At 41.3% G+C, this 57671-nt stretch carries 46 protein-coding genes and 6 pseudogenes (2 of these 52 only partly in view); 19 read left to right on the forward strand and 33 right to left on the reverse strand.

Features of this window, described 5'->3' with window-relative positions; all coding sequences use genetic code 11:
• Nucleotides 1-578: the 5' portion of a MotA/TolQ/ExbB proton channel family protein gene (locus KJA58_RS04500; protein WP_213358233.1), read on the reverse strand. 115 nt of this gene lie to the left of the window's left edge; 578 of the gene's 693 nt are visible here — the first part of the coding sequence; it begins with the start codon at nt 576-578; its stop codon lies beyond the left edge, outside the window.
• A gap of 205 nt (nt 579-783) precedes the next feature.
• Here KJA58_RS04500 and KJA58_RS04505 point away from each other — a divergent pair, with 205 nt between their 5' ends.
• The 5 genes from KJA58_RS04505 (at nt 784) to sdhB (ending at nt 7463) form a co-directional block, all read left to right on the forward strand.
• Nucleotides 784-2919, forward strand: coding sequence for a protein-disulfide reductase DsbD family protein (locus KJA58_RS04505; RefSeq protein WP_213358234.1), 2136 nt, complete (start codon nt 784-786; stop codon nt 2917-2919).
• 104 nt (nt 2920-3023) lie between these two features.
• Entirely contained in the window at nt 3024-3803 is a 780-nt protein-coding gene (locus KJA58_RS04510) for a TatD family hydrolase (RefSeq protein ID WP_213358235.1), read from the forward strand.
• A gap of 90 nt (nt 3804-3893) precedes the next feature.
• The gene (locus KJA58_RS04515; protein ID WP_246485728.1) at nt 3894-4766 is read left to right on the forward strand and encodes a succinate dehydrogenase/fumarate reductase transmembrane subunit; all 873 of its coding nucleotides are present in this window, start codon (nt 3894-3896) and stop codon (nt 4764-4766) included.
• A 15-nt stretch (nt 4767-4781) separates the two neighbouring features.
• Complete coding sequence (gene sdhA, locus KJA58_RS04520; protein WP_213358236.1) at nt 4782-6668, forward strand: succinate dehydrogenase flavoprotein subunit; 1887 nt, start codon at nt 4782-4784, stop codon at nt 6666-6668.
• Nucleotides 6669-6701: 33 nt separating this feature from the next.
• Entirely contained in the window at nt 6702-7463 is a 762-nt protein-coding gene (gene sdhB / locus KJA58_RS04525; protein WP_213358237.1) for a succinate dehydrogenase iron-sulfur subunit, read from the forward strand.
• Here the strand turns inward: sdhB and KJA58_RS04530 are convergent.
• From KJA58_RS04530 to thrS, 18 genes and pseudogenes are all read right to left on the reverse strand, one after another.
• Nucleotides 7371-8354, reverse strand: a pseudogene (locus KJA58_RS04530) (hypothetical protein); the annotation flags it as partial. The gene sdhB and the pseudogene KJA58_RS04530 overlap by 93 nt on opposite strands.
• Before the next feature lie 82 nt (nt 8355-8436).
• Nucleotides 8437-9321: pseudogene (locus KJA58_RS04535) on the reverse strand (porin); the annotation flags it as partial.
• Nucleotides 9322-9339: 18 nt separating this feature from the next.
• Nucleotides 9340-10272, reverse strand: a pseudogene (locus KJA58_RS04540) (porin); the annotation flags it as partial.
• Nucleotides 10155-10589: a hypothetical protein gene (locus tag KJA58_RS05230; RefSeq protein ID WP_425513815.1), complete on the reverse strand. Its 435-nt coding sequence runs from the start codon at nt 10587-10589 to the stop codon at nt 10155-10157. The pseudogene KJA58_RS04540 and the gene KJA58_RS05230, both read right to left, overlap by 118 nt.
• An 8-nt stretch (nt 10590-10597) precedes the next feature.
• Nucleotides 10598-11245 (reverse strand): annotated as a pseudogene (locus tag KJA58_RS04550) (hypothetical protein); the annotation flags it as partial.
• A gap of 87 nt (nt 11246-11332) precedes the next feature.
• A pseudogene (locus KJA58_RS04555) lies at nt 11333-12229 on the reverse strand (porin); the annotation flags it as partial.
• Between the two features lie 85 nt (nt 12230-12314).
• A pseudogene (locus KJA58_RS04560) lies at nt 12315-13205 on the reverse strand (porin); the annotation flags it as partial.
• Between the two features lie 18 nt (nt 13206-13223).
• The gene (locus tag KJA58_RS04565; RefSeq protein WP_213358394.1) at nt 13224-14279 is read right to left on the reverse strand and encodes a porin; all 1056 of its coding nucleotides are present in this window, start codon (nt 14277-14279) and stop codon (nt 13224-13226) included.
• 12 nt (nt 14280-14291) lie between these two features.
• Nucleotides 14292-17147, reverse strand: a complete 2856-nt coding sequence (locus tag KJA58_RS04570; protein WP_213358238.1) for a hypothetical protein — start codon at nt 17145-17147, stop codon at nt 14292-14294.
• A 76-nt stretch (nt 17148-17223) separates the two neighbouring features.
• Complete coding sequence (locus tag KJA58_RS04575) at nt 17224-19098, reverse strand: HAMP domain-containing protein (protein WP_213358239.1); 1875 nt, start codon at nt 19096-19098, stop codon at nt 17224-17226.
• Nucleotides 19099-19103: 5 nt separating this feature from the next.
• Nucleotides 19104-20969 carry a PP2C family protein-serine/threonine phosphatase gene (locus tag KJA58_RS04580; RefSeq protein WP_213358240.1) on the reverse strand — a complete coding sequence of 622 codons (1866 nt, stop codon included), beginning with the start codon at nt 20967-20969 and terminating at the stop codon, nt 19104-19106.
• A gap of 98 nt (nt 20970-21067) precedes the next feature.
• Complete coding sequence (gene eno / locus KJA58_RS04585; protein WP_213358241.1) at nt 21068-22342, reverse strand: phosphopyruvate hydratase; 1275 nt, start codon at nt 22340-22342, stop codon at nt 21068-21070.
• A 12-nt stretch (nt 22343-22354) separates the two neighbouring features.
• Nucleotides 22355-24340 carry an excinuclease ABC subunit UvrB gene (gene uvrB / locus KJA58_RS04590; protein ID WP_213358242.1) on the reverse strand — a complete coding sequence of 662 codons (1986 nt, stop codon included), beginning with the start codon at nt 24338-24340 and terminating at the stop codon, nt 22355-22357.
• 8 nt (nt 24341-24348) lie between these two features.
• Complete coding sequence (gene trpS / locus KJA58_RS04595) at nt 24349-25386, reverse strand: tryptophan--tRNA ligase (RefSeq protein WP_213358243.1); 1038 nt, start codon at nt 25384-25386, stop codon at nt 24349-24351.
• Nucleotides 25387-25393: 7 nt separating this feature from the next.
• Nucleotides 25394-25951, reverse strand: a complete 558-nt coding sequence (locus KJA58_RS04600) for a CT584 family type III secretion system tip protein (RefSeq protein ID WP_213358244.1) — start codon at nt 25949-25951, stop codon at nt 25394-25396.
• A gap of 9 nt (nt 25952-25960) precedes the next feature.
• On the reverse strand, nt 25961-26728 hold the full coding sequence (locus tag KJA58_RS04605) for a CT583 family protein (RefSeq protein ID WP_213358245.1): 768 nt from the start codon (nt 26726-26728) through the stop codon (nt 25961-25963).
• 8 nt (nt 26729-26736) lie between these two features.
• Nucleotides 26737-27501, reverse strand: a complete 765-nt coding sequence (locus tag KJA58_RS04610) for a ParA family protein (RefSeq protein WP_213358246.1) — start codon at nt 27499-27501, stop codon at nt 26737-26739.
• A gap of 12 nt (nt 27502-27513) precedes the next feature.
• Entirely contained in the window at nt 27514-29427 is a 1914-nt protein-coding gene (gene thrS, locus KJA58_RS04615; RefSeq protein WP_213358247.1) for a threonine--tRNA ligase, read from the reverse strand.
• Nucleotides 29428-29660: 233 nt separating this feature from the next.
• Between thrS and KJA58_RS04620 the strand changes: the two genes are divergently transcribed.
• Nucleotides 29661-30578: a DMT family transporter gene (locus tag KJA58_RS04620; protein ID WP_213358395.1), complete on the forward strand. Its 918-nt coding sequence runs from the start codon at nt 29661-29663 to the stop codon at nt 30576-30578.
• A 75-nt stretch (nt 30579-30653) separates the two neighbouring features.
• Here KJA58_RS04620 and sctE read toward each other — a convergent pair whose 3' ends face one another.
• From sctE to KJA58_RS04640, 4 genes are read right to left on the reverse strand one after another with little or no spacing between them, the layout of a single operon-like run.
• Complete coding sequence (gene sctE, locus KJA58_RS04625; protein ID WP_213358248.1) at nt 30654-32021, reverse strand: type III secretion system translocon subunit SseC family protein; 1368 nt, start codon at nt 32019-32021, stop codon at nt 30654-30656.
• A gap of 42 nt (nt 32022-32063) precedes the next feature.
• Nucleotides 32064-33497 carry a secretion system protein gene (locus tag KJA58_RS04630; RefSeq protein WP_213358249.1) on the reverse strand — a complete coding sequence of 478 codons (1434 nt, stop codon included), beginning with the start codon at nt 33495-33497 and terminating at the stop codon, nt 32064-32066.
• 36 nt (nt 33498-33533) lie between these two features.
• Nucleotides 33534-33884, reverse strand: a complete 351-nt coding sequence (locus KJA58_RS04635; protein ID WP_213358250.1) for a hypothetical protein — start codon at nt 33882-33884, stop codon at nt 33534-33536.
• A gap of 38 nt (nt 33885-33922) precedes the next feature.
• Nucleotides 33923-34618 carry a SycD/LcrH family type III secretion system chaperone gene (locus KJA58_RS04640; protein ID WP_213358251.1) on the reverse strand — a complete coding sequence of 232 codons (696 nt, stop codon included), beginning with the start codon at nt 34616-34618 and terminating at the stop codon, nt 33923-33925.
• Nucleotides 34619-34843: 225 nt separating this feature from the next.
• Here KJA58_RS04640 and mutL point away from each other — a divergent pair, with 225 nt between their 5' ends.
• The 12 genes from mutL (at nt 34844) to KJA58_RS04700 (ending at nt 47727) form a co-directional block, all read left to right on the forward strand.
• Nucleotides 34844-36670, forward strand: coding sequence for a DNA mismatch repair endonuclease MutL (gene mutL, locus KJA58_RS04645; protein WP_213358252.1), 1827 nt, complete (start codon nt 34844-34846; stop codon nt 36668-36670).
• Nucleotides 36663-37742, forward strand: coding sequence for a M24 family metallopeptidase (locus KJA58_RS04650; protein ID WP_213358253.1), 1080 nt, complete (start codon nt 36663-36665; stop codon nt 37740-37742). The genes mutL and KJA58_RS04650 overlap by 8 nt, the downstream gene beginning before the upstream one ends.
• Nucleotides 37743-37848: 106 nt before the next feature.
• Complete coding sequence (locus tag KJA58_RS04655; RefSeq protein WP_213358254.1) at nt 37849-39186, forward strand: hypothetical protein; 1338 nt, start codon at nt 37849-37851, stop codon at nt 39184-39186.
• Nucleotides 39183-41507 (forward strand): secretin N-terminal domain-containing protein, encoded by a 2325-nt coding sequence (locus KJA58_RS04660; protein WP_213358255.1) that lies wholly within the window; start codon nt 39183-39185, stop codon nt 41505-41507. The genes KJA58_RS04655 and KJA58_RS04660 overlap by 4 nt, the downstream gene beginning before the upstream one ends.
• Nucleotides 41491-43038 carry a GspE/PulE family protein gene (locus KJA58_RS04665; RefSeq protein ID WP_246485730.1) on the forward strand — a complete coding sequence of 516 codons (1548 nt, stop codon included), beginning with the start codon at nt 41491-41493 and terminating at the stop codon, nt 43036-43038. Before KJA58_RS04660 ends, KJA58_RS04665 begins: the two co-directional genes overlap by 17 nt.
• Before the next feature lie 13 nt (nt 43039-43051).
• Entirely contained in the window at nt 43052-44227 is a 1176-nt protein-coding gene (locus KJA58_RS04670) for a type II secretion system F family protein (RefSeq protein WP_213358256.1), read from the forward strand.
• Nucleotides 44228-44238: 11 nt separating this feature from the next.
• A complete protein-coding gene (locus KJA58_RS04675) occupies nt 44239-44619 on the forward strand; it encodes a type II secretion system protein (protein ID WP_213358257.1) in 381 nt (126 codons plus the stop codon).
• Nucleotides 44555-45082 carry a type II secretion system protein gene (locus KJA58_RS04680; RefSeq protein WP_213358258.1) on the forward strand — a complete coding sequence of 176 codons (528 nt, stop codon included), beginning with the start codon at nt 44555-44557 and terminating at the stop codon, nt 45080-45082. Before KJA58_RS04675 ends, KJA58_RS04680 begins: the two co-directional genes overlap by 65 nt.
• Before the next feature lie 49 nt (nt 45083-45131).
• Nucleotides 45132-45524, forward strand: coding sequence for a hypothetical protein (locus KJA58_RS04685; RefSeq protein ID WP_213358259.1), 393 nt, complete (start codon nt 45132-45134; stop codon nt 45522-45524).
• A 33-nt stretch (nt 45525-45557) separates the two neighbouring features.
• Nucleotides 45558-46142, forward strand: coding sequence for a DUF1494 domain-containing protein (locus KJA58_RS04690; protein WP_213358260.1), 585 nt, complete (start codon nt 45558-45560; stop codon nt 46140-46142).
• A gap of 1 nt (nt 46143) precedes the next feature.
• Nucleotides 46144-47145, forward strand: coding sequence for a hypothetical protein (locus KJA58_RS04695; RefSeq protein WP_213358261.1), 1002 nt, complete (start codon nt 46144-46146; stop codon nt 47143-47145).
• Nucleotides 47146-47232: 87 nt separating this feature from the next.
• Entirely contained in the window at nt 47233-47727 is a 495-nt protein-coding gene (locus tag KJA58_RS04700) for a hypothetical protein (RefSeq protein ID WP_213358262.1), read from the forward strand.
• Nucleotides 47728-47847: 120 nt separating this feature from the next.
• Here the strand turns inward: KJA58_RS04700 and KJA58_RS04705 are convergent, their stop codons facing one another.
• The 9 genes from KJA58_RS04705 to lpdA form a co-directional block, all read right to left on the reverse strand.
• On the reverse strand, nt 47848-48717 hold the full coding sequence (locus KJA58_RS04705) for an EscT/YscT/HrcT family type III secretion system export apparatus protein (RefSeq protein ID WP_213358263.1): 870 nt from the start codon (nt 48715-48717) through the stop codon (nt 47848-47850).
• 13 nt (nt 48718-48730) lie between these two features.
• Complete coding sequence (gene sctS, locus KJA58_RS04710) at nt 48731-49015, reverse strand: type III secretion system export apparatus subunit SctS (RefSeq protein WP_213358264.1); 285 nt, start codon at nt 49013-49015, stop codon at nt 48731-48733.
• A 10-nt stretch (nt 49016-49025) separates the two neighbouring features.
• Complete coding sequence (gene sctR / locus KJA58_RS04715; RefSeq protein WP_213358265.1) at nt 49026-49943, reverse strand: type III secretion system export apparatus subunit SctR; 918 nt, start codon at nt 49941-49943, stop codon at nt 49026-49028.
• 8 nt (nt 49944-49951) lie between these two features.
• Nucleotides 49952-50680 (reverse strand): HrpE/YscL family type III secretion apparatus protein, encoded by a 729-nt coding sequence (locus tag KJA58_RS04720; RefSeq protein ID WP_213358266.1) that lies wholly within the window; start codon nt 50678-50680, stop codon nt 49952-49954.
• Nucleotides 50677-51513 (reverse strand): hypothetical protein, encoded by an 837-nt coding sequence (locus tag KJA58_RS04725; RefSeq protein WP_213358267.1) that lies wholly within the window; start codon nt 51511-51513, stop codon nt 50677-50679. The genes KJA58_RS04720 and KJA58_RS04725 overlap by 4 nt, the downstream gene beginning before the upstream one ends.
• Nucleotides 51513-52529 (reverse strand): type III secretion system inner membrane ring lipoprotein SctJ, encoded by a 1017-nt coding sequence (sctJ, locus tag KJA58_RS04730; protein WP_213358268.1) that lies wholly within the window; start codon nt 52527-52529, stop codon nt 51513-51515. Before sctJ ends, KJA58_RS04725 begins: the two co-directional genes overlap by 1 nt.
• Nucleotides 52530-52664: 135 nt before the next feature.
• On the reverse strand, nt 52665-53552 hold the full coding sequence (locus KJA58_RS04735; RefSeq protein ID WP_213358269.1) for a hypothetical protein: 888 nt from the start codon (nt 53550-53552) through the stop codon (nt 52665-52667).
• A gap of 9 nt (nt 53553-53561) precedes the next feature.
• Nucleotides 53562-54494, reverse strand: coding sequence for a lipoyl synthase (gene lipA / locus KJA58_RS04740; RefSeq protein ID WP_213358270.1), 933 nt, complete (start codon nt 54492-54494; stop codon nt 53562-53564).
• A gap of 8 nt (nt 54495-54502) precedes the next feature.
• On the reverse strand, nt 54503-55888 hold the full coding sequence (lpdA, locus tag KJA58_RS04745; protein WP_213358271.1) for a dihydrolipoyl dehydrogenase: 1386 nt from the start codon (nt 55886-55888) through the stop codon (nt 54503-54505).
• A 253-nt stretch (nt 55889-56141) separates the two neighbouring features.
• On the opposite strand from lpdA, the gene KJA58_RS04750 reads away from it, so the two are divergent.
• Nucleotides 56142-56645: a phage holin family protein gene (locus KJA58_RS04750; protein WP_213358272.1), complete on the forward strand. Its 504-nt coding sequence runs from the start codon at nt 56142-56144 to the stop codon at nt 56643-56645.
• Nucleotides 56646-56649: 4 nt separating this feature from the next.
• On the opposite strand, the gene KJA58_RS04755 is transcribed toward KJA58_RS04750, so the two are convergent.
• Nucleotides 56650-57671: the final stretch of a DEAD/DEAH box helicase gene (locus KJA58_RS04755; RefSeq protein ID WP_213358273.1), read on the reverse strand. Its footprint extends 2785 nt past the window's final position; 1022 of the gene's 3807 nt are visible here — the last part of the coding sequence; the start codon falls outside the window, past its right edge; the stop codon is at nt 56650-56652.

Below are 57671 nucleotides of genomic sequence, written 5' to 3' on the forward strand. Positions count from 1 at the left end.
AGAGATGGTGCGGCGACAAGCAGACCAGCCACTGTCGTTCCCAAAGCAGTAGCTATTCCAGCCATTAGCGTTTCTCCTCCAGAGCTTCCTATGCTGGAAAAGGCCTCTAGAATGCCCCAAACCGTTCCCAAAAGGCCCAGGAAAGGAGCAACGCTAATAGCTGTTGCCGGGATGAAGTTGTTTTTCCCCAGTAAGGAGCGATATTTAGGCATGACTACGCCAAAGAGATTTTCTAAGGAGAGGATATCTTCGCTAGAAAGAACAGGCCCTTTGTCAGGAGATACTGCCCGATTTTTATCTAGTAATTCCAGGGTCCCCCTTTTCAAAGTATAGTAAAGATCAGCAAAAGGGCTAACTTCTGGATGAATATCTAGAGAAAGGGGCGTATTCCTGTTTTTTATTAAAAATTCTTTAAGGCTTTTTCCTGAGCGACGAAAATTTTGCTGCACGGTGATCTTTTGTTGTAGAATTATCCAGGTGAAGATGGAGATTAACAGCAGTAGTAAAAATATAGCTTTCCCGAAGAAGCCAGCCTCTTTATAAGCGTAAAAAACGGGGTTTTGGGCCAAAAGTATCATGGTGGGATCAAAAATCAGTGTTCTTTTTAAGTTCGGGTTGTAGTAGATAGGAGAATTTTAAACTCTAGACGATGATCCTAGCAGATTTTTATTATAGATCCAAGGTTGTTTTGTTAAAAATTTTTAACAAACTAAATCTAGAAGTGGCTTTTATTATAAAATCAAACAATAATAGATGGTTCTGTCCTTATTTAAATAGTAAATTATGTCTAAAATAAAACCTTTTTTAGCAGTGTTCTGGGGCCTCCTCTTCGCTCTTCCTCAGGGATCTCAAGGGAAAGAGGGGCTTATTACGCAAACAAAAGCCTCTAGGGCAGCCCTGATTTCAGAATCAGCTCATATTTCTGAAACGCAGCCCTTCCATTTGGCCGTGAAGTTGAAAGTGCCCGAAGGGGGACATATTTACTGGAAAAATCCTGGGGAAATAGGGCAACCTCTGGAAATTTCTTGGAACGTTCCCCCAGAGTTCCGTATTGCCGAAGAGTTTTGGCCTTGCCCAGAAATTTTTAAAGAGGCAGATATAACTAGTTATGGGTATACAGGCTCTATTCTAGTTATAGCAAAAGTCGTCCCTACACAAAAACTAATAGAAGGTAAACACTACTCTTTTAAAGCAAAAGCTAACTGGCTGGCTTGCATCGATAGTTGTGAGCCCGAAGAAGCCGAAATGCAGCTATTCTTACAGGCATCCTCCTTAGCTCCTAAGCTCAACAATGAGAGTGCGGCTGATTTTGCTCAGACACTTTTATCCTTACCTCGAGCAATCGACGAAGAAAAAGAGTCTCTAGTAGCTTTTAGAGAAGAAGAAAAAATCACTATTCTTTTGCAGAGTTCGATAGCTTCTAAAATCTGTGGAGCAGAATTTATTCCAGAAACAAAAGATCTAGCTGTAGATTATTCTAGTGAGCAACAGTTTTCTTCTAAAGGAGAAGAAAAGTTTTCTTTGATCGTGAAAACAACCCCTGGAGTTGAGCAGATTCCTTTCATTAAAGGGGTTTTGTTATTAAAAGATGAAAGCGGCAATGTTGCTCAAGCGCTAGCTGTGAATACAAGTTTTGATGAAAAAATTCCTGGACTGTCTGATACGACTGATCTGGTTTCTTCTTCTTTTCTACTTGTTCTAATTTCCGCTTTCCTAGGCGGCCTTTTGTTAAACATAATGCCCTGCGTTTTACCTTTGATAACACTCAAAGTATATGGGTTAGTGAAGTCATCAGGAGAGCATCATCGTTCTGTAGTAAAAAATAGCTTAGCGTTTGTTTTTGGAGTTGTCGGGTGCTTCTGGGTTTTAGGCCTAGTGGCGGCCTCGCTGAAATTTCTCGGGCATAATGTTGGATGGGGATTCCAGTTGCAAGAGCCTACCTTTCTGATGATTCTCATTTTGTCTGTGTTTTTATTTGCTTTGAGCTCTCTAGGATTATTTGAATTGGGAACTATTTTTGTTAACCTAGGAAGTCATTATGAGTCTTCTCACAGGCGCTCCGGTTATGCCGGCGCCTTTTTCAATGGGGTGCTTGCTACACTAATAACGACTCCTTGTACGGGCCCCTTCCTTGGATCTGTTCTTGGGTTAGTAATGTCTCTATCAGTCTTCAAACAAATGAGTATTTTTACCTGTATGGGACTAGGGATGTCTTCTCCGTACCTCCTATTGGCTTTATTCCCCAAATTATTATCGTTCCTGCCTAAACCCGGGGCTTGGATGGGAACATTTAAACAAATTACCGGGTTTTTACTGATGGCCACCGCCGTCTGGTTGATATGGGTTTTTGGTTTGGAGACAAGCATAGAAGCTGTCAATTTGCTGCTAGCAGCTCTTCTCATTGCTGCTTTTGCTGTGTGGGTTTTAGGTAGATGGGGCACTCCAGTAACTCCAAAGAAGAAAAGACTCTTAGCAATCAGTACTGCTCTTGTGATATTGGGGCTTTCTTTGTTCTTAGGGGTAAGGGCTTCTTGGTCTACGGGAAACGACGCCGTCGCGCCAATTTTTTCTATCAATGGTTGGGAAAAGTTCTCGAGAGAAAAGGTGGATAAATATCAAAATCAGGGTCGTGGAGTTTTTGTTCATTTTACTGCTAAGTGGTGTATCACCTGTCAGGTAAACAAACCTATATTGCACGCTCCTGGAGTGCAGCAATTCTTCAAAAGTCGTAATATTGCAACCCTGGAAGCCGACTGGACAAAGAAAGATCCCGCCGTTACGGAGGAATTAGCTCGATTGGGTCGGGCCAGTGTTCCTACGTATGTCTACTATCCCCCAGGAAAAAATTCGAAGCCGATTCTTTTGCCTCAAAATATTTCTCAAAAAATTATCGAGACCTCTATAGATTCTGTGTCTTAAGGGAAGGTTTTAGTAGTTTTATTTATTGGAAATAAGGTAGCTTGAAGGGCCTTTTCTGGCGCTTCGTAGGAAAAACAAGGCCGGAGTAACAACGGAAGGATTATATGTCTCTCATAGATGCCCACCTTCATTTGGCTGATGAATCTTTTCAAAATGATATTCGAGAGGTGTTGTCTCGAGCAGAAGAAGGCGGGATAGCAACGCTTCTCAACGTCTCCACCACGCAGCAGGAATTGTGCAACGCTTTTCACTATGCGGAAACAACTCCAAATATAACCTTTCTTCACGCAGCGGGGACTCCTCCTCAAGATGCTTTAGGTGATATAGAGGCAGACTTTGATTTTTTTGCTAAAGCCGCAAAGGAAGGTAAGCTGGTAGCTGTTGGAGAGGTCGGGTTAGACTATGGCTTCGTCCAAAATGATCAAGAAAAAGCACGTCAGCAAGAAGTTTTTAAAAGATATTTGTCTTTAGCTATAGAATGTGCTTTGCCACCGGTAATTCATTGCAGAAATGCTTTTGAAGATTTTTTCTCCATACTAGATTCTGATTATAGAAACGGCCGACCGGGAATGTTGCACTGTTTCACAGGGTCTTCTGAAGAGGCTGCGGAGCTAGTTAAGAGAGGATGGTACATATCTATCAGCGGTATAGTCACTTTTAAAAATGCAGAGTCTTTACGGGAGGTTTTGCGTACACTGCCTTTGGAGCAGCTCTTGATAGAAACAGATGCTCCCTACCTCGCTCCTGTCCCTTTTCGTGGGAAAAAAAATGAACCTTCGTTTATTCGTCATACCTTTGAAAAAATTTCCTCTTTGAAGGGCGTTCCAGTTTCTGAATTGGCCAACATAGTAAAAGCCAACATGCATCAGATGCTTTCTTCTTGAAAAGCTAAAATTTTTTTGAGCAAAAGAACCTTTTATTAAATTTTTCTTACAAATTTTTCTATTTTCAGCTTATCTTGAAGAAATAATTTGATGCAGGAGATTTTGATGTATGAAAAAAGTAAGAAACCTAGCTTAACCAGCGGCCGGTTTTCTTTTTTCTTAAGAGTCCTTCACTCAATTTCTGGAATAGCGTTTACTTTTTTTCTTTGTGAACACCTTCTTACAAATTTTTTAGCCTCCTCTTTAGGGGGCGGAGGCAAATTTTTTGTTGCTCTTGTTGATAGGTTCCATTCTATTCCCGGGTTGAAGTTCATAGAAATTTGCTGCTTGGCATTACCTTTCGGAATACACGCTGTTATCGGCATAGTCTACGCCATTAATGGGAAATTTAATATTTATAGCAGAGATGGAAGCTCTCCTGCTTGTAACTTTGCTAGAAATCACGCTTACGTATGGCAACGCATCACAGCATGGGTGCTTCTATTGTCTGTAGGGCTTCATGTAATTCATATGCGGTTTGTTTTATATCCATCTAAAGTAGAATGGAGCGGGAAGACTTATTATGCTGTCAAAGCTCTTGGAAGACAGGTTGTTCCAACTGTGGGAAGGGGGGCAGAGTATCATGTATTGGTTCAAAAACAAAGATTAGCGCTTCCGCACGAGTTAGAGGAAAATCTGGCTAATGAAACCGTGTTAATCTTGACTTCTAGTGCAGGAAAGGCTTTCCACTATATTGTTAAAAAGGCCCTATCGTCGCTGTGGGTGGCCATACTTTATACTGTGCTTGTTTTAGCCTCAGTTTTCCATGGGTTTAATGGCTTGTGGACGTTCTGCTCACGCTGGGGAATAGTTGAGACAGATAAGCAACAGAAAATTTTGCGTCTGGGCATTTATGGTTTGATCATTCCTTTGTTTTCTTTTCTTGGTGTATACACCGTTTGGAATTTGTATTTTTCATTCTAAGTAAAAAGGCTTGTTATGGGAAGAAGTGGTAGAGTTATCGTTGTCGGAGGAGGTCTAGCAGGGCTGTCTGCAGCGATAAAGTTAGCAGATGCCGGATTGCTGGTAGAAATCATTTCTTTAACTAAAGTCAAAAGGTCGCACTCTGTCTGTGCTCAAGGTGGTATTAATGCCGCTGTTAATCTCAAAGAAGGAGAGGAAGATTCCCCTTATAGGCATGCTTATGACACGATAAAAGGCGGAGACTTTCTTGCTGACCAACCTCCTGTTTTGGAAATGTGCTTGGCGGCACCCAGAATCATTAAAATGCTAGATAACTGGGGATGTCCTTTCAACAGAAACGCTAAAGGAGAATTGGATGTTCGACGCTTCGGCGGCACTCTTTATAGTCGAACGGTTTTTTGTGGAGCCTCCACAGGCCAACAGTTGATGTACACTCTGGATGAACAGGTAAGGCGAAGGGAAGTCGCTGGAAGTGTCACTAAAAGAGAAAATCATGAATTCGTCAGATTGGTAATGGATGATTCTGGACGAGCTTGTGGCGTTGTCCTCATGAATTTATTCAATAATCGATTGGAAGTATTACCCGCAGACGCTGTTGTTATAGCCACTGGAGGGCCTGGTGTAATATTTCGTCTGTCAACGAATTCTGTTTTTTGTACAGGATCTGCAAATGGAAAGTTATTTATGCAGGGAATGCACTATGCTAATCCCGAATTTATTCAAATTCATCCCTCAGCTATTCCTGGAAAGGATAAGCTGCGTCTAATATCTGAGTCTGTTCGAGGGGAAGGAGGAAGAGTTTGGGTCCCTGGAGATGCTTCGAAAACTTTATTGTTCCCTGATGGATCACAAAGAGCTTGTGGTCAAACGGGACAGCCGTGGTATTTCTTGGAAGAAATGTATCCCGCCTACGGAAATTTAGTTAGCAGGGACGTAGGAGCCAGAGCTATTTTGCAAGTATGCGAAGCAGGAATGGGTATTGGCGGCGGGCAAGAAGTATTCTTAGATGTTACACATCTTCCAGAAGCAAACAGGAAAAAGCTGGAAGCCGTTTTGGAGATTTATAGGAAATTTACAGGAGAAGATCCCAACAAGACTCCAATGCGTATATTCCCTGCGGTGCACTACTCTATGGGGGGAGCTTGGGTAGACTGGCCTGCTGCAGACGATCCTGATAGGAACTCTCGCTACCGGCATATGACAAATTTGGTAGGATGTTTTAACTGTGGGGAATCGGACTTTTTATATCATGGTGCTAACCGGTTGGGAGCCAATTCGTTGCTGTCCTGTATTTATGCAGGATTATTAGCAGGAGACGAAGTAGCAACTTTCATCAAAGATAAAGGCTGTCAAGACAAAGTCTCTTCTACAGTTTTTGAAAAAGCTCTTATGGAAGAAAGAGAGCACAATGAGCAGTTATTGAGAAATCAAGGAAAAGAAAATGTCTTCAAACTGCACGAAGAGATAGCAGACCTCATGGTAAGAAATGTTACTGTGAAAAGAAATAACAAAGACTTAAAGGAAACTCTCGAGAAACTTAAAGAGTTTCGTGAGAGATTCAATAATATAAGAATTCAAGATTCTTCAAAATTTGCCAATAAAACATTTCATTTTGCCAAGAGGCTAAAGCCTATGCTCGAACTGGCTTTAGCTATTACCAAAGGCGCTTTACTAAGAAATGAGTTTAGAGGCTCTCATTTTAAACCAGAATTTCCTGAGCGCGACGATAAAAATTGGTTGAAAACAACAGTAGCCAGTTATTCTCCCGACGAGCCATCTATTTCCTATGTTGCCGTAGACATAAGACATGTTGCCCCAGCTCTTAGAGATTATACGAAAGGGAATAAAGGAGAAAAAATAGAATTAATGAACGTGCCCCAAAACATAAAGCTGCCTGTGTAGGAGGATCTTTTGAGTAACGGAAGTTTTTCACGAATGTTTATATTAAAAGTTTTTCGAGGAACACCAGGGCATCAATTTTGGGAAAAGTTTTCTCTACCGTTACGGCCTGGGGAAAATGTTATCAGCGCATTAATGGAAATAGAAAAAAATCCTATCAATATTGATGGGAAGCCCGTGGACCCCATCGTATGGGAACAGGGATGCTTAGAAGATGTCTGTGGCTCCTGCTCGATGCTTATCAACGGAAAACCTTCTCAAGGATGCACAGCCCTGATCGCCAACTTATTAGAGGAAACTGGAACAGATACTGTTACGTTAGCACCCTTCACAAAGTTTCCGCTAATTCGAGATCTAATGGTCGATAGATCTGTCATGTTCGAAAACCTCAAGAAAGTTCAAGGATGGGTGGAAAATGCTGTCGAAGGAGACAATTATGGTGTTTCCGTATCCCAAGAGCAACAGGATCTAATGTACACGTTATCCACTTGTATGACTTGCGGCTGTTGTGCCGAAGCTTGTCCGCAGGTGCACGATGATTCAGATTTTATAGGGCCCGCACCAATCTCCCAAGCAAGGCTGTTTAACACCTATCCAGGAGACAGAAAAGCTAAAAAGCGTTTGAAAATTTTGGCTGGGAAAGGAGGGCTAGAGGGGTGTGGGCAAGCACAAAATTGTGTGCGTGTCTGTCCAAAAAAGCTGCCTTTAACAGAAAGTATTTCTGCTATGGGAAAAGCCGTTTTGAAACACGAATTTTTTTCTTTCTTCGCCTCTTTCTTTAGAAAGAAGAAAAAGTAAATCCTGTCCAGTAGACTTTAATTTATTCAAGGTGACGGATACTTGAGTTAAGACATCATCGTTTGCTGCAGGAGTTTGTCCTACTCCTAGTAAAGTGGGGTTCCAAGTCATTAAGTCTAACTTGTCTTTGTCAGCATCTAGTTGTGGTTGAGTTACGTAGGCTCCGTCGAAGTCTATTTTAGCTTTCGACCATTTAATGCCGACGTAGGGAGAGATAAAGTTAAGCCTATAAGTTAGAGCGAGTCCTACTTGCCATTCGCTGTAATTAGCAAAAATAGATTTAGCTTTGCTCATTTCTGGTGATTTTTCTGTTTGCAGATAAGGGAGAGGCAGCTTAGCTAATTCGCCAACAAATCCTTTAGGATGAGTAATGGAGAATTGAGCGACGTTGGAGACGACGTTGAGTTGGGAGACCTGGGGTTTAGCTTGAGCATATTGGAATTCTGCTCCTAGAGTAGCACACCCACACTCCCAAAGAGCCCCTCTAGCACCGATACTCCAAGAGAATTCTGTGTCTGTATAGAGCTCTACGAAAGCGTTGGTAATATTGGCATTAGGGCGGGTTTTAGTTCCTCCTGGATCTGTTTCTTCTCCAATCAATCCAATAAGATTAAAAGCAGCAGAAGAGCCTTTGATGTAGGTGTTAGTAGTGCCTAGGGTACAGAAGACATCGAAGCGATCCCAGATATTGAGAGCGAGGTAGCCTGCATTGGTATAGAGCTCGGATTGAGTCATGTTTTTATGAAGAGCCACATTTGTTCTTGGTTCGGCGTTGGAAACAGTTCCGACTGTGTTATCTTCAACAACCGCAGCCATTCCTTGGAACATAGGGGGAACGTTAGTTTTAAGGAGTCTATTGAAGACGTAGTCGCCGAAGAAGCCCGCGCGTAAAGAGAGAGCGTGGGCTTAAGAGGAAGGCTTTTCTTACAGAAAAGCCCATAGTAAGAAGCTTCTCTATTTTTAATAGAGAAGCTCATCCTCTAGACTTTAATTTATTCAAGGTGACGGATACCTTTTTAAGTACGTCCTGACTTTTGTTGTCAGCGGTGGCTGTTAGATTATCTCCGGCAACAGTAGGATTCCAAGTAAGTAGATCTAGTTTCTGTGTTTCTAATTGAGGTTGGGCAACATAGGCATTATCAAAATCAATTTTCGCTCTAGCCCACTTGATACCGATGTAGGGGGAGATAAAGTTGAGCCTATATGCTAAAGCTAGTCCTACCTGCCATTCATTGTAGTTTGCAGAAACAGACTTTGCTTTTGTTAAATCTGGAGTGGTAGAAGTATTTTTAGTGGGTAATGGCAGAGTTCTATCATCACCAACAAAACCTTTAGGGTGAGTGATGGAGAATTGAGCGACGTTAGAGACGACATTAAGTTGAGAGACTTGAGGTTTTGCTTGGGCATATTGGAATTCAGTTCCAAGGGTAGCACAGCCACATTCCCAGAGGGCGCCTCTAGCGCCGATGCTCCAAGAAAATTCCGCATCAGTGTAGAGTTCTACAAAGGCATTGCCTACGGATACATTTGGGACAGCAGCAGTTGCTGCGGCATCCGTATCTGTATTCCCGTATAACCCCACAAGATTAAATGCAGCCGAAGATCCTTTGATATAGGCGTTGGTAGTGCCCAGGGTGCAGAAGATATCGAAGCGATCCCAGATATTGAGAGCAAAGTATCCAGCGTTAGTATAGAGCTCGGATTGGGTCATATTTTTGTGGAGGGCTATATTAGGCCGCTCTTTTGCTGTAAAGCTGCCAGAAGTTGTGTCAGAATCTTCATCTGACATAGAGAATGTGGGGGGAACATTAGTTTTAAGGAGTCTATTGAAGACGTAGTCGCCGAAGAAGCCCGCGCGTAAAGAGAGAGCGCGGGCTTAAGAGGAAAGGCTTTTCTTACAGAAAAGCCTATATATAAGAAGTTTCTCTATTTTTAATAGAGAAGCTAATTCCTTAGACTTTAATTTATTCAAGGTAACGGATACTTTGGTTAAGATATCTTTGTGATCAGCTGCTTCTACATTGGTTCCAGCAACAGTGGGATTCCATGTTGTTAAATCAAAGATAGCAGCACTAAGTTCTGGTTGGGCTATGTATGCGTTGTTGAAATCTATTTTAGCTTTTGACCATTTAATGCCGACGTAAGGAGAGATAAAGTTAAGCCTATAAGCCAGAGCAAGTCCTACTTGCCATTCCGTATAGTCTGTTGTTATAGATTTTGTTTTAGACTTATCCTCAGGCAAAGGAAGTTTTGTTTCTTTTCCGATAAATCCTTTAGGATGAGTGATAGAGAATTGAGCGACGTTAGAGACGACATTGATTTGGGAGACTTGAGGTTTTGCCTGGGCATATTGGAATTCAGCTCCTAGGGTAGCACATCCACATTCCCAGAGAGCCCCCCTAGTGCCAATACTCCAAGAAAACTCAGCATCTGTATAAAGTTCTACAAAAGCGTTTCCCACTGAGGCGTTTGGAGCAGCAGTAGCCCCAGCTCCTGTTATGGCATCAGTATTTCCGAAGAACCCGACAAGATTAAAAGCAGTGGAAGATCCTTTGATGTAGGCGTTAGTAGTGCCTAGGGCGCAGAAGACATCGAAACGATCCCAGATATTGAGAGCGAGGTAGCCCGAGTTGGTATAGAGCTGAGATTGGGTCATATCTTTATGTAAAGCAACATTAGGTCTTTCTTTTCCTATAAAATGTGTGTTAGCCACAGTGCCTTCTGTTGTTTGTTCAGACATAAAGAAAGTAGGGGGGACGTTAGTTTTAAGGAGTCTATTGAAGACGTAGTCGCCGAAGAAGCCCGCGCGTAAAGAGAGAGCGCGGGCTTAAGAGGAAGGCTTTTCTTACAGAAAGGCCCATATGTAAGAAGCTTCTCTATTAAAAATAGAGAAGCTGATCCTTTAGACTTTAATTTATTCAAGGTGACGGATACTTTGGTTAGAAAATCTGCTTGATGATCTCCTCCAGTTTGTGTCGCTCCTCTTAATGTTGGGTTCCAAGTAACGAGATCCAATTTTTCTTCTGACAGCTGGGGCTGAGCAACATAAGCTCCGTCGAAGTCGATTTTTGCTCTCGCCCACTTGATGCCGACATAAGGGGAGATAAAGTTAAGTCTGTAAGCCAGAGCGAATCCTACCTGCCATTCACTATAATTTGTGAAACAGCTTTAACCTTACCCATATCTACAGTGAAAACTTCTCCGTTAGAATTTACTGTGTGCAGAGGTAGTTTAGCATTCTCTCCAACGAACCCTTTAGGATGGTCGATAGAGAATTGGGCAACATTAGAGACGACATTGATTTGGGAGACTTGAGGTTTAGCCTGAGCGTACTGGAATTCTGCTCCCAGAGTGGCACACCCACATTCCCAGAGGGAGCCTCTAGCGCCGATACTCCAAGAAAATTCAGCATCTGTATAAAGTTCTACAAAAGCATTTCCAATATTGACATTAGGAATATCGTGAGCTTCTATAGCTCCACCGCTTTTCCCAATAAGCCCGATAAGATTAAAGGCTTTGGAAGATCCTTTGATGTAAGCGTTGGTAGTGCCTAGGGTACAAAAGATGTCGAAACGATCCCAGATATTGAGAGCAAGGTATCCCGCATTAGTATAGAACTCAGATTGCGTCATATTTTGGTGTAAAGCCACGTTGTTCCTATCCGTTAGAGAATCAGCCGTGTCTGCATCAGATGTTCCAGGAGCAGCAGCCATTCTGAAGGTTGGGGGGACATTAGTTTTAAGGAGTCTATTGAAGACGTAGTCGCCGAAGAAGCCCGCGCGTAAAGAGAGAGCGCGGGCTTAATAGGAAGGCTTTTCTGTAAGAAAAGCCCTTATGTAAGAGAGCTTCTCTATTTTTAATAGAGAAGCTCATCCTCTAGACTTTAATTTATTCAAGGTGACGGATACTTGGGTTAGAACATCATTATTTGCCGTAACACCTGTATCTCCATCTCCAGCTAAGGTCGGGTTCCAGGTGATCATGTCTAATTTTTCACCAGCTTCTGTTAATTGAGGTTGGGTGATGTAAGCTCCATCGAAATCGATTTTCGCTCTCGACCACTTGATTCCGACGTAAGGGGAGATAAAATTGAGTCTATAACTCAAAGCCAGCCCTACCTGCCATTCATTATAGTTAGCAAAAACAGATTTAGCTTTGCTCATTTCTGGTGATTTTTCTGTTTGCAGATAAGGGAGAGGCAGCTTAGCTAACTCTCCAACAAATCCTTTTGGGTGAGTGATAGAGAATTGAGCGACGTTAGAGACGACATTGATTTGAGAGAGTTGAGGTTTAGCTTGAGCGTATTGAAATTCTGCGCCTAAGGTAGCACATCCACATTCCCAGAGGGCGCCTCTAGTACCGATGCTCCAAGAGAATTCCGCATCTGTGTAGAGTTCCACAAAAGCATTCGTAATATCAGCATTTGGACGTGTTCTACTTCCAGGAGTTGCGTGACCAGGATCAGCTGCTCCGCCAATAAGCCCAATAAGATTAAAGGCTGCAGAAGATCCTTTGATGTAAGCGTTAGTAGTGCCTAGGGTGCAGAAGAGATCGAAGCGATCCCAGATATTGAGAGTGAGGTATCCCGCGTTGGTGTAAAGTTCGGTTTGAGTTATGTTTTTGTGAAGAGCTACGTTAGGCCTGGGAACTGGGCTTGTTAGAGCTGAAGCTGTTCCTGAAGGAGCCACGGCCATTCCCTCGAAAGTAGGGGGAACGTTAGTTTTAAGGAGTCTATTGAAGACGTAGTCGCCGAAGAAGCCCGCGCGTAAAGAGAGAGCGCGGGCTTAAGAGGAAGGCTTTTCTTACAGAAAAGCCCATAGTAAGAAGCTTCTCTATTTTTAATAGAGAAGCTCATCCTCTAGACTTTAATTTATTCAAGGTGACGGATACTTTTGTTAGCACGTCTGCTTGTTCAGTCCCAGTCGCGGCAGCAGATCCTCTAAGAGTGGGATTCCAAGTGACAAGGTCCAATTGCTCAGAAGAAAGTTGAGGTTGCGCGACATAAGCTCCATCGAAGTCTATTTTGGCTCTCGCCCACTTAATACCGACGTAAGGAGAGATGAAGTTAAGTCTGTAAGCCAAAGCAAGCCCTACTTGCCACTCATTATAGTTTACAGAAACAGCTTTAGCTTTGCTCATATCAGGGACAAAAGGAGCTGTTCCAGAGTTGTGTAGGGGGAGTTTAGCGTCTTCTCCGATGAATCCTTTGGGATGAGTGATAGAGAATTGAGCGACGTTAGATACGACGTTGATTTGAGAGACTTGAGGTTTTGCCTGGGCATACTGGAACTCTGCTCCCAGGGTAGCGCACCCACATTCCCATAGGGCGCCTCTAGCACCGATACTCCAAGAGAATTCAGCATCTGAATAAAGTTCTACAAAAGCATTGTTAATGTTGACATTGGGTCGATCTTCTTTTTCTACAGCGGCTGTTTTCCCAATAAGTCCAATGAGGTTGAAGGCTGCTGAAGATCCTTTGATGTAGGCGTTAGTAGTACCTAGGGTGCAGAAGATATCGAAACGATCCCAGATATTGAGAGCAAGGTATCCTGCGTTGGTATAGAACTCGGATTGAGTCATATTTTTGTGTAGTGCTGCATTGATTCGAGGGCTTGATTCTAAATTTTCTGGATTTTCTGTCGCTGTGTTCCCAGAAGGAGCCGCGCTCATGCCTTGGAAAGTAGGTTGGACGTTAGTTTTAAGGAGTCTATTGAAGACGTAGTCGCCGAAGAAGCCCGCGCGTAAAGAGAGAGCGCGGGCTTAAGAGGAAAGGCTTTTCTTACAGAAAAGCCTATATATAAGAAGTTTCTCTATTTTTAATAGAGAAGCTAATTCCTTAGACTTTAATTTATTCAAGGTAACGGATACTTGAGTTAGTACATCTACAGCATCTGTATTAGCGCTGCCGGGATCTTCTGTTCCAACTAGGGTCGGATTCCAGGTTTGCATGTCTAATTTTTCGCCAGTTTCAGCTAGCTGTGGTTGTGTGATGTAAGCTCCGTCGAAGTCTACTTTAGCCCTAGCCCATTTGATGCCGATGTAAGGGGAGATAAAGTTAAGTCTATAGGCTAGAGCCAGTCCTACCTGCCACTCATTATAATTTGCAGAAACAGTCTTAGCTTTAGTGAGGTCAGGAGCTTTTGTTGTTTGTCCGTAAGGTAAAGGAAGTTTAGCCAGATCTCCAACAAACCCCTTAGGATGATCTATAGAGAATTGAGCGACGTTAGAGACGACATTGATTTGGGAGACTTGAGGTTTAGCTTGAGCGTACTGGAATTCAGTGCCAAGGGTAGCACATCCGCATTCCCAGAGAGCTCCTCTAGAGCCAATGCTCCAAGAGAACTCAGCATCTGTATAAAGTTCCACGAAAGCATTGGTAATGTTTGCATTTGGCCGTGTTTTACTAGTAGGGGTAGAATTTCCTGGATCTGAAGCTAATCCAATTAACCCGATAAGGTTAAAGGCGCTAGAAGATCCTTTGATGTAGGCGTTGGTAGTGCCTAGGGTGCAGAAGACATCGAAGCGGTCCCAGATATTGAGAGCAAGGTATCCAGCATTGGTATAGAGTTCCGATTGAATCATATTTTTATGTAAGGCCACATTATTTCTTTCAACAGCGTTAGTGGCATTAGAAACAGTTTGTGCTGCATCAGCTACCGCCACGCTCATGCCTTGGAAAGTAGGTTGGACGTTAGTTTTAAGGAGTCTATTGAAGACGTAGTCGCCGAAGAAGCCCGCGCGTAAAGAGAGAGCGTCGCACCAAGTGGAGCATGGGTCGCATGGATCTCTGCTAAGATACTTTGGTAAGTTAGGGATTGTTTAAAGGGTTTAGAAAAACCCTTTAGGCAATCCAGATCGATATCCGGGGGGAGGAGGCATGCCGTATTGGACGGGATCAGAGAAGAGGAGCCATTCTTGGGTAGTACTTAGATATTGTTCCCATTCCACCATGGGAAATCCGTTAGCGCCAGCATAATTAAAACCCCAGAGTTCTACTAGAGCGTTGCCTGGATTCACTGTGAATCCGAGGTAAGTATTATTCCAGTTAGAGTCAGCAAAAAGTAGAGGAGCGGGGTAGGCGAGTTTATGATGCCTCATAGCTGATAATGTTCGGAAGTATAGGTCTTCGTCGAAATGTGTTTTCTGTAGAGCTTGAAGGAGCATGCAGGAAAATAGATGGAGGAACTCTTTAGAAGATAAGAAAGAAAATTTGTTGAAATGATTTTCTAAAATTTCCTGGAGATTAATTTTTTTTATTTTTGAAGAAACTCCTACGTAAGAAGCAACTTTTTCGATAGCAGAGGGAACTAATTGTTCAGGAATTAAGGGGATAAGACGAAAAAGAGATCTACACAGAAGTTTTTTTATCTGTAAGTTAGGATGTTGAGTGTTTTGTTCGAAAAACTTTAGGGTTTTAGCGTAAAACTCAGGCAGAGTTAGGGAGAAATCTTCGAAGAAAGAAAGCATTTCTTCTGCTAAGGAGGAGAAGTGTAGGTCTTCCGTAAGCTTCAAGATTAGTGAATGAATTTCTTGTTTTGAGAGTGTGTATGAGGCTAAAAATAGCTCGTGTTGCTTGACCCATACATCACGAATCCAGGTATAGCTGTACCAATCATTATTCCATGCATCCATAAACAGTGGATGAGATGGGATTATGGAGAAAGCATGACTAGGAGATGATGTTATTAGACTATGACCATCCTCCAAATAGTTTTTTGTTTTTAGTGGTAAGTCTTTTAAAGCGTCTGCATAAAAAGCTATGAGTTCATGAGCATTTTCTGGATGTTTTTTTATATTCGTTAGCGAGACGTTCTCTTCAAAATAGCAGGAAGTGAAGGTGGATAAAGAGCCTCCAGAAATGTATGTCCACGGAGTGAATGGGAGAAAGTCCGGTACTTTTTGTTGTTGTTTTTGCTTGGGATATTGGTAGTGGGAAAGGATTCGATCAAAAGCTCCAGAAAGGAAATTATCAGAATGTACGAATGCGGTAATGCTTTGAATGATAGAGCTCACTTCTTCCTTGATAGTAGACACTGAGCGTTTATCCTGGATCTCCTGCTCCATGAAAGAAAAGAAGCTAGATAAGAATTGTACATACTCTGTCGAAGATTGTATAGGAGACCAAGCATAATTGTTTGCTCTTCCATGGGTAAAGAACAAACGGAACCCAGCAGCAGAGTCGGTGTATGGCGAACTAGCCGTTGGTAATAAATCTACGTCATATGCACTTTTGAAGTATTGAGGAAGTAGGGTGGTCAGAGATTTGAGAAAAAATTGAGGGAAGGAGAGTAGGTGCTTGGTTTTTTCTTTTATTTGTTCCCAGGCATATAGAGCAGCATTTAATTCTTGTTGGAATCGATGATGATCATAAGACAAAATTTGGTTGTCTTGAGAGTTTATAGGGTTTTGTAAGCGACTATTTACATAGTCTAGCTGTGATTGAGCTTCGTAGTATCTGGATTCACAGTCTTTGGCTTCAGCATTTAGCTTTTGCAGTAGATGATGGATAGTTTCTTCTAGGATGCTTCCTATACACGAAGGGTCTTCATTACGAATACCAAGACCTGCTAATAAGTGAGGCGTTGTTTTATCTGTAGGTTTCTCTGCCAACGTCGCTAAAGAGAGCTCCCAAACTTTTAATAAAGCGTTTTGAGACATATCTACAAAGGCATTCCTGGCTTGCTCATAGGCTTGAAGATATTGATGTGTTTCTGAAAAAAGGTGTTGTAAACCACTTTTCTCTTTGATCCCTTGCGTAAGGAGAGTTTGTTTTACTTGGTCTTGAGTAATACCAAAGGCGTGAAGCAGTGTAGATTGAATAATTTCATGAGCAGAGATGGAGGCTAAAGGATCTGAGAGTTTTTGGGTTAAATACTCATTGGCTAATAATGCTTGCAGTTGCTCTTCTGGTTGTTGCTCTGGAGAAAAAATTCCTGCTGAGGAAAATGCGTGTAATAGTTCTGGAGAGGATGCTATAGCAGCAAAAGGATCGGGATATAAGGAAGAAATTTCTACAGGGTTGTATAAATCTCCTAATGATGCGGATAAATTGATGGGAGCAAGGTATTCTTTGTCTCCAACCATTCTTGATAGTCGGCCGCTACTTAGTAGCTTATCAATATCTGTTATGAATTTTTCTGGATATTCTTTTTGAATAACGATAGCTAAAGCTGAGGCGAAGCATGTACCGACATCTTGCCGAAGGTAGGAGAGAAGTGCTGATACAGCGGCTCTACGAGCATGAGCAACAGTCAACTCTTCTTCTGGAGGTAAAGCTAATGAACGTCTAATAATGTTTTGTAAGGCTTTTTGTGTGGGTAGGAACAATCTTTTCAAAGTGTCTCTGATTTCCACCTTATTTTTGATTGCCTTCAACATGTTTAGTGTATGCTCGCGAAAAGGCGCTTCTTCTTGTCGAAAAGGTCCTAAGGGATAAATCCCCTTTGATAAAATTTCTATGGAGGAGACAACGATAGAAATATCTAATTCTCCAGAATCTGAAATGATTCTTTGGGATAATGCTCTGGCAAGTTTTAGATTTCTGAAAGCTAGGGGATTTAGGAACCTTTTGAAAGAGAATATGTAAGAGCTTTCTGCATCTTCTTCGAAAAAGATACTTTCTTCATCAGAAAGGTTTCTGGCATCGATGACGTCTTGAAAAACAGAAAGATGAAAATTTTTCATCACTCTAGAAAGTTTCGTTAATTTAAACTTTCTTTAGCATTTCTTTCATCTTTCTTCCAGTAAACTCTCTTTATTTTTATATGCTGTGTTCACTCATTTGATAAATGGAAATTTTTTTCTCTGCTAGATTTCTGATGCTTGCAGCATCTTCAAATAATTCCATAAGAGACTCTCCTTGTATGGGATGTAGGGAGTCTGATAAGAAAGGATTTATCTCTTCCGAGATGTCTAAAGAGATATTTTCATTGGCGTTAAGGACAATAAGAGAATCTCCAGGGGAAAGGAAATGTTTGGAAGGCAAAGAAACTTCTTCACAAGAAGCTTTTTTTCTCACAAATACTTTGGGTTGAGTTTCTCCAAAGAAAGACAACGTCACAGAGTTTTCTTTGAAACAGAAGTCTATGATGAGGAAGTTGACAGAATGATGAGGAGATAGGTTATCTTGGAGATTAGAAAAAACTTTGCTTCCAATATCTTCTAGTTTGGGAGTAGTGTCTGCTTGTGCAAGGAAAAGACTCTTAGCTGACAGAGCATAGAGGTACGAAGGAAGACCTTTATCTGTAGAGTAGCCTAAGGCGCCTATGAGATGCGTCTCAGTTTTAGAGTTTTTGCGTTCTACCCAGCCTTCAAAATATCCTCTTTGAGAAAGTTGAGATGTCTTATTGGTAAATTTTTGAATATTGCTTCCAAAAGGGTAATGGGGTTCTAAAAGGGTTGTTTTTAAAGTCTGTAGGAGTGCTAGTTCATTTCGTAAGGACTGGTTTGCTTGCCGCTCTTTGTCAGCTTTTTCCATAGATATGAGCAATCGTAGTAGGGTACAGTTAAATACGTTGCCTAGATCATTAACTTCATACCCATATCTATCGGGTTCGAAACGAACGTTATAATTTCCTTTCCAAGCAGCTTCCATGCAGGTCGTCAGTTCTTGTAAGGGCTTGCTTACTTTTCTGTTTAGTCGCGTCAGGACAAAAGCCATCAGAGAGAAAGTAATGATGTAGAAAAAGAGAATGATTAACGGCAAACGGAATGTTGTTAAGAGAAAATGAGATAGAGGTAGGAGAGATAGTGTATAAGTGTTTTCTATAGGTAATTTATCTAGAAGAAATCCTAGGTAGTATTTTCCTTCAATCTTTGCGCTTACTAAGTTGCTGTGTCTCATCAGCTTCGGTGTATAGATGGGAATGGCTGAGGAGGGCGTCTTAGATGTAATTTTTGGTCCATCAGGGACTAAACTTTCGAAAGTGTATGTGGATGAATCTAACAAAAGTTCTTTAGGCAGAAATTCTGAAGAACTTAAGAGTATCTCGCCTCTATGGTTTACGAGTAAAATATCGCCATGAGACAGCGTAATATTCTGAAAAAGTTCTTTTTGGAGAGTTTTTAGTTTTTGAAAAGCAATAAGAAAACCCGAGAGAGAGCTTGTTGTAAATCCATTCTTTGGTGTGTCTATTTCTTCAACGATAGCGATATAAGGAATTTTTTCTTGGGTTTGAGGATCTGAGACTTTTGTAATGAACGTCATCCCGGAATATCTAAACAGTTTACTTCTCAACGAGTTTTTTTGTGAGAGATTAAAGACAAAAGGATCGTTAGAATTTTTAGCCCATACTTTGCCTGTTTTGCTATCTAGCAAGCATAAATCGAAAGAATCTGAAACTTCTGATAATTCTGAAGAAACTATGGGAAAAAATGTTTGATCCTGCGTAGGTACAGTAAGTTCTTTTAGGGATATAGTGTTAGCAACTCTTTCTAAGAACAATTTTTTAAAAGACAAAACTTTCTTGATTTCTAAACTTAGGTTGGTTGCGTGAGCGCGGAAACATTGCTCCGTGGAATCTAAGGCTTCAGAAAAAGAGAAAAATGTAAAAATCCCTAAGTTTAAAAATAGAGGGATGGGAATGATAATGAAAAGAAACAACAAAATTCGAGTAGTAAAGGTTTGCTTAGGCATATTCTTTAGAGAAATTTAAAGATGAATAAAGTTATGTCATCATGTTGAGGTTGATCTTCGGCAAAATTTTTGACTTCTGTAAGAATCGCAGAAGAAAGCTCCTTTGCTGAAAGTTTATAATATTGCTTCAGACATTGTTGCAGTCTTTGTTCTCCGAACAAATGTTCTTTGTTGTTATGAGCTTCTGTAACTCCATCAGAATACAAAGCGATAACAGAGCCTTTTTGAGGTTTTAATGTTGATACAGGAAATATGGGAACGTTGGGAACAAAGCCCAAAGCCATCCCTGGATGAGAAAGTGTTGTTATTTTGCCCTCTGGGGATGCGTAGTATCCTGGGTTGTGTCCACAAGAGTAATAATCTATAGTACCTGAAGCATATGAGTATCGGTAAATGCAGAGGGTGACAAACATTCCTGTTTCTTGAGTGAAAGGGAAAAATCCTTCAGCGGTTTTTTTGACAGCATCTTCTATGGAAGAGAGTTCCATAAGAAATGTTTTCAGCATATTTTTGAGGAATAAAGAATGTCCACAAGCATTAACTCCTTTGCCCGAAGCATCTGCTATTACGACGAAAAATTGCGCTAGATCTCCTTCCCCCTTCACGAACACATCAAAAAAATCTCCTCCTACAGTAATCGCCGGAGAGAAGTTATATGCTGTAGTTATTCCTGGGTAGGAAGGGACTTTTGTTGGTAGAAGACTTCTCTGGGCTTGCTCTCCCAGTTGTAGTTCTTGTTGAGCAGATTCTTTCTTTCTAAAATTTTTTTCTGCCAGTTTTTGTTGGGTAGAGAGGTTGTGAAGGAGATCATTGAAGATAGCTCCTAACCGGTTGATTTCAAATCCGAATTTTACTTCCTTATAGGGAAGGGTATCCTCTACATGACGAGTTCGTGTCATTACCGTTGCCAATTTGCGAATGGGATAGGATAAAATTTTAGCTACACCGTAAGCAAAGAAGCTGCCTAGAAAAATAAATAGCAGGTAAGCGCAATACAAAAGTATTTTAAGTTTCAAGGGCTTTAAAAGTTGAGATTTGGGGCTATAGGATAGTAAGGCTATATCGAGCTCAGGGACTTCCTCTATAAATCCCCACATTTCTTGATCATTGTGATAAAATTTTATGAAAGAAGATCCTATTTTTAAGGTGTCTATGGTCAAATGTTTGCGGTCGATTTTTTCTGGCGTAGATGTTTTTAGTTGCTGCAAAAATAGTTTAGGATCAGAAGCTTTGATAATGAGGCCATCATGGGTAATGACGGCTGTCTGAATGATAAAGTTTTCTTGTTGGCTTACTAGAAGATCTTGGAAGAACTTTTCTGCGCTGTAAGTCGTTAATAGAGCGCCTTCTAATTTTTTAGATATTTTGTTGTAAACGTTAGATGCAGAGGAAATGATAATGGCTTTATCAGCTTCGGAATATTTTATGGAAATTTGAAAAGGTTCTTTTAGGGAAGTTTTTAATGTTTGTCTTTTTCCAATTTTCTCTGTTTGTGTTGACGCTATGATAGAACCAGACAATAGGTTTGGTGTTTCATTGTCAATTTTAACTAAAGATAGTTCACTATATACTTCTTGGAATAAGTATCGCATTTCCTGACTTAAAGAAAGGTCTGGAGAGGAAGGGAATTGCTCGTCAAGATCCAAAGCATCAGACAGAAAGGATAAAGCATTTTTTGATAGAGGGATAACTTTGGCTATAGTTGAAACTTTAAATGCGGAATCTTCTTCCAGGATTGTTGCTGCTGCAGCTACTGTTTTCTGGTATCGGGATTTTGCTAATAAGAAGATGTTTACTCCCAACGGGGTAATAATTGCCGCGCTGCAAGCGAGCCAAAGGCGGAAACCTATCGTTTTTATGAAGGGAATCATATTCGCATGATAGGAAAAGATAAAAAAAATAGTTAGCGGAAAAAATTCGGAGCTTTTAAAAGCTCCGAATGAAGAGGGGTGCTAGAAGAAAAGTTGTACTAGCAAGCAAAGATGTTGGAATCTCTAAACAGCGCTTGGCTCCCGAGTTCTGCTTCTATGGCCAAAAGACGGTTGTATTTGGCAATACGTTCGGATCGGGAGATAGACCCAGTTTTAATTTGTCCTGCGCTTAGAGCAACAGCCAGATCGGCTATAGTGGTGTCCTCTGTTTCTCCTGAGCGATGAGAAATGATCGTGGCGTATCCGTTACTTTGAGCGAGAGAAATGGCTTCTATAGTTTCCGATAGGGTGCCTATCTGATTAAATTTTATAAGCACGGCATTAGCAATACCTTGGGAAATGCTTTCAGAAATGATTTTGGGGTTAGTCACAAAAATGTCGTCTCCAACGATTTGAATTCTATCTCCGAGGCTATCCGAAAGGTGCTTCCATCCTTCAATATCATCTTCAGCCAAACCATCTTCTATCGAATCTATAGGGAATTGGTCACATAGTTTAGACAAGAGAGCTATTTGCTCCTTGCTAGTTCTTGAGCCAGCATAAAGACCAGCGGTGGGATCATAGAACGAAGAGGCAGCACAGTCGAGAGCTAACGAAATATCTTTGCCTGGAGTGAAACCGGCTTTTTCTATAGCTTCTAAAAGTAGAGTCAAAGCCTCTTCATTGGAAGCTAGGTTCGGGGCAAAGCCGCCCTCATCACCAACGCCTGTTGCCAAATTTTTTGTGTTGAGAAGTTTTTTTAGCGCATGAAAAACTTCTGCTCCCATACGTAAAGCTTCTGCAAACGTGGGGGCTCCTACAGGGCGAACCATAAATTCCTGGAATTCTAGTCCATTATCTGCATGCATTCCGCCGTTGATGAGGTTCATCATAGGACAGGGGAGAACAGAAGCGAAGGCGCCGCCTAAATAGCGGTAGAGGGGAATGTCTAGGGAGGCAGCAGCAGCTTTAGCCACGGCTAGGGAAACGCCTAAAATGGCATTGGCTCCCAAGTTTGATTTATTAGGAGTGCCATCAGCCTCACACATCATAGTGTCAATAAGGATCTGGTTGAAAACATTTTGTCCCACAAGAAGTTTGCGTAAAGTCGTATTTACATTATGGACAGCGTTCAAAACGCCTTTGCCAGAATAACGTGAGGGGTCGCTATCCCGTAGTTCCAAAGCTTCTTTGGTGCCTGTAGATGCTCCTGAAGGAACAAAGGCTTCTGCTTCGATGCCTAAATCGGTAAAGACCTTTACAGATACCGTGGGGAACCCTCTAGAATCTAAGATCTCTCGAGATTGAATATCAACTATAGTTACTTCTTGCATAAAGTTTTCCCTTTATCTTTGTTTGTACAACAAGAATTCCTTGTATTTTTGGATTAAATCTCTGTAGTAGGCAGCTTCTTCAAAAAGAAATTTTTGTGCTGCTTCTTTCATTTTCTTTTCGTATTTTTTTATGAATTTTTCTATTTCATGCTCTGAAAAATTGGAGATATCCTCCTCCAGTTCTCGATTCTTTGTTGATTCTTTCTTAGGAAGCAGGGAAGAGGAGATTTCTTTAATAATAGGTTTAGGAATGATCCCATGTTTTTTATTATAAGATTGTTGAAGTTTTCTTCGTCTTTGCGTTTCTGCTAAAGTTTGTGATATAGAGTCTGTTATTATATCTGCATAAAGAATAGCTTTTCCTGAAATATTCCTTGCTGCTCGGCCACAAAATTGCATAAGAGAAGAAAAACTTCTCAAAAATCCTTCTTTATCAGCATCTAGAATGGCTATCAGAGATACTTCTGGTAGGTCTATCCCTTCTCTCAGTAAGTTAACACCTATTAAAACATCGATATATCCTTTCCTTAAGTTTGCAAGAATCTCAGATCGTTCGGCAGTCTCTATTCCTGAATGTAGGTAAGCTGCTCGTATATTTAAATTGGATAAATAAGAGGAAATATCTTCGGCAAGTTTTTTCGTTAAAGAGACCACGATGATCTTCTCATTGGGATTTGCCTCTAATCGAGAACGAATTTCTTCTAAGAGATCATCGATTTGTCCCGATGCTGAACGCACTTCGATTTCTGGGTCTGGAATCCCTGTTGGACGGATTATTTGTTCAACAATATTGCCGAGGCTTTTTTCTATTTCTTCCTCTCCTGGAGTAGCAGATACATAGATCACTTTGCGAAAATATCTATAAGCTTCATCAAAGGTTAGGGGCCTGTTATCGTATGCTGAGGGTAGTCGGAATCCAAATTCTATTAGAGATTGTTTCCGAGATCGATCTCCATGATACATTGCCCGAATTTGAGGAAGGGTTCTGTGGGACTCATCGACGATCAATAGGAAGTCTTTAGGAAAATAGTCCAACAAGCAGTAAGGGGGAGCGCCTGCTGGTGCATTTGTAAAGTGAGCAGAATAATTTTCTATGCCTTTACAAAAGCCGATTTCTTTAATCATTTCCATATCGTATTTCGTTCGATTAAAGAGCCGCTCTCGTTCCACTGGGCGATCTTCGAAAAAACAAAGTCGATCTTCTAATTCTGTTGCGATGGAGCGCAAAGCTTTTTCTCGCACCTCTTCCGGAGTAACGTAATGAGATCCAGGAAATAGAGTGAATTCTTCTAAGGTTTTGATAAGGGAAAAATTGGTGGGGTGTAAAAGATTAATAGCTTCTAGCTCGTCGTCAAAAAATTCTAGTCGTAAGGAGAATAAAGTATCATAAGCAGGAACAATGTCTATAATGCTTCCGGTTTCTCTAAAGAGTCCTCTATCAGGGACATTTTCTGTGGCTTGGTAGTGCATTTCCGCAAGCCGGGATAACAAAAAGTCTCTGGGGTATCGTTCTCCTACTTTGAGAGACAGACTCATTGCTAGGTAGTGTTCTGGGGATCCTATGCCATAAATGCAAGAAACTGAGGCAACTATAATAGTGTCTTTCCTAGAAAGTAGGGAGCGTGTTGCAGAAAGCCTCAACTTATCTATCTCATCATTTATCAATAAGCTTTTTTCAATATAAGTATCGCTTCTTGCTATATATGCTTCTGGTTGATAGTAATCGTAATAGGAAACAAAGTACTCCACAGCATTAGTAGGAAAAAATTCTTTAAATTCTAAATATAGCTGTGCTGCTAACGTTTTATTATGAGCAAGAATAAGAGTAGGAAGACCTGTTTGTTCTATAACATTAGCAATAGTAAAGGTTTTTCCAGAGCCTGTGACTCCTTTAAGAACTTGTGCAGATTTACCCGTTCGTATTCCTTCTACTAAGGCTTTTATTGCTTCTGGTTGATCTCCACAGGGGGAATACGAACTGTTGAGAGAAAAACCCATGTAGTTTTTTACCGATTGAGAAGTAGTTGATGCCAGTGTCTACTGAAGCCTATAGCTTCACGCACTTCACCCATTGTTTCTTTAGCTATTTTAGACATTATCTCCGTCCCTTTAGCAACGGCTTCCTTAATAAGGGCTGGATTGGCTAGCAGGGCCTCTCGCTTTTCTCTAAAAGGAGACAAAAACTTAATGATCTCTTCTGCTAGACGATCTTTTACTTCTACGTCCTTGATGCACCCTCTTCGATAGCGTTCTTTAAATTCACTAACTTCATCGGGGTTGGAGTTAAACAAATCATGATAGATGAATACAGGATTTCCCTCTACTCGACCAGGGGTATTTGCATGGATACGATTGGGGTCGGTGTACATGCTACGTACTTTTTTTCGTATAGCAGCATCATCGTCGCTCAAAAATATAGCGTTGTTAGCGGATTTACTCATCTTTCCTTGGCCGTCAGTCCCTATTAGAGAAGATAATTCCCCTTGTAAAACTTGAGGCTCAGGAAAAGTAGATCCGTATAGTCGATTGAACTTCCTTGCTATATCCCGAGTAAGCTCCACGTGAGATTCATTATCTTTACCGACAGGCACGACCTGAGCTTTAGCTAGTAAAATATCTGCGCTTTGTAGAACAGGGTACCCTACTAAACCGAAAGGGATGCTGGCTTCGTCTATAGAAGCATTAGCAGCCATTTCTTTAATGCTTGGAATCACTACCAAACGATTCAGTGATACCAGCATAGAGAGTAGTAACTGCAGCTCAAAAATTTCTGGGATAGCAGACTGTAGGTAGAGGACTGTTTTATCTGGATCTATACCGACAGCCAGCCAGTCGGCAACGACGTCATGAATATGCTGATCTATTAAAGCAAGCTCTTCCTTTCGATGTTTCGTTGTCAGGCAGTGTAAGTCTGCTATTAGCAAAAAACAAGAATAGCGGTCATCTTCTTGTAGAGCCAGGCGATTTTTTAATGATCCCACCCAGTGTCCAAGGTGAAGTTTTCCTGTAGGCCTGTCGCCTGTCAATACACGAATTTTTTTCATTTAAAAATTATTTGAGGCTTTTCGACAATTCTTCCAAGTAGTTTTTCAAAGACAACACATCTTCGCTGATCTCTGCGAGATTTTTTTCGCCGACAGGGTTCTTTTGAGCTTCCATGAGACGAGCAATAAAGTGACGAATAAGGTGACATGTATTCTGTACATCTGTCATGAGCAAAAACTCCTGACCGTCTACTCTAGCTAACCTATTCAAGAAGACGCATCGATCTTGCTGGGCGATCATATCAGAAGTGACAAAATTAATGAACTCTCCACGTTCATGAACGTCTTTAGCTACTCTGATGGGCATCATGAATTCACTAATGAGTGCGTGTGCTGCGGTTTGCTGCTTGGCTGGCAGTTCCTTAGTTAATTTCCCGTTGATGAGGAGCTCAAAGAAAAAGTTTGCCTTTTCTTGATCGTTTTCTGAACAGTTGAAAACAACGTTCTGAACTTCCCGAAATGTCGTATAGCCGACAGGGGTGGCGAAGATCCGCTTCAGATTCCCTTCAATAAGAAGAAAAACATTGTCTTCTAAAACAATTTGGTTTGCGGTCTTTTGTGCCATATCTATCTCCTAGTCGTCTGAAGTAAGCCCATTTGTAATTGTTTCGAGTTTTTTTAGCAATTTATTAAGCTTAGAGAATTTTTGTTTTGAAACTTTTTGAGGGGCTTCCTTTAATAGTGTAGAGGCTTTTTCCAGGTGCTTTATTGCTGCAGAAAGGAAGCATGCTCTTCGTTCGTCAGAATCCTCCAAAGGAAACTCTTTTCGAATCAGAGATAAGATTTGGTCTTTGGTTTCTCCACAATAGTTGCGGATAATTTCTTCCTTTTTCTCTTTTGAGCCGTTTCTAGACGCTAGCGTATAAAGTGCTTGCTTGGGCATTTTTTCAGCCTCCCTTTTTAATGGGTCCGGAAGGGAGGTATAAAGTTCGTAGTAGACCAAGAAGTTGTAGGGAGTTTGTCTGTTCCCGTAGGTGAACAGCAGCCAAGCAGAAAAGGCCCCTTCGCGGTATTTTTTCAGAATTTCGCGAGCCTTGCTGATGCGTTCTCCATGTAATAAAATAGCCTGTCTGTGAATTTCCTTAATTTCTGCTGATAAGGAGATCAATTTAGGCAGGTCTAGGGCTTCTTCGGCGCTATCTTGTGTTAAAGAGTATTTTTGAAGAATTTGTCGTAAATGGTCATGATCCTCTTGAGAGGGCTGCTTAGTTTGAAAAATTCCAGAAAAAGGTGATAGCTCTCCCTCTATGCGCTTGTGAACAAGGTCGCGCATCTTTTGGGAGCCCTGATCGTTGGGCTTTTTCTTAAACCTGTTCTCTAGAATAGTCTTTAATTTTGTCATGGTAGTCGCTAGTCCTTCAGAAGAGCTAATAATTCATCAGTTAGTTCTAGGTAATCAGCGGAGGCTCTTCCTGTAGGAGCTGTTACAAATACTGGCTTTCCTCGTATAGCAGCTTCGGATACCGTAATGTCTCTGCGTACTTTTGCATTTAGAAGCTTTCCAGGGAAAGTTTTCTGAATCAACTGAGTGAACGCTTCATTATTTTTCCCTCTGTGATTCCAAAAAGAGAGGGCGACTCCTAGTACCGACAGGGGATGTCGGGAGGCGATACCGCTAATAAAGTCTGCTAGTCTTTCCAGGCCTTTCACGCTATAAAATTCAGGGGTAGCGCATATGAGAGCGTAATTAGCAGCAATTAAAGCAGACTCTGTTAGCCAACAAAGGGAAGGTGGAGTATCAATAATGACATAATCATAAGAAGATTCTAACTTAAGCAGGACATGCTTAAGTCTTTCATGAGAGTATCTATCCGCAGCCAAATTTCCAGAAACCTCTATGCGTTCTAGCCAAGTGTCGGCAGGGATTAGATCCATGTTCGAGTCTTCTATAGGTCTGATGACTTCTGAGACGTCTTTTTCTCCCTGTAGGACAACGGCTAAACTGTCATGACAGTCTGGGTCAAGCCCTAAACCTGCTGTGAGATTTGCTTGAGCATCAAAATCTATAAGTAATACACGAGCTTTGTGGTAAGCAGCTAAGGCTGCTCCCAAGTGTAAAGCTGTTGATGTCTTCGCTGTTCCGCCTTTAAAGCTATTTACGGCGATAGTTTTCATAGATCTCCTTGTCTAGATCAAAGCATGAAGGCTTCTGTTATCTTTCTCTAGGCTAACGATAGAAATGAATTCTTCAAGATTTTTTTCTCCAACGACACGGTTGTCTCTGGTTCGAATAGACACTGTTTGATTTTCACATTCCTTATCCCCAAGTGTCAGCATATAGTTAACTTGCATATTTTGTGCGTTACGAATCTTTTTGCTTACAGATTCGTTGGAGTCATCTAAGGAGGCAATGATGTTTTGTTGTTGTAGTTTTTGTAATACCATCCTGCCAAAGTCTGCATGTCTATCTGCGACGGTAACAACACGTACTTGCTCAGGGCTCAACCAAAGAGGGAAGCGACCTTTAAAATGTTCTATAAGTATTCCAAAGAACCTCTCGATAGAGCCAAACAAAGCTCTGTGAAGCATGATGGGAATCTGTTTCTTGCCTTCAGCGTCCGTATACGTCAAATCGAAGCGCTCAGGAAGGAACATATCAAGTTGAATAGTTCCACATTGCCATGTACGCCCGATAGCATCTTTGACATGGATATCTATTTTTGGACCGTAAAAAGCGCCTTCCCCAGGGCTGATTTTAAACTCTTTGCCGCTAGTTTCAAGAGCTCGATTTAGAGCTTGTGTAGCTAGATCCCAAAGTTCATCGCTGCCTATAGTGCTTTTTTCTGGTTTAGTTGACAGTTCTAAGTGGTAGTCTAGTCCAAAGGTTCCGTATAATTTTTCTAATAGCTTTAGAATGGCTTGTGTTTCGCTCTCAACTTGTTCTGGGGTTAAGAATATGTGAGCATCGTCTTGATGAAAGCTTCGCACGCGCATTAGTCCAGATAGGGCGCCAGAAGCCTCTTGACGATGGACATGGCCTATTTCGGCTACACGCAAAGGGAATTCTCTGTAGCTGTGTAAGGAGGTCTTGTAGTACAGCATACACCCTGGACAGTTCATGGGTTTGATGGCAAAATCATCCTCATCGATGGAGAGGGTATACATATTTTCAGCGTAATTCTCCCAGTGTCCAGAAATCTCCCAGAGTTTTCTATTCAGTAGTTGAGGTGTTTTTATCTGTTGGTATCCAGCTTCCTTATGAAGATCTTTCCAGAATTGAATCAGAGCGTCCCACACGATCATCCCTCTGGGATGGAAGAAGGGCATCCCGGGAGAAAATTCTTGCTGAGAAAACAGATCTAGGCGAGATCCTAGGACTCTATGATCTCGTTTTTTAGCTTCTTCCAAAAATTGTAGGTGAGAGCGCAGTTCTTTTGTTGTAGGGAAGGAAATGCCGTATACGCGCACTAATGAAGTTTTTGAAGAGTCTCCACGCCAGTAAGCTGCGGAAGTCTTTAAAAGTTTAAAAGCTTTGATGACGCGAGTAGAAGGGAGGTGAGGGCCTCTACAAAGGTCGAAAAACTCTCCTTGACGGTACCCTGTAATTGAAGATTCCTCTGGAAGTTCAGAGATAAGCTCTTGTTTAAAGGGATTGTTAGGAAAGGCTTGTAGAGCTTCTTCTTTGGTTTGGAAGACCTCTCTTTTTATGGGAAGAGCTTCGGCCACAATTTCTGCCATAACAGCTTCTATTTTTGGAAAATCTAGTTCACTTATAGAAACGTTTGCGAAATCGTAATAAAAGCCTTGTTCTATCACGGGACCAATCGTAGGCTGAGCGTGAGGCCATAGTCTGAGAACGGCTTGAGCTAAAAGGTGGGCTGAAGAATGAAGAAATATTTCCCGCCCTTCAGGGTCACTGAGAAGTATGAAGCGGACATTGTCGTTGGGAGCTAAAGTTGTAGAAAGGTCTTTTAGCACCCCATTGACAGACACTCCCACAATTTGGGAGAGGTCTGAAGGAAGAACGGTTTTTGCAAAGTCTGCAGCTGTCGCATTTTCTGCCAAGTGATAAATTTGCTCTTTGTGAAGAACCGTTGTCATAACAAACACCCGCTATCTTAAAAACATAAAACTTAAACGGAAGCTATTCTCTTTAAAGCGGGGAGTCATTGTAAAGAAGAAAATTTCAAAATAAAAGTACTAAGACAAGGAGTAAGGTTTTTGATTTTGTTTTATATTTTTTTGTTTAATTTTTAGAAAGAGCTTCTTTCCTGTCCTAAAAACCATTTTTTCGATAAAATGGCTGTTTTTTTTTGATTTTAGAGACTTCTTCTGTGGGTGTTGTCGCGATATTTTTTACTTTGTTTGTCTGGTCTTCGTCTTTCGCCCTTTCTAAAGTGGCACTAGAGGCTTCGGCGCCTCTCTTCGCTACAGGCAGTAGAATGTTGGTGGCAGGCTTGGTGTTGAGCTTGTACACCTTCCTAAAATCGCCTTTTAAAATACGGAGCTCCTTGCGGACTTGGGTAGGAGTTCTAACTTTGTCTTTTACAGGTTTTTACCTGGCTAACGTGTTTGAGTTCTTGGGGCTTCAGCATATAAGTGCTGCTAAAGCCAGTTTTATTTACGGATTGTCTCCGTTTTTAGCCGCGCTATTTTCTTATCTCCAGTTGAAGGAGAAGATAACTCCTAAAAAAATTCTTGGTCTTGCTCTAGGTATTGCCGGCTATATAACTTACTTGATTTTTGGCGGAGAGGGAACATACAACGCCCTCTTTGGAGACTTTCGGTTGGGAACTCCAGAGCTATTTTTACTGTCTGCAACTTGTGTGTCCTCTTTCGGATGGACTTTGATGCGAAAAATAGAGAAAAGATCTCCTGAGATCCCAGTTGCAGGGCTTAACGCCATTTGTATGGTTTTTGCCGGAATTTTATCTTTAGTACACTCCTACTTTTCGGAGAATTGGACGCCTCTGCCTGTCTCGGATGCTTCTTCTTTAGTTAAGTCTTTAATCTCATTGATAATTTTATCAAATTTTCTTTGTTATAATCTTTATGGTCGATTGCTTAGAAAATATTCTTCGACTTTCTTATCTTTCTGTGGCTTAGTCATGCCTATTTTTTCAGGGTTTTATGGATTTATTCTTTTGGGGGAAAAGATATCTTTGGGATTGTTTTTGGCAGTATGTATGACTTTAGTTGGGTGCCGCATGGTTTATAGCGAGGAATTCAGGCAAGGATACCTGGCTTCTTGAGACTGTAAAGCGGATTTACAGAAAATAAAAAGGCTCCGATTTTTCGAAGCCTTTGCTGCACAAAATATTTTAAAGTTAGTTGAAAATAGCACTAGTAGTTTGAGTCTGAGAATCGGCGATGCTTTGTAATGTTTGTAAGGCGCTGGTAAAAGACTCGCTCGCCTTGTCTGCAAGACTACCGGCTTGTGAGGCGTATTTGTCTTGAACGGAGGCGTATTGTTGCAGCATTGCAGATTCAGCTTCCGCCATTCCCGCTGCCTTTTGATGGAAAGCCACTTGTGTTTGGTAAACATAACCAGCAATCCCATCCACACCGGCGGTCACAACGTGAATCATTTGAGATGCCTGAGCAGCTTTCATAAAAGCTTCTCCAGCCATTTTGGCCGCTCTTCCTCCTTGAGTTTTTGCTACATTCATTCCACGAACAAATTTATCTTTCCACCCTGGATTATTAAGAGCTTCACTAAAAGCAGAACTTCCTTTTGAAGTTGCTGAAGCTGCAGCTTTGGATGTGGAGGCCGCTACGTCATCTAGAGCTCCTACAGCAGCTTTTGATGCAGCAGACCCGGCAGCCGTAGCTCCTTTTGTTGCAGACCCGACGGCTTTACCCGCGTTTTCAACGGTTTTCATTGCAGCAGAAGACAAGGAGGTTGAAGTAGCTTTCATGGCAGAGGAGGAGGCTGTAGAAGCTGCTGTTGAGGCTCCTTTCGCTGAGGCAGTCTCAGATTTAAACGCTGCACTTTTTAAACCTCCTAGTTTACTAGAAACAGACATAATCCCAATACCTGCTGATAGAGCAAAACCAGCAATATTTGTGATACCAGAAATCAATGACTGTGTAGCCTGAGCTTGTGTGGCCGCAGCCTGGTGGGCAGCCTGTGTTCGAATAGCATCTCCAATTTGTGGAGCCATAGCAACTTGGTTTTGAATGGCTTGGTTTTGTTGTTGGAAGCTTGACTGCCAAGATTTTGCACTAGCTTGCGCCAGCATGGTCATAATGAGGCCTAAAAGAGCTAAAGTCCCCATGCCTTTTTTGATTTGAACGCCGTCGACAGCAGTATTTTCGGGCATAGGAAGCTTTGGTAGTTCATAATTATTTTGTCCGGGCCCTTTTGGTGCTTTTACAGCTTGAGCTGTTGCTGTTTTAGAGGCGCTGGAAACAGAACTGCTTCCGGAAGCTGTTTCTCCAGCCTTCTCATTTTTTGAGCTTTTTTTAGTTTGCGTGGTTCCTTCTTGCTTGCTGGCTTTCCCGGTTTCTGTGGAGCTGCTGATCAAATCTTCAAATCCTGCTGCGGCTTCAGTGTCTCCAGCTCCTGAATTTCCTGCAGTTTTTTTTGCATCGCCGCTTTTGGCCGCTCCTGTTGCCTGATTGTTTTGAGCTAACTGGGCTTGTAAAGCTGGATCAAAATTATTTCCACTGCTTCCACTGATTCCAGATGTCATAATAAAATCTCCCGAAGAAAATAATGGGTTTCTTATCTATTTTTACACAGCACCTGCTAAGCCCTGGCTTATAGCTGCAAAGGCTTTAGTAATACTGGCTGCTAATTTTGTTGCTTGTTCACTCATCTCATTGGCGTCGCCCGTTTGTTTGGAGGCTATTTTGCTTGCTTGTTGCCAGAATTGAGTGAACATCGCGATCATTTCAGACTGGGCAGAAAGTTTTCCTGTTTCTTTCTGCATCTTGGCTAACTCTTCTTGCATCTTGGAAAGTTCTACACTTCCAACCCCTTGTATTAGAGAGGGAACGGCTGTAGCAATGCCTATTCCTGCTGTAACCCAGTGATTGCCCAAAGTATTCATTACCTTGGAAAGGTTGGGGTATGATTTGGATATAACGTTTTTCCCTTGGCTAAAAATCTTTCCGACGTTTTTAGCCAAAGTTTTGACTCCTGTTTTGATCGCAGCTTTAAGACCTTGTTGGACCATAGCTTTGACCCCCTGTTGTATGGCTGTTTTTACAGCCTGAACAACAGCGGTTTTTACCGCTTGCATGACAGCCTGAGTAGCTACTTGAGTAGCAACAGATGTTGCTACAGAGGTTCCTGCAGCAGCTCCAGCAGTAGCTCCTGCCGCGGCTGCTGAGGCACCAATAGCTCCCGCTGAAGCCAGCAAACCTGCTCCACAAGTAGCTAAAGCCACGACGACAGAGATAACTGTGATGGCTATAGTAACTCCCATCATTACCTTGTTGACGGTGTCAAGGTTTTTCATGCCTTTCGTTTTGCTCTCTATTTCCTTCATTTTTTGGAATTCAGCACGCTCGGAATCGATTTTTACAGCTTGTTTTTCAAGCCCTATTTTACTCATGGTAGAAGCCATGCTTTGAGTTTCTTGGAAATTAGATAGAGCCTCTCGAGTGGTTTCTCCAAGAGCTGTTATGGATTTAGCCAAAGCTAATCCGATTTCCATGACGTCCTGTCTTGGAGTAATGTTTGGTTTGGGTAAAGATGGAGTATCGACGCCTTTAGTAGACATTTCCCCAGAAATGGCTTGGTTGACTATATCCTGGATTTCCTGCAATTGCATGGCCGAAACTTCTGACAAGGAAGAAACTGAGGAGGTAGCCAAAGTTTGGCTAGCTTCTTTTATCTGTGATACACTGCCTGAAGCACTAGCTGCGGAAGCCGCAGCAGCAGCATCCACACTTTTGGCTGCTTTGCCTGAAACGGCTTCTGTAGTTTCCGTGCTTTCAAATAATTTTGCTGCAGAAGTTTTTACACCATCGTCCTTCTGCTTGCCAGAAACTGCAGCGTCACTTTCCATTTGAGTGTCGTTACCACTTCGTGTGTGCGTGACCTGCTTATTTTCTTTTCCATTTTTGTCTGCATCGGGGACTCCCTGTGGAGTTGATGCCAACACTTGTTGGATAATGGAATTATTATTGTTATCGGCTCCTGATGATGAAGAAAGACTCATGGTGTTCCTAAAAAATTGTGAGTTGCCTTTTGTTTATTAGATCTCTTTTTGCAAGGAGCTGGAGAGTTTTTTGATTTCGGACAAAACACTATTCAATTGTTTAGAAAAGTTTTCGCTGGCATCTGGTTGATCAAATAGATCTTCTGCTAACTCTTCCACGGGGAGAGAAGACAAGCTTCTTGTGAGAGTGGTCATTAGTTTGTTCAACTCTTTCTCAGAGTTTTCTAGAGTGATGGATTGAAGTGCGGGCAGCTCGCTGTAGATAGAAGATACTATAGCTTCTAACTGTTGAGGGTAGAGATCCTTTTTTACAGCAGTTTTTTTGGTGTTTTTAGAAGCTTTTTTTACAGAATTTTTTTTGGTTTTATTGGCTTTGCTTTTCCCCATGGTAATGCTTCCTGTCTGTGTTTAGGTTAAAAATTCTCTTAAGCAGATTTTTTAGATTTCTTGCCTTTGGCGCCCTTTCCTTTTGAGGGAGAAGTTTTTGCTTTTCCTTTAGGTTCTTCTTTTCCAAGCATTTTGCTGAGAGAGTCTTTCATGATGTAGCAACGTTCTTTCAGAATTTTGAACTCTGGCTTATCTCCGCAGATATCCATGGTTATCTCTAAGAAATTATTAGATTCTTCTGGCATATCAGCTTTCATCAAACTATCAGCAATATAGTAGGGAGGGATAGGGTTATCTGGCTGGGAATCAAATGCTAAGAAAAATCCAAAAGCAGCTTCGTTATACATTTTCAGTTGGTGATAGCAAGAGCTGAGTCCAAGAGTGTATTTGTAGCAGGCTGGTTTAGAAGCTGTGAGTAATTGGAACAGCCCTACGGCTTCCATGTATTTCCCTTGGGAGTAGAAGCTGTAGGCGATAGTATAAATTTCTTCCAGGAGGAAATCAGACAGTCCCAAGATGTCTTGAAGGGTGCGACCTTCTCCAACGCCCTGTAGGATGTTCATTAGTGCTTGTTTCGTCTCATCTTCTGTGGGTAGAGGCTGATTTTGTCTTAGCTCTTCTGCATTAATTTTCTTTTGTGCAGCAATTTCTGCGAGTCGGCTTCGTTGTTTTTTGTTAAAGGATGCAGAAGGTTTGTTTGCGGACTTGGAACTTTTAGATGCACGTTCTTTCATGGATTAATTCCTAGAATAAAAAATTTTTTAATTTTCAAAATAATTATAAAACTAATTTTTAAGCCAAAACAATATGTTATTAAAAATTGTTTTTAATAAACTATAATCCCTTGTTTTAAAGGGGTTTATTAGTGTTTATAAATCTTTACAGGTTTCATCCTTGACAAGCTCTTCAGCTTGCTTTAATGTGCCCGCCTTTATTTTGATTGGATAGAAAGTTGCAGCATGAGAGAAATTCGCTTACTGGACCCAGTCACCATCAATCGTATTGCCGCAGGAGAAGTAATAGAAAATGCTTCTTCCGTGGTTAAAGAGTTGGTAGAAAACTCGTTAGATTCTGGCGCAGATTCTATTACTATAGAAACCTTAGCCGGTGGTCAGGGATCTGTAGTCATTCGAGACAACGGGTGTGGGATGACTGAAGAAGAAATTTTGTTGGCCTTAGAGCGTCACGCAACTTCCAAGATCTCCGCTTTTGAAGATTTATATGCGCTCAACAGTTTAGGATTCCGAGGGGAAGCTTTACCTTCTATAGCTTCGGTGTCTCGTATGGAAATATTATCTTCTACCAACGGCAGAGAAGCTTCCAGAGTTTTTATAGATGGAGGAGATATCGGAGGAACGGAGCTGGGAGTTCGTTCTAAGGGAACTACTATTTCTGTTTCTTCTTTATTCTATAACGTTCCCGCAAGAAAGAAATTCCAAAAGCATCCCAACGCAGATAAAATAAAGATTCGTCGTCTGTTGGAAGGAATGGTTCTAGCTTTTGATAATGTCGCTTGGAGTTGGGTAAGTGAAGGACAAGAAGACTTCAGCGTTTCCAAGAGCATGAGTTTCGAAGAAAGAGTGGCTTTTGTTATGGGGGAAGCCTTTTTTGATTCAGCGCTCCCCATACACTCAAAAGATCCTAGCGGGCAGATGGAAGTCCATGGTTTTTTAGGAGCCTCAGATTACCATAGACCTTCTAGACAAGGGCAGAAGATCTTTTTAAATGGACGCATAGTAGAACTTCCCTTTGTTGGCTTTCGAGTAGAAGAGGCTTGTGGAACGATTTTCCCTGTGCGTAGATATCCCGTGTTTGTTTTGAAGCTAACTTTGCCGCCCGATTGGTGTGATGTAAATGTGCATCCTCAGAAAGCGGTTGTCAGGATTCGAGAGGAACAGAAGTTGGGTCCGTTTATCTATTCGGCCATTTCTTCTGCTTTAGCCTCTTCTGTTGGGAGAAAGGTTGTGCAGGTTTCTTCTGACATTGGTTGCGGCCCGTCTTTTGATTCGCAGGATTCATCTAAGATAGCATTTCCAGATAAGGATCGGTTTTATTTCTCCGGGAGTAGCCACAAAAAAGTGGGGGTTTTAGATAGTTTTGAGCAAATAAAGAACCAGTTGCCAAAGAAGGCCGGACCTCTAATAGGAGCGTTTTCTGAAGGAAAAATCAAAATTCAGGGGATAGAACAAAGTATACGTGAAGAAGAAAATAAACAAGAGGACATAAGTTTTGGTTCGAAAGAAGTAAGACCCTTAACATGGGTGGGAGAGTATCTTTTTGCAGAGGACGCGGAAGGGTTGCACATGGTGCACATCCCTTCCGCCAACAAATTTCTCTTGTTCTATTCTGTGGTGGAAAAGACTTCTCAGGCAGTGAATGTGCAAAAATTGTTATGTCCAATTATTCTAGAAGTTACTGCGGAAGAAGGCAGTATTTTGATGGAGTATCAAGAGCTGTTTGCTTCTATAGGGTTTGATTTGCGCCCTGTAGGGAAGACTTCGTTCGCAATAGAATCTGCGCCAACGTCTATTTGTGAGGAAGAAATTTCTCTATGGATATTTTCTGCTCTTTCTACTCTTCAAACAGGAAAAGGAGATTCTCCGGATTATTTCTTGCAAAAGCTTTTCACAAAGCCTTTGCCAAAAAAGTCTTCTAAAATCTTTTCAGAAGAAAGGTTGCGGTTGTTTTGGTCTTTGGGGAGACCGGAAAAAGGATTTGACGGGACCCTAATTCGTAGATTAGTCTTGGAAGTCGATCTTAGTAAATGGTTTAGGGTTTATGGGTGATAATGTTCGGATCCAGGCTGCTAGAAGGTTATTAGAGCAGTTGGGCGTGGATGCTGTATTGATAGATAAGCAAGTAGATTTAGAATACCTTACTTACGATAACGTTTCTTCGGGGAAGTTACTGATTTCTCAGGGGTCAGCGACTCTTTATGTAGCCTTGATAGATAAAGATATGTATCCTTCGGTCCCTGGAGTGGAGGTGGTTGTTTGCGCCCCTAAGTATATGCGGGCATTTGCAGACAAAATTCGAGGGAAATATGCCAGATTAGGGTTTGATGGGGCGGAAACTTCTTATCGATCTTTCCATGACCTGTCTTCTTTGGACTGTGAGCTTGTCCCGCTTTCTTTTTTTTCTGAACAGCTTAGAGCTGTCAAAGATAGAGAGGAAATAGAGGTTATGCGGGAAGCCGCTTCTCTTGGGTCTCGAGGATGGGATTACGTCCTGTCCCTTTTGAGGGAAGGTGTTTCTGAAAAAGATTTGGCTCATGCCTTACATATCTTCTGGGTTAAGGAAAAGGCTGAGGGCTTTTCTTTCGATCCGATTATAGCTTTTGGGGCCAATGCAGCTCTTCCTCATGCTAAGCCTTCCGATAGGAAGTTGGCTAAAGGGGATATTATCATAGTTGATATTGGCGTTAAGTGGAGAGGTTATTGTTCTGACATGACGCGTACAGTAGCTTTTGGCGAGCCTTTAGAAGAGCTTTCTGTAGCTTATTCTGCTGTGGCTGAGGCGCAGGAGGCGGGGATTTCTGCCTGCAGGGAAGGAGCTTTATGTGGAGATGTTCACAATGAGGTGGTGAGTATACTTGAGAGTCGAGGGTTAAAAGAATTTTTTATTCACGGAACAGGACACGGGGTAGGAAGAGAAGTGCACGAGTACCCCTATCTGTCAGTGGCTAATGCAACGTCTTTTGTGCCTCTCCAGCCAGGGATGATTGTCACTGTGGAGCCTGGACTATATTTTCCTGGAAAAGGAGGTATTCGGCTGGAAGACTCTATTTTGATAACCAAGGATGGTGCTGTTAGTATAACAAACAGAGCTGTTTCTAAGGAGATTCCTATATTAAATTAATAATTTAGACGTTAATTTATTAGTCTTTTGTTTTTTTTGTTCGCGATTTGATATTTAATTCCTCTTAACTTATTCTTTTTGTTTCGTTTAGAGAGCTTTTGAGCCCATGTATCGACTTTTTCATGTAAGCTACGGGACCGTATTGATAACAGCTGTGCTTTCTCTTGCTGTATTGCTCCCTTCTCATACGAAGATGACGGGGGATATTTGTGCTCAATTGTTAAAAAGAGAGGAATCCTCGACTCAAAGTCTACGCCCCTTAAAAAAGGAACTTTTTAGGGAGATTTTCAATGCCGAAGGAGTGCTATCTTTAGCAGCCCTTGAGTTAGCAGAGAAAATGCCAGATCTCAAGCGGGAGTTCGTTTCCATATCCTATAATGGACGCCCAGATGCGGGAAGCTGTAGATACCAGGTAAAACTTTCTTCGGGAGAGGTGCGGGCAGTGAGCCCCGGAGAGAAAATTTTCTTACGAGCAAAGCGGGAGGGAAAGGCTTTTTCTTATCATTTCTCCGATGCCCCGGGAAGTTTATGGGTGCAGTGTGCTCCGGCACTTCATGGTAGCAGCGTAGAAGTTCAAGTGTTTTTTCTAGACTCCGCAGGAAAAAGAGTGACAACGCCGTCTGATAGGATGAAGTTTTCCTTGCCAACAACGGGGGACTCCACAGGAATAGCTTGGGAAATTAATGGAGATCGAGTGGATGCCAGCTTTGGCGTTAAGCAGCAGATGCGTAGGCTCGGGAAAGACTTGTTTTTAGTTGTTCATGGAGGAGCAGAGTATGCTGTTCCTGCTGCTAAAGAGCGTTTTGATTTTCGAGCATCAAAGGGGGAACGTTACTCTCAGTATCTGGCTCAGGGAGATTGGTTGTTTTGGGATGGAGATAAGTGGGTTCCCCGAGGACTCTTTATGGGAGATTCTACAAAAGCGCCTCTACTAGAAGTAAAGAGGTTAGAGGAGAAGACTGCCGTTTTCGATATTTGGAATGTCGGAGGAACGGTTAAACAGTCCATCACGCTGCTGAGATATCAAACCTCCGCTATGGAGGTTTCAGAGGCTATCAGGGAACTTTCTTTTGTAGGGATGAAATCTTGGTCTACAGCGATAGTTGTTTTTCAAGACGACGTAGCAACACGTACGGTTGTACGCCCAGATGATTGGTTTATTCGTAGGGAATGTGGCTGGGTGAAGCTTTCTTCTCCGGAAGATGTAGAGGAGTATGTTGTTGGAGGCTTAGAGGGGCCCTTGCTTGTAGTAGAAGGTATTGTAAAAGAAGATGCTGGGTTCGTGCTTAAAGGGCATCTTTTCAATTCCAATAGAACCGTTTTAGAGAATATAGCTATCCCTATGAAAAGAGAATCTCTTCCTTCTGAAGAATATTCAAGGGGGGCGTCATTGCAAGTGAAAGACACGGTCTCTGTAGAAAAATCTGGAGAAAATGAGCGATGAAAAAACGAAAGAGTTTATGTTTTGCCGTGGTCGCTGCAATGCTTTTTTCCCAAGAGAATGGCTTAGAAGGACTTACTATTGCAGAGAAAAAGAGTTCTTTTCAAAGGAAGGAAAGCGTTTCTTCTGATAGGGCTATCAAGAGTGGAGTAAATTCCTTCAACAAGGAAATTAAAGATCTCAATCAAGCTCTGGCTTTGTTATATGCAAATGTTTGGGAACAAAAAAGACTTGGGGCTTCAGAAGATTCTTTGCTGCATTTTGTAGACGAAATAGCTGAAGTTAAGAGCAGGATACAAACTCTTCAAGCTTTGTGGGTAGAAGAAATGAGAGATTTGGAAGGGGATGGCGAAGGGTATGTCCTTTGGCATCAACCAGATGCTTCTGTCTACAATTTAGTGGCGGATTATGGCGGTGAAGGGAAGATCTATCTTATTCCAAAGGATATCGGGTGTATCAAAGTTTCCGCCTTGTCCAGTCTTAGCGTTCCCAAAGAATGCTCAGAGGAATCTTTGGAGCTGGTGCTCAACAGATTAGGAGTAGGTATTCGAGACGTCTCCCCTTTTATTCGAGAGTTGTATCGAATGCAGGATACAGCATTAGCCTCTGTTGCCGGATTGTTCTTTAGTCGCGTGGAGCTAGAATCTCTTCCTACGCAGGCGTATGTAGGCTTCGCTGTTGTTTCTAATAACCCTGATGTGAAAATAGATTCGGAAATTCTTAGCAAATTTTCTAATCCAGAAACTACTCGCATAGAGATTATTGGAGGGCGGCCGTTTATTTTTGGAACGGCAGGGGAAGTTCTGGAACTTCTCAAAATTTATGATTTCATAGCTTCTGACTGCATACAACAAGAAGTCAAATTAATTTCTTTGTCAAAATTGGAAGCAGATGAAATGGTAACCATTTTGAAAGCTGCTTTCAGAGAAGATTTTTCCAAAGATAGTTCGGAAGGAAGTGCGTCTAAACTAAGCGTGGTGCCGCTACAGTATCGAGCAAAGACGCTTTTTCTGAGTGGAAACGCCGGGTTAGTACACAGAGCTACGAAATTGATCAAAGAATTAGAAGACGAAATTGAAAGTCCCTCAGATAAGACGGTCTTTTGGTATAATGTCAAACATTCAGACCCTGAGGAGCTTGCTGCGCTGTTGTCTAGGGTCTACGATGTTTTCAAAGATAAAGAATCTAGTGTAGTCTTTACAGGCGATGAGAAGACTGTGGCTTCTTTGCCTGTAGCAAGAGAAATTCGCGTAGATCCTTTGTCCGCGTCTTCTAAGCAGAAAAATTCTCAGTCTAGAGGGACTCTTTCAGGAAACTTTATCGTGGATGATAAGACTGGAACTCTAATCATGGTCGTGGAAAAAGAAGCCTTGCCACAAATCAAAATGCTTTTGAAAAAGCTCGATGTTCCGAAAAAAATGATTCGCATAGAAGTGCTTCTTTTCGAAAGAAAGCTTTCCAGACAGCATACTGCAGGCTTGAACCTTCTCAGATTGGGAGAAGAAATAGGAAAGAAAAGTTTATCAACGAATATTAGTTTTGATAGATCCAAGGGAATTTTGGAGTTTTTAATAGGAGGGAAAACTTCTTCACCTCTTTTACCTGGATATGATTTGGCTTATCAATTTCTGATGGCTCAGGAAGATGTACGCATAAACGCAAGCCCTTCGGTCATTACTATGAATCAAACACCAGCAACTATCGCTGTTGTTGAAGAGATGTCAATAGCTGTGGCGGCGGATAATAATACATCTCAATATAACAGAGCTCAGTATGGGGTGATGATTAAGATTTTACCTACAGTTAATATAGGGGATATAGAAAGTGACAATGGGAAACATTATATTACCCTAGAAACAGATATCACCTTTGATACTACAGGTAAAAATCACAATGATCGTCCTGATGTAACTAGGCGACATGTTACTAATAGAGTTCGAATTGCTGATGGCGAGACAGTGATTATAGGGGGCCTCCACTGCAAGCACAGTTCTGATTCTAGGGAAGGGATCCCTTTCTTAGGAGATATTCCGGGTATAGGAAAGTTATTTGGGGTGAATGCGTCTACAGAAAACAACACAGAAATGTTTGTTTTTATAACGCCCAAAATTTTAGATGTCGCTTCCAATGAGGAGGAAAATCTTGCGCAGATACAAACTTTAGCCTGTAGACCAGGGGAATGTGATGAATATCGTATTGCGCTAAAGAGTGCAGAGAGGGCGGCAGAACAGAATGCGAAAAGAAATGCTGAAAAACCTCTGGAAGATTCCCTAGATCTAGTCGCTGTGTCAGGCGAGGGTTCAGAGTATGATGGAAGATACTAGTAATAGTGCCCGAGCCTTGTCAACAGAGACAGGAGAGGGTTTGGTTTCTTCTTCTTTGCTGGAAAAGGTCCCTTATCTTTTCCTCAAGAAGCACCTATTATTGATTTTAGAAGAAACTGAGACGGGAGTCCGCGTTGCGACTAGTGATCCCTCAAATTATTCTGCAATAGATCAGTTAAAACTTTTGATAGGAAAACCTATTGTTGTTCAGAAGTCTACCGAAGAGTTTATATTAAAAGGTCTTAGGGAGTTGTACAAGCCCAAGGATGAAGGGGATTCTAAATTTCTTTCTCAAATGGCCCAGACAAAAGTAGAGCACACTGAAAACATAGAGGATCTGCTAGATAAAAAAGGAGAAGATGTCCCCGTCATTAGATTTTTAAATCTAATCTTTAAAGAAGCCATAGAACAAAGAGCCTCGGATATTCATTTTGAACCTACTGATAAAGGAGTCTTAATTCGCTATCGGATAGATGGAATGTTGTATGAAAGACATACTTCTTCAATGGAGTTTAAGGCATCTTTAGTTACCCGCATCAAAGTGCTAGCTAAACTGGATATTGCAGAGAGAAGGCTCCCCCAAGACGGTAGAATAAAGCTCCATATTGGCGGGCGAGAAATTGATATGAGAGTGAGTACCGTTCCCGTTATTAATGGAGAGCGAGTTGTTCTTAGAGTTTTAGATAAGCAAAGTGTCGTGTTGGATGTTGATGCTTTGGGGATGCCCTCAATGGTGAGAGAAAGTTTCAAAGACGTTATTTCTTACCCTGAGGGAATTATTTTGGTTACCGGACCTACGGGAAGTGGAAAAACTACAACGCTATATAGCATCTTGAAACATCTGTCCAGTGGTTTTACCAATATCATGACGATAGAGGACCCTCCCGAGTATAAGTTACCAAATATTTCTCAAATAGCCGTCAAGCCTAAGATTGGTCTCACCTTTTCTCAAGGTTTAAGGCATTTGCTCAGACAGGATCCCGATGTTTTAATGGTGGGTGAAATTCGAGACGCTGAAACGGCAGAAATAGCTATTCAGGCTGCTTTAACAGGGCATTTGGTTGTGAGTACTTTGCACACTAATGACGCCGTGTCGGCTATCCCGCGTTTAGTAGATATGGGTATAGAACCTTACCTACTCTCGGCTACGGTGATAGGTGTTGTGGCTCAAAGGTTGGTACGTCGTATTTGTCCTCACTGCAAAGCGTCTTGCCCTATGGATGAGGTTGCTCGGTCATTCCTGGAGCAGCAGGGAGCAAAAAGCAAAAAGAAATTTTCGACTTTATCCTATGGGCAAGGTTGTGAACTCTGCTTCGGTGTAGGATACAAGCACCGGCATGGAATATATGAATTGTTACGTCCTGATGCGACATTTCGTTCTGAAGTTGCTGCGCGAAGCCCCTACCATGTGTTGAAAGCAACAGCAGAGAAAGGTGGCTTTCGTTCCTTAGTGCATCATGGAGTGGAGTTAGTGCTTTCTGGAGAAACCACAGTAGATGAAGTATTAAGAGTTACTAAAAAATATGATTGAGGGGGAAGAGTAAATGCCTCGGTACGTGTACACCTTCCTCAATAACGAAGAGAAAACAAAGAAAAGTTTTATAGAGGCCTCTTCTCTTAAGGAGGCTAAAGAATATTTGTATCGGCAAGGGCTGATGGTGCTCTCCGTGAAAGAAAAGCGGAGCTGGTTTAAACAATCGCCCAAAGCTCAAGACGTGATAACTTTTTCTCAACAGCTAGCACTTTTGTTAAAATCAGGTCTCCCTCTCTACGAAAGTTTAATTTCTTTAGAAGATCGGTATCAAGGGCAGCCTTTAGGACGTGTTGTGACAACTTTCGCTCGCAGAATTAGAGAAGGCGCTCCTTTATCTGAAGCCATGGAAGAGTTCCCTGAGGTGTTTGATGATTTTTACAGAGGGAATATTGTTGCTGGAGAGGTTGCCGGAGGGTTGGATGAAGTATTAACTCGGTTGGTGATGGTTTTAGAGAGGAGAGCCAAGTTTAAAGGCAGTATAGTTTCAGCTTTAGCTTATCCCTTGACCTTAATGATTTTTTCTTTCGGGGTGATAATTTTTTTCCTTTTAGGAGTCGTTCCTTCTCTGAAAGAGGTATTGGAAAATACTGAGAAAAATACTCTAACGTCATGCGTTTTTGGTTTTAGTGATTTTTGTTGTAAGTATAAAGGATTGTTAGGGATGGGAGGGCTTTCTTTAGTAGGTGTTTTTCTTTGGCTGAGAAGGCGGGTTTCTTTTGCTGTCTATGTCGAAAGGATTGTTATGAGAATCCCTTTCTTGAGGAAAGTGTGTGTTAAAAGTCTTTTAGGAGAGTTTTTCCTTCTTGTCAGCTCTGTATTGAAGGGCGGGAGCTCTTTGATCAAAGGCTTAGAAGTTGGACGGCAAGCAATAGCTTTTCGTTGCATCCGTGAGGATATAAAGGAAGTTACCGAAGCTATTGTTTCCGGAGGAACATTGAGTACAGCTTTACAGTCTAAGGGCTGGGTCCCTAAGCTCGTAATACAAATGACCGCTTTGGGTGAAGAGACAGGAGAGCTTCCAGAATTACTTGCCTGTCTTGGAAATATGTATGTCGATGATACACAGAAAACATTGAACATGTTAGCTACGTGGTGTCAACCAGTGATTCTCGTCTGTTTAGGGGGAGTAATAGGGTTTATTATGTTGGCAATATTGTTACCACTTACAAGTAACGTTAATATTTAAGGAGAACAATTGTGCGAAAACAGAAACGAATCAAAAGATCGATCACTCTAATAGAGCTGATGGTGGTTGTTAGTCTAATAGGAATTATTGGGGGAGCCTTGGCTTTCAATATGAAAGGCAGTATCAATAAGGGAAAGTTGTTTCAAACAGAGCAAAACTGTGCCAAAGTTTATGACATTTTGATGATGGAATATGCGTTAAGTTCTGATAGCTTAGAAGATATTGTTCGTAATAAGCAGCAGATAGTCAAAGAATCTGCAATAGGTAAAGATTCTAGCAAGCTACTAAAAGATGCTTGGGGGGAAGAACTTGTTGTTAGGGTTTGCAATGATGGAGAGGATCTTGAGGTCTATTCTAAAAAAGCTAGAACGCTTTCCAAAGCTCAGCGTTAAACGCAGAGGATTTTCTTTAATAGAAGTTCTCGTTGTTATGGGGATGTTGATTCCCTTGGCGTTTTCCTTGGTGCTTGTTGGTCCTATAGCTAAAGGGCGCAATGAGCAGAAAAGGTTGTGTAGAGAAGCTGTGAAATTGCAAGAATTCCTTCAATGGGTGGAGCGGTGCTCTGTGTATCATGGGATAGATGCTGAAGTGCGTTGCCTTCCCCAGGAAAGAGGAGGATATTTATGTAGGGTTTATCTTCAACGCTCCTTGCCCGACAGGGTCTGGGCTTTATTCCCAAAAACATTGGAATTAAACGCGGTTCAAGAAATGTCTTTTTCAGGAAATAGGCATCCAAAAACTGTAGTTTTTGAATTCGATGGTGTGTTGGGATGTCGCCCTTCAGGAATAGTATGGTTGCGTAATAATAAGTGTAGCCAAAAGTTGCATCTTTTTAATGGGGGGAGACATGTCTAGACCGTTTAAAAAAAGGTCCCATAGGTCCTTTTTTCTTACAGAAATTATAATGTCGTTCTCCCTACTGATATGTACAATGATCCCTTGTTTGCGTTTCTACAAACAGATGGAGAGAACCTTAGAAAAAAAACTGTTGGAGATGCAGCTTCCTTCTTTAGTTGACACAGCTTTTTTTCTTATTCAGCAGGATTTACAAGAGGCCCTCTTGGCCGGAGATGTTTGCTCGGATCCTGTCAGTAAGAGCTGTGAGGAAAACCTTTATTTATATAATTCCTCTGGGAAAAAATTTGTTATTCCCTACCGATATACAACAGAGATTCGTAAATCCACAACAGGTTCTTCGGGAGGAGCAAAATTATTTGCTGTGGATGTCGTTTTAGATATCCCGAAACCTTTTAACGAACAAGTAGAGGCTCAAAGGCTTCTATGCGTCATATATTGAGAGTAAAGGAAAAGAGTTCTTAGGAGGCTTGAGGTGGGGGGGAATCCCAGAAGAAAAAGTAAACGATCTTTTTTGTTGACGGAAGTCGTTGTTTGTCTTTCTCTTATGTCGATACTTTTGGGGAGTATAGGTTTTTGGCAATTGCTGATTGCTAAGAAACATGAGAGACACAAAGAGCTTTATAGAGTGTTTGGTGATGAAAGTTTAGCATACAAGCGCTTGCGAGCCGTCTTTGGCTCTATTACTGAAGACTTTTCCTTGTGCTCGGAAGGGGACTCTGTATGCTCGTTCGTTTTTGACAGAGGTGTCTACAAAATTCCTGCCCTTTCGGGCAATGTACGAGGACGTCTCGTTTATGATAAGGAAGAGAGAGTCTTATCTTTGATAATTCAATCTCAAAGTAGTCTGGATCTTGAGGAAGAAAGTCGACTGCTTGACAATGTGGAAGCTTTTGTTTTGACTCCGATATTTGATTCTAGCCTTTTACAAAAAGGATCTTCTGGAAGCAAAGAAGGCTCTTCAGAAATGCCTTCGTTTATAAAGATAAATGTTTCTCGAGGAGCAACCAAATATACTGCCGCACGAGAGCTAGCTTTCACTATGGTTTCTGGTAGATAACATGAACGCATATTTATTAACTTTATTGTGTTTGACGTCATTGATTGTAGTAACAACTAAAGACGCGGTTATTTCTAGAAATCAAATTATTTTGTTACGATCATCCGACTATTTAGAAGATATTCATTCTACAGCACGGTCAGCCTTGGCGGAAGCCAAATACAGCGATTATAGCAAAACGGTTTCTGTGCCCTCTATCGGACGTAAAAAGGAGAGTATAGATACATCAAAGCAGCCCTCGTCAAAATCTAAAAAAGAGCGGAAGTATTCACTTCGAGTACCGTTCACTAGACCCCCTAATAATTCGAGACTTAATTTATATGCTTTGTTGGAGGAAACGACAGAACAACGAGAAAATCTTCTTTCATGGTACTCGATTTTTCTTCGTTTTCTAAATAATGCCTACGTAAAAACCGGTGTATTGAACCCAGGAGATGAAAAATTTTTAGTGGAAGCTCTTCTAGAACATAAAGAAAAAATCTTGCAAGAAGCCGAAGAGGGAGTACCAGACATCATTGCTACGTTGGAATTTGGAGACCCTACTTTGCAGAGATGCTGGTATCAGATGCTTAAGGGTACAGATCAAGTTCCGTCAATATTAAATTATGTTAATTACTCATCTAAGAAAAGTACCGCCTACAAGCTAAATTTATTATTTATGGATCCACTGTTGCTGGAGGCCATTATAGATCATTCTGAGGCGTTTGATAGACTAGATGCTTTGAGATCTCAAGTTTGGGTCGCTGTTAAACAGCAGGAGATAGCTATAAAAGAGCGAGGCCGAGAAGCTTTGTTAGAGGGCTTTCGTAATCGAACCGATTTCCGGATAGAGCTGAAAGAAAAAACGGAGAGCTTGCTTAGAGGTTATTATTTGATTGATCTTTTAGACAAAAAGATTTTTGATTACACCTTAGGTTCCCAGGGAGATTTTTTATTTTTGGTAGATTCTGAGACGGGATGGGTTACTCGATGTCGTTGTTCTTCAACAAGTAAAAAAAGGTAGTGGATTTATACTTTACTTATTAAAAAATTTTGTTACTCTTTGCTAAAAGTATAATATAAGTGTTTGTTTTAATTTTTAGGAGCTTGTATGGCTGATAAAGCTCATAATGCCCCCAATGATTCAGAGGATAACAGCAAAGAGAAGAAAAGCTTATCTTCTAAGATAGGTTTTTCCAAGCAAGACGTGTCCTCATTGCAACGTTCCGTTGTCGGACATATCAAAGAAATTATTGGGGGAGTGTTAATTTTTTCTGGGATCGTCTCCACATTTTTCTCTAGTATAAGCAGTCTTTTGGTTGCCGGTGGATTCATTGTCAGCTTCTATCCTGAATTACGAAAGATTTTAAACAGCTTACCCCAGCATTATGCAGATAACGGGCCAATCAAGAACATAGTCTTGTGTGGATTGTTGCTGTTCTTTGGTATAAAGATGACAGGGTTCACACTTTCATTCATCCTCATTTGTGCCATTATAGCTTTCGTTGCCAAGGATGCAGAAAATGATTCTGGACATTTAGAAGAAGAGAAAAATTCTGGTACAGAAGAAAAAACAAAAACTAATTCCACTTCAAATAAAAAGTAACTTTTACTTCACTTTTTCCAGAAGGGCGTCCCAAGGACGCCCTTTTTGCGTCTTTGTTTCTTAATTTATTAGAATTTTTGTAAAACAGTTTTGTTCTATGAGAGAGTTTTTAGCTACTTATTAGAGAGTAGCTGCAGGGCCGCCAAAAATCATTACTGGAATCTTTTTAAACCAGGCTAAGGTAAACAGATCTATTTGTTTCACGATAAACCACCAGGAAATACAGAGAAAGAGCATTCCCATAAAAGCCTTGAGCGCTGAGAGTAGGTATATTACTTGTACTTGAGGAGCCATCCGGTTGATAATTCCTAAGAAGAGATCTGACATTAACATGGCTAGCGTGGACGGAGCACTAAGTTGAATGGTCATAATCAGGCATAGCTGTGCCATTTTGATCAAAGTAACCCATAAGGGCGAATCAGGCATGAGAATGTCTTTGGGCAAGAACTGCTCTAAGGGTAGCACCTGTAGAGAGTGCAGCAAAAGGTCTATCACTATTCGATATCCACCTACCAACCAGAAAGTAATGGTTACTATGTAGTGGTAAAGGATCCCTTGGGGAGAGGTTTGTTCTATGGATATTAAAGAGGTAGCGCCTTCCAGGCCTTGAATACCTTGCTGGTTGGAAACAAATGAACCAGCAGACTGTGCTGCGTAGAATGGAAAAGATAAGATTAAAGCCATAACACTGCCAAGGAAAACTTCCTTGACGAGTAGCACGTAAAAGATAGAATTTTCAAATAGATCTACGCGACCAGCTTCAGCCAACGATTTAGGAAAAATTAACGCCAACCAGGATATGGCTATACCTATTTTTATTGGGGAAGGAAAAAGTTTGCCGCCAAGGAAGGGAACGATTCCAAAGATAGGAAGTAGTCTGGCTAGTAGAAGAAGGAAAACACACCATACTTGTTGCGCGGGAAATTGAAAAATATAATCGAGATATTCAGACTTCAGGGCTAAAGCTAGGTCTGATAACGTCATGCTCATAGCAGCTTCTTCACTATTTCCATTTGTAGAAATTTTGGAAAATCTGGAAAGCGAATCGATAAATAACGGTTCCTAACCATCCTCCGGAAATCATGAGGGTTCCAAAGATGACAACGAGTTTAATTGCAAAAGCAAAGGTTTGTTCTTGAATTTGTGTTGCAGCTTGAAAGATAGCCACCATAATTCCAACAATAGAAGCCAGGATAATCGGAGGGGCGGAAACAATGAGGATGAGCAATAATGCTTGGTAGGAATATTCAAACAAAACCGCTTTGAAACTTGTTGCCAGCAACATCATGACAAAACCCTTATTTAAAACTAATCATGAGTCCTTGTAATAGTAATGTCCACCCATCTACCATGACAATGAGGAGTAATTTCAACGGTAGAGATATTGATAAGGGGGAAAGCATCATCATTTGCATAGCTACTAGCACGTTTGCTGTCACTAGATCTATGACAAAGAAAGGCAGATAAATTAATACACCAATTTCAAAAGCATTACGGATTTGTCCCATAATGAAAGCCGGAATGACAATAACAAAATCGTGCATAGAAAGTTTAGAGCGAATTTCTTCAGGGAAAGTCTTTTGTGAAATTTTGTAAAAGCTTTGAATCTGAGATTTAGGAGTATTGCGTACTAAAAATGAACGCAAGGGTTCTTTAGATTTATTAAGGACGACAAAAACTGTTTCTGCTCCTTCAGCAGTGAAAAGGTTCCTCGAGATAGTTTGAGAATCAATCTCCTTGCGGGCACTTTCGTACATAGCTACCCCTGTAGGAAACATCACATATATGGATAAGATAAGAGCTATTCCGTTCAATACCTGGCTGGGAGGCGTTTGTTGTACTCCTAAAGCATTTCGCAGTAGCACGAGGGTGATAATGATTTTAAGATAAGAAGTCAGCAGCATTACTAAAAAAGGTGACAGAGCTAAGAAGACTAAAATTACTGCTTGAGTTGTTAGGTCTGGGTAAGTATCTGAGAAGCTTCCTTCAGAAAGCCCTTCTCTAGGAAGAACATCTTGGGCAACAACTTGTTGTCTAAAAGCTGGACATGTCTGTACTTTTTTTTCTTCCACAGGTTGCGGCGGCACAGGAAGAGGTGCTGGTGTGCATGAATAATTCTCAGAGCAAGACCTAGAGCAAGAAGAAGTATTAGCTCCTGCGGCAGAGGGTAGTCCAAAAATTAAAACGGTAAGAAGAAAACGAAACAATCTATGCATTGAACTTTTTACTCACCATGTTCTTTAGTTCCCGAGTTCTCTTCAGAAGATGTAGTATTTGTTGTTGATGAATTGCTTTGATGCTCAGAAGAGGTCGTAGATCCTGATGGGAAATCTTTTTGCTTTAAGATTTTATTAAAGGCATTTTCCAGAGCTTGAAGTTGAACGTCAAGACTGGCATTGATGATACCTGATTCGGTCTCTATGAGACAACCTCCAGGTTCTATTTCAGGCTTGGAAGAGATGATAAACACCTCTGCGTATTCGATAATTTTTTTAAGTTCAGCACGCTGTTTTTCTATAGCTTCCAGATCATTTGGATTTACAAAGATAACAACACGGTTGTTTTGGGAGAGCTCTTTGATAGCGCCGGAAATGATAGAAACGACCGTTTCTTTATTGGTTTCCAATTCCTTGCCGATAATTTTTTTTACACTGGCGATAGCTAAGGGCACCAAAGAAGCTTTGATGCTTTCTTTAAACGATTTAATGCTAGCATCGAGTTCGGCTAATTTTGTTGTCCATTCTTGCAGACCAGAATTAAAACCCTCATTTTTTGATGTTTCTTTCAGAAGGGCGGCTTCTTGTTCTGCGTGTTGTTTATATTCTTCTATATCCTGTTTGGCTGTTTCCAACATTTCTTGAGCATCCAAAACAGAAGAAAAAGCTTCAGGAGCTAAAACTTTACTGTTAGGAGAAACAACGTCTTTTTTAAAAATTAGACTGAAAAATTTCATTGTACCAGCACCTTCATGCATTGGGAAATACGGTCTCGGAAATATTCTGAATGAGGATTATTTAAAGCTCGTTTGAGAGCTGATTCCAAAATAAAAGCTCTCCCAATATCTAATCTCCTCAAGAGGTGCCAAAGGAAAGAAGCATCCTCTTTGACTAATGCTAAAGCCAAAATTTCTAGACCTTCTCTGTGGATAAATTTACGAAAAGAATCTTTGTTCCCATTCCATGAGTGAAGGAATAATTCCTGAGATAAATGCTTAAGAGGGTTGGCTCGGCAGTAGGACAAGAAGCGTTTCTCTGTATCAGAAAGATTATCTTGAATTTGTTTTATAACAACCTTGTCAACAACATTTTTCATTTCCTTTACTATCGAAAACAACCCTAGACAATCAATGAATGTCATCTTGTTTTCCATCGAGTAGTAGAGGAGATTGTTAAAGGGAGACAAAGGCAAAAAGATTTCCTCAGTGACTCCTGGAGGACGGATTTTTTTGCTTAACATATCCAAAAGATAAAAGGCTCCAAAATCGGAGCAACGAGCAATCTTAGGAAGTTGTGCTGGCAAATAGGGTTGAAGCTTGTGCACAATTTGTTCGGGAAGAAGAAGTAAAAATTCTGCCTGAAAGAAGGGAGGGAACTCTTTCATTGCCATCATGATCCATGAAGGGTGAATAGCTGCTAGCCAACGCAAATTAAAGGATAATGAAGACAAAGGGATATCCTGAGGGTGAACACCTTTGATAAGCAACTTCTCTGGGAGAAACTGCTCCAGATGATCAGACTTTGAGTATTTCATCAAGATGTCTAGAGTACCAAAAGTATTCGCTGTCACTAAGCATCCTCATTATTATCATCAGAAGGTTCTGTCGGCGCCTCCTCTTTACCAGAGCCTTCAGGAGATTCTTCCGCAGATTTTTCTTCACCAGAAGCTGGGGAAGAGCCCTCTCCTTGAGCAGCGGAAGATGAAGGCTCTGTTGCCTTCTCTGCTATCACTTCTTTAGGTTTAACATAAGGGGAGGGATCCAGAAGAGACTTTACTCCTCCTAGAGCTCCAATGACAGCGTGAGTTTTCCAAACAAGCCACATGAAGCCACATGAAATCAGGAATAAAACAAGAATCATGCAGTAGAAAATAACTCTGAATTTGACCAGAGAAGATTTGGCTAAAATAATTCCCCATACGGAGACGTAATCGATTTCATCAGTCAATCCCCAAGGCCCATTGATACTAATTTCGCTATAAGAAGCGCGATCACCAATGACAGAAACATTTTCTGGAGTCAATCCAGGAACAGCACTGGCCACTAAACGTTTAATTTTAGAGACAACAATGCTATTAGGGTTATCTAAGACTCCTCGGTGTTTGATGTATACGGAAGCCGTTAAAGGAAGTTCTTCCTCTGCGTCTGTAGAAAAAGATATTTGAACACTGGCATCAATGATACCATCCATCTTTCTGATGGTAGTGGCCATTTGTTCTGACAACCCTTCCTGGTAACGGATCTTCTCTTGTAATTCCGAGGGTACCAATCCCTGTTTAGCAAATAGATCCAGGAGACTAGTGCCTTTTAATCGTGGCAGTCCGGCTTGGTTCAAGATGGACAGAGCCTCCGTAATTTGAGAGGCGGGGACAGAAATATCCCAAAGTTGTTCTGTAGATCCTCCCCCAGAACTTCCTGCAGCCTTAGGTTGCTTCTGAGCAGCGATTCCCTTGCTGACCAATAGGACCACAATCTCATTAGCTTCTCTTCCCGGTAAATTATGGGCAATGAAAGAACGACTGTCGCACCCAGTCATTGTTCCTAGTAAAACAAACAATGAGAAAAAAGAAATAAAACGACGAAACATAATTGGTACACCTTTTCACTCACCATAACAAAAGGTGAGATTAGTGCCAATCGTGAACATGAACTGATTTACAAAACGATTATTAAGAGAGGGTTCGGTTGTTGTTGTAGAAGGATTGCAGAGGCAAAAAAGTTCTCATGGAATCATTTTTAAGATTTCTTCCCTTAAAAAAGATGGAAGATCTTTAGGGAGATTGCGCTTTAATTTTTCGATAAATGAGGGGTCTTCCTTTGTTTGTAAGGAAATATTTGCTAGGTGAAAGATGGTGTGCGGAAATTGTATTAATTCTGGGCGAAAAAGTTGTTCCTTAGCAAAGTTCACTACTTCATCATCATCAAAGTAAGCCAAACAAAAGCTTGCTGTTTCGTGATCTTTGGTTATCGGTGAAGAGGACAACAAAGAAAATAAAAACTGTTTGGCCGGAGAACCTATTTTTGCTAAAGCAGAGGCTATTTCATCATCATATTCAGCTGTTTGTGGGCTTCCTATCATTTCAAAAAGGGGGCGAATAGCTAAAGGGCTTCTTATGTGCCCTAGACAATCTATTAATCTTTGAGGCGCTAGTCCAAATCCAGGAAATAGGGGATGAAACAAATCAAGGGTGTCTAGGATTTTTATAATGTCGGGGACGATAGCTTCTCCCTCTGCAATAACAGCATCCCTATCCAACGAAGTAGAAAAAGGTGCCGTTAGAATGAGATTCGCAATTTTTCCTGTCAAAGATTCTGGGTCGCTATCTTCTAAAAATTCGTAGGCTGCTTTTGCTTTTTGTATTTCCTCCCAGTCTCTCTCAGAGAGCAGGGCTTGGGTTAAGATCGTTTCGTTAGAGGATTCTATCTTTGCTAAGTAATCAATATCTTCAATGGATATATCTGGATCAGCTCCTAAAAAATCCTCGTCAGCATAGCATTCTTTCATCTCTTCGAAGCTGCCAGAAAAGTGCGCTTCTCTTAGAAGAAGAATTTTTTTAAATTGTTCATCATCTATATCGAATCCGGATTCGTAGTAAAAAGGGTCTTTCATAAAAGAAGGCTATTTTTTTAAGAGATCAAATATTACATCAGCGTTATAGCTGGAGCGAACGAAGGGACCAGCGTATACGAAAAGACCTAAACTTTCCCCGTATGATCGATAATAGTCGTAAGTTTCTGGAGTCACATACTCTTTAACTGGGATCTTGAGCCTATTAGGTTGGAGATATTGTCCAATGGTAACAATCTTTACTCCAACTTCTGCTAGGTGTTTTAGAGTCTGACGAACTTCTGGTTCGGTCTCTCCTAGGCCGACCATGATACCAGATTTTATCCATAAGGAAGAATCAAATTTAGCTGCAGCCTCTAACATTTTTAGAGAGCGGTGATAAGTAGCCTTGTGTCGGACAAAAGGAGATAATCGTTCGGTGGTTTCTACATTGTGGTTAAAAATATCTAGTTTAGTATTAAGAAGATGGTGGAGGGCGTCAAGATTTCCTTGAAAATCTGAAGACAGTACTTCTATAGAAATTTCGGGCGAATCTTTTCGTACTGTTTGGACAATTTTTGCAAGCATAGAAGCTCCCCCATCAGGGAGATCATCGCGAGAAACCATTGTTATGACAACATGACGTAAGTTCAGTTCCCTGACAGAGTCAGATATTTTTTGAGGCTCCTCAGGGTCTAGAGGAGGGGGAGTGGCAGAGTAATCTATATTGCAAAATCCACATTTTCTCGTACAAATGCTGCCTAAAGCTAGGTAAGTAGCGGTCTTTCTTGACCAGCAAGCGGTGCGGTTGGGGCAAAGAGCTTCTTCGCAAACAGTGGATAGTCCAGTTCTATTGATAGATCCCTGAGTCTTTTGGAAAGCTGTATTTAGAGGTAATGACTTCCTTAACCAAACGGGGAATCTTTCTTCGGGACGTACGCCTTTTCGTTTAGAGGATGAATTTTTTCTTGTTGAGGTAGAGGCGTCTTTCTGAGTTGCATCCATAGCGGAACTTATTTGGGTGGCATGTGTAAGGGATCATCAGCTGCTAGAAGAGCAGCTTCCATCCATATCTCTGAAAGTGTCGGGTGGGCGTGGACGGTTTCATAAATGCAAGACAGAGTCAGTTCGTTGCGGATAGCTAAAGCCATTTCTCCAATGAGGGAAGAAGCGTGTGGCCCTACCACATAAGCGCCTAGTATTTGGCCTGTTTCCACATCACTAATGATAGAGGCAAACCCATCAGCGTCCATCATAGCGACAGCTTTACCTATGGCTCGGAAGGGAAATGTTGTTGACTTTGCAGAGAAACCTTGACTTTGAGCCTGTTCTAAAGATAATCCTACGGAAGCAACCTCAGGGGAAGTGAATATGACTGAGGGAATGGCAGAATAATCCATGGAAACATTTTTTCCTGCAGCATTTTCTGCTGCTACAATTCCTTGATGAGAAGCCACGTGAGCAAGCATCCATTTTGCAGTAATGTCTCCTATGGCGAAGATGTTAGGAATATTGGTTCGCATATGAGCGTCTGTTGGAATAGCTCCCTTTTCGCAAATTACTCCGGCTTTATCTAAGTCTAAATTTTGAGTATTCAACAGGCGTCCAATGGAGACGAGAGCCATAGAATGTTCTATGGAGGAGCCGTTGTTTAAGATGGCTTTCACAGATGAAGGAGTTTCTTCCAGCCCAGCAATAGATGCCGAGGTTACAATTTGAATGCCTTTTTTAGTAAAAGCATTTGTTACAAATTTAGAAATCTCTTTGTTATCAATAGCTAAGATTCTATCAGCGGCCTCAACTATGGTAACTTTGGTTCCTAGAGTGTTAAATAGGGAAGCAAATTCGCAGCCTATAACACCTCCTCCTACAATGAGTAGGCTTTCAGGAATTTCTTGTAATTCTAAGATATCTGTCGATGAACAAATACGCTTACTGAAGGGAACGCCAGGGAAAGGACGAGGTTCAGATCCTGTAGCAAGGATGATATTTTGAGCTTTTAAAATAACATCCTCCTCGCCTAAGACTTTGACTTCCGAGGAAGATAAAAGCTTTCCTTTGCCACGGAAAGAGACTATTTTATTGCTTTTGATTAGGCCATCTAAACCAGATCTAATTCCTGAAACAACAGAGTTTTTCCTCTGCATCATTGAAGGAAAATCTACAGAAAAATCAGAAACTCTAATTCCGAAATTACCGGCGTTCTTGATAGTATTGAGGACGGATGCTCCAGCGAGCAAAGCTTTTGAAGGAATACACCCTCTGTTTAGACATGTGCCTCCGGCCAAGTCGTACTCAACAAGAGCCGTTTTAAGGCCTAATCGCGAGGCTTTTATTGCTGCAACATATCCTCCTGGTCCGCCTCCGATTACTACACAATCAAAACTTTGGGTTGTCATCTTCTAATCCACTCTGTTTCAAGCTAGGAAAAACGTTTCCTTCACGAAGCAGTTTCGCTAAGAAGCAAAAGGAAAAAAGCTTTTTGGAAACTAAGCTTATATTAAAGCGATTTATTAATTTTCAGCATTGATTTTTTCGTAGGGTAAATTATAATCTTTTCTAGAGAGATGAGGCTGTCCTTTGAGGGGTGATGCCTGAGGCCGATCTGAGTTTCTCTTCCATGTTCGGGATGGTGTTTTTTTCGAGGAGCATATGTCGTTGCCGAAAGAATTAGATAGTCAGAGATTATGTTGGAAGTGTGAAGGAAGCGTTTCCGTTCATGTTGCGCAGTGTCCTTATTGCAGCGCCTTCTTGCAAGATCCTCCGGTTCCGGGGAGTGCTTTTTCATCTTGTCACCTTTCTCCTGAGCAGTCGCAGGAAGGAGGTCCGGAAGGAGCTCCTGGACTATTTGCGGTTTCTTCCTCAGATTGGGACTCTGTGTTGTCTTCAGAAAAACGTTGCCCCTTAGAAGAGCAAGCTGTTCAAGCAAGTTTTGATGATAAACTTATAGATTGGAGAGAATTCTTACCCTTTGTCCTGATCTCATCAGGATTGGGAATGGTGATGTTCTCTGTTCTTTTGTTTCTTTTCTCCAAAGATGGTGTTGTAACTTTATCCTGGAATAAAAGTGCTATGATGTACTGCTTCTTAGTCGGGGCTCCCGCGTTGTATAAAGGTTACAAAATGTTATCTGCGGAAAAAGACTGTTTTCGGTAGGCGATTATTTTTCGTAAAAGTCTCCTAAGTCGAATTCCTCATTAAGAGCTTCTCTGGCAGCCATAATGTCGACAATAGGGTCTCCGCTTTCTTCCTTTTCGGCTGCGGGCTTTTTCTCCGTGAGACATTCTTCTTCAGAATCTGTAAGAGCTTGGTTTTGTAAATCCTCTCCGTATGAAAGGATAGTTTTTAGGTCCTCTTTGTTTAGCATGTGAAGAATATTGGAGTCCTGGCTAACTATAACACTATCTAAAAGCTTTGTTTTTGCTTCTATAAGCATGTTGATTCTTTCTTCTAAGGTGTTTGTTGTCATTAATTTGTATATGAAAACTTTGTTTTTTTGCCCTATGCGATGGACTCTGTCAAGGGCTTGGTTTTCTTTGGCGGGATTCCACCATCGGTCATACATAATTACGACATTTCCCGCTGTTAAATTAATCCCTGTTCCAGACGCCAATAAAGATCCAACAAAAACCCGACAATCAGGATCGGAAGTAAACGTGTCTATTTCTTCTTTTCGATTTAAAGATTTTCCTTGGATAGAAGCATATTTTATACCAATTTCTTCCAGATAAAGACATATGATTTGGATCATGTTAATGTATTGAGAAAAAACAACGATCTTATATCCAGAATCTAAAGCTTCGTGAAGAATTTTCAAAAATAAATCCCATTTTCCCGAAGTGTGTTGCTTGTAATTTTCTGGTTTTTTGAAGAACACTGCAGGATGGTCACAGATTTGCTTAAGATGATTTAGTAAAGCAAATATGTGAATATAGACTGAAGGAGACTCTTCGTCGCTTTCAAGTTTTTGTAGATGGAGGGAGTCTCTTCTTAGTACCGAAGTGTACAGAGTTTCTTGTTCCCTAGACAAAGCACATGGGAGAGTGTTGTCCATTTTTTCTGGTAAATCTGGAAGGACATGCTTCTTTGTTCTTCTAAGAATGAACGGGCGCGTAAGCTTTAAGAGGGACTCTTTCATAGAGAGATCGCCGTCCTTTCCCATTTTTTTAGAAAACATCTTTT

Origin of the sequence: Chlamydiifrater phoenicopteri, assembly GCF_902807005.1 — a bacterium.
Taxonomy (GTDB): Bacteria; Chlamydiota; Chlamydiia; order Chlamydiales; family Chlamydiaceae; genus Chlamydiifrater; species Chlamydiifrater phoenicopteri.

Excerpts from the sequence above, each read along its gene's own strand:
- thrS (WP_213358247.1), bottom strand. The coding sequence starts at position 29,427 with ATGACAACGGTTCTTCACAAAGAGCAAATTTATCACTTGGCAGAAAAT.
- eno (WP_213358241.1), bottom strand. The coding sequence starts at position 22,342 with ATGCAAGAAGTAACTATAGTTGATATTCAATCTCGAGAGATCTTAGAT.
- sdhA (WP_213358236.1), top strand. The coding sequence starts at position 4,782 with ATGGGAAGAAGTGGTAGAGTTATCGTTGTCGGAGGAGGTCTAGCAGGG.
- KJA58_RS04700 (WP_213358262.1), top strand. The coding sequence starts at position 47,233 with ATGGCTGATAAAGCTCATAATGCCCCCAATGATTCAGAGGATAACAGC.
- KJA58_RS04580 (WP_213358240.1), bottom strand. The coding sequence starts at position 20,969 with ATGATTCCCTTCATAAAAACGATAGGTTTCCGCCTTTGGCTCGCTTGC.
- KJA58_RS04600 (WP_213358244.1), bottom strand. The coding sequence starts at position 25,951 with ATGGCACAAAAGACCGCAAACCAAATTGTTTTAGAAGACAATGTTTTT.
- KJA58_RS04515 (WP_246485728.1), top strand. The coding sequence starts at position 3,894 with ATGCAGGAGATTTTGATGTATGAAAAAAGTAAGAAACCTAGCTTAACC.
- sctJ (WP_213358268.1), bottom strand. The coding sequence starts at position 52,529 with ATGTTTCGTCGTTTTATTTCTTTTTTCTCATTGTTTGTTTTACTAGGA.
- KJA58_RS04650 (WP_213358253.1), top strand. The coding sequence starts at position 36,663 with ATGGGTGATAATGTTCGGATCCAGGCTGCTAGAAGGTTATTAGAGCAG.
- KJA58_RS04510 (WP_213358235.1), top strand. The coding sequence starts at position 3,024 with ATGTCTCTCATAGATGCCCACCTTCATTTGGCTGATGAATCTTTTCAA.
- KJA58_RS04670 (WP_213358256.1), top strand. The coding sequence starts at position 43,052 with ATGCCTCGGTACGTGTACACCTTCCTCAATAACGAAGAGAAAACAAAG.
- KJA58_RS04660 (WP_213358255.1), top strand. The coding sequence starts at position 39,183 with ATGAAAAAACGAAAGAGTTTATGTTTTGCCGTGGTCGCTGCAATGCTT.
- trpS (WP_213358243.1), bottom strand. The coding sequence starts at position 25,386 with ATGAAAAAAATTCGTGTATTGACAGGCGACAGGCCTACAGGAAAACTT.
- KJA58_RS04695 (WP_213358261.1), top strand. The coding sequence starts at position 46,144 with ATGAACGCATATTTATTAACTTTATTGTGTTTGACGTCATTGATTGTA.
- lpdA (WP_213358271.1), bottom strand. The coding sequence starts at position 55,888 with ATGACAACCCAAAGTTTTGATTGTGTAGTAATCGGAGGCGGACCAGGA.
- sctE (WP_213358248.1), bottom strand. The coding sequence starts at position 32,021 with ATGACATCTGGAATCAGTGGAAGCAGTGGAAATAATTTTGATCCAGCT.
- KJA58_RS04635 (WP_213358250.1), bottom strand. The coding sequence starts at position 33,884 with ATGGGGAAAAGCAAAGCCAATAAAACCAAAAAAAATTCTGTAAAAAAA.
- lipA (WP_213358270.1), bottom strand. The coding sequence starts at position 54,494 with ATGGATGCAACTCAGAAAGACGCCTCTACCTCAACAAGAAAAAATTCA.
- KJA58_RS04575 (WP_213358239.1), bottom strand. The coding sequence starts at position 19,098 with ATGCCTAAGCAAACCTTTACTACTCGAATTTTGTTGTTTCTTTTCATT.
- sctR (WP_213358265.1), bottom strand. The coding sequence starts at position 49,943 with ATGCATAGATTGTTTCGTTTTCTTCTTACCGTTTTAATTTTTGGACTA.
- KJA58_RS04640 (WP_213358251.1), bottom strand. The coding sequence starts at position 34,618 with ATGAAAGAACGTGCATCTAAAAGTTCCAAGTCCGCAAACAAACCTTCT.
- KJA58_RS04505 (WP_213358234.1), top strand. The coding sequence starts at position 784 with ATGTCTAAAATAAAACCTTTTTTAGCAGTGTTCTGGGGCCTCCTCTTC.
- KJA58_RS04610 (WP_213358246.1), bottom strand. The coding sequence starts at position 27,501 with ATGAAAACTATCGCCGTAAATAGCTTTAAAGGCGGAACAGCGAAGACA.
- KJA58_RS04655 (WP_213358254.1), top strand. The coding sequence starts at position 37,849 with ATGTATCGACTTTTTCATGTAAGCTACGGGACCGTATTGATAACAGCT.
- KJA58_RS04720 (WP_213358266.1), bottom strand. The coding sequence starts at position 50,680 with ATGAAATTTTTCAGTCTAATTTTTAAAAAAGACGTTGTTTCTCCTAAC.
- KJA58_RS04685 (WP_213358259.1), top strand. The coding sequence starts at position 45,132 with ATGTCGTTCTCCCTACTGATATGTACAATGATCCCTTGTTTGCGTTTC.
- KJA58_RS04665 (WP_246485730.1), top strand. The coding sequence starts at position 41,491 with ATGATGGAAGATACTAGTAATAGTGCCCGAGCCTTGTCAACAGAGACA.
- KJA58_RS04630 (WP_213358249.1), bottom strand. The coding sequence starts at position 33,497 with ATGAGTCTTTCTTCATCATCAGGAGCCGATAACAATAATAATTCCATT.
- sctS (WP_213358264.1), bottom strand. The coding sequence starts at position 49,015 with ATGATGTTGCTGGCAACAAGTTTCAAAGCGGTTTTGTTTGAATATTCC.
- KJA58_RS04570 (WP_213358238.1), bottom strand. The coding sequence starts at position 17,147 with ATGAAAAATTTTCATCTTTCTGTTTTTCAAGACGTCATCGATGCCAGA.
- KJA58_RS04605 (WP_213358245.1), bottom strand. The coding sequence starts at position 26,728 with ATGACAAAATTAAAGACTATTCTAGAGAACAGGTTTAAGAAAAAGCCC.
- KJA58_RS04705 (WP_213358263.1), bottom strand. The coding sequence starts at position 48,717 with ATGAGCATGACGTTATCAGACCTAGCTTTAGCCCTGAAGTCTGAATAT.
- KJA58_RS04680 (WP_213358258.1), top strand. The coding sequence starts at position 44,555 with ATGATGGAGAGGATCTTGAGGTCTATTCTAAAAAAGCTAGAACGCTTT.
- mutL (WP_213358252.1), top strand. The coding sequence starts at position 34,844 with ATGAGAGAAATTCGCTTACTGGACCCAGTCACCATCAATCGTATTGCC.
- KJA58_RS04735 (WP_213358269.1), bottom strand. The coding sequence starts at position 53,552 with ATGAAAGACCCTTTTTACTACGAATCCGGATTCGATATAGATGATGAA.
- KJA58_RS04750 (WP_213358272.1), top strand. The coding sequence starts at position 56,142 with ATGTCGTTGCCGAAAGAATTAGATAGTCAGAGATTATGTTGGAAGTGT.
- uvrB (WP_213358242.1), bottom strand. The coding sequence starts at position 24,340 with ATGGGTTTTTCTCTCAACAGTTCGTATTCCCCCTGTGGAGATCAACCA.
- sdhB (WP_213358237.1), top strand. The coding sequence starts at position 6,702 with ATGTTTATATTAAAAGTTTTTCGAGGAACACCAGGGCATCAATTTTGG.